Source organism: Sphingomonas sp. Leaf10 (assembly GCF_001421245.1).
Classification (GTDB): domain Bacteria; phylum Pseudomonadota; class Alphaproteobacteria; order Sphingomonadales; family Sphingomonadaceae; genus Sphingomonas.
Window position 1 is genome coordinate 148,203 of record NZ_LMKE01000034.1, and the last position, 41,329, is coordinate 189,531.

25 protein-coding genes and 1 pseudogene are annotated in these 41,329 nt (G+C 66.6%); 17 read left to right on the forward strand and 9 right to left on the reverse strand.

What is annotated here, in order from left to right; all coding sequences use genetic code 11:
* The 3 genes and pseudogenes from ASE59_RS20840 to ASE59_RS18460 all read left to right on the forward strand — a co-directional run.
* Window positions 1–439, forward strand: a pseudogene (locus tag ASE59_RS20840) (hypothetical protein); the annotation flags it as partial.
* Window positions 440–505: 66 nt separating this feature from the next.
* Window positions 506–646, forward strand: coding sequence for an entericidin A/B family lipoprotein (locus ASE59_RS19385; protein WP_082458579.1), 141 nt, complete (start codon window positions 506–508; stop codon window positions 644–646).
* A gap of 74 nt (window positions 647–720) precedes the next feature.
* A complete protein-coding gene (locus tag ASE59_RS18460; protein ID WP_082458586.1) occupies window positions 721–3,129 on the forward strand; it encodes a ligase-associated DNA damage response DEXH box helicase in 2,409 nt (802 codons plus the stop codon).
* Between the two features lie 446 nt (window positions 3,130–3,575).
* Here ASE59_RS18460 and gyrB read toward each other — a convergent pair whose 3' ends face one another.
* Complete coding sequence (gene gyrB / locus ASE59_RS18465) at window positions 3,576–6,044, reverse strand: DNA topoisomerase (ATP-hydrolyzing) subunit B (protein WP_056459909.1); 2,469 nt, start codon at window positions 6,042–6,044, stop codon at window positions 3,576–3,578.
* 191 nt (window positions 6,045–6,235) lie between these two features.
* Here gyrB and ASE59_RS18470 point away from each other — a divergent pair, with 191 nt between their 5' ends.
* Complete coding sequence (locus tag ASE59_RS18470) at window positions 6,236–6,604, forward strand: glycine zipper 2TM domain-containing protein (protein WP_056459912.1); 369 nt, start codon at window positions 6,236–6,238, stop codon at window positions 6,602–6,604.
* A 145-nt stretch (window positions 6,605–6,749) separates the two neighbouring features.
* Here ASE59_RS18470 and ASE59_RS18475 read toward each other — a convergent pair whose 3' ends face one another.
* Window positions 6,750–9,773 (reverse strand): TonB-dependent receptor, encoded by a 3,024-nt coding sequence (locus tag ASE59_RS18475; protein ID WP_235515848.1) that lies wholly within the window; start codon window positions 9,771–9,773, stop codon window positions 6,750–6,752.
* A 303-nt stretch (window positions 9,774–10,076) separates the two neighbouring features.
* Here ASE59_RS18475 and ASE59_RS18480 point away from each other — a divergent pair, with 303 nt between their 5' ends.
* Both ASE59_RS18480 and ASE59_RS18485 read left to right on the forward strand, forming a co-directional pair.
* Window positions 10,077–11,543, forward strand: coding sequence for a tryptophan halogenase family protein (locus tag ASE59_RS18480; RefSeq protein ID WP_235515849.1), 1,467 nt, complete (start codon window positions 10,077–10,079; stop codon window positions 11,541–11,543).
* 91 nt (window positions 11,544–11,634) lie between these two features.
* A complete protein-coding gene (locus ASE59_RS18485) occupies window positions 11,635–14,187 on the forward strand; it encodes a TonB-dependent receptor (RefSeq protein WP_156360181.1) in 2,553 nt (850 codons plus the stop codon).
* Between the two features lie 133 nt (window positions 14,188–14,320).
* Here ASE59_RS18485 and era read toward each other — a convergent pair whose 3' ends face one another.
* Complete coding sequence (era, locus tag ASE59_RS18490; protein ID WP_056459921.1) at window positions 14,321–15,223, reverse strand: GTPase Era; 903 nt, start codon at window positions 15,221–15,223, stop codon at window positions 14,321–14,323.
* A 182-nt stretch (window positions 15,224–15,405) separates the two neighbouring features.
* On the opposite strand from era, the gene ASE59_RS18495 reads away from it, so the two are divergent.
* Together ASE59_RS18495 and ASE59_RS18500 are read left to right on the forward strand one after the other, a co-directional pair.
* On the forward strand, window positions 15,406–16,980 hold the full coding sequence (locus ASE59_RS18495) for an alpha-N-arabinofuranosidase (RefSeq protein WP_056459924.1): 1,575 nt from the start codon (window positions 15,406–15,408) through the stop codon (window positions 16,978–16,980).
* 137 nt (window positions 16,981–17,117) lie between these two features.
* Entirely contained in the window at window positions 17,118–17,675 is a 558-nt protein-coding gene (locus tag ASE59_RS18500; RefSeq protein WP_056459927.1) for a hypothetical protein, read from the forward strand.
* Here ASE59_RS18500 and ASE59_RS18505 read toward each other — a convergent pair.
* The gene (locus ASE59_RS18505) at window positions 17,636–18,739 is read right to left on the reverse strand and encodes a glycosyltransferase (protein WP_056459931.1); all 1,104 of its coding nucleotides are present in this window, start codon (window positions 18,737–18,739) and stop codon (window positions 17,636–17,638) included. The two genes, ASE59_RS18500 and ASE59_RS18505, sit on opposite strands and share 40 nt — an antisense overlap.
* Before the next feature lie 139 nt (window positions 18,740–18,878).
* Here ASE59_RS18505 and ASE59_RS18510 point away from each other — a divergent pair, with 139 nt between their 5' ends.
* Window positions 18,879–19,655, forward strand: coding sequence for a hypothetical protein (locus ASE59_RS18510; protein WP_056459933.1), 777 nt, complete (start codon window positions 18,879–18,881; stop codon window positions 19,653–19,655).
* Window positions 19,656–19,819: 164 nt separating this feature from the next.
* Here ASE59_RS18510 and ASE59_RS18515 read toward each other — a convergent pair whose 3' ends face one another.
* From ASE59_RS18515 to galB, 4 genes are all read right to left on the reverse strand, one after another.
* Window positions 19,820–21,262 (reverse strand): glycosyltransferase family 39 protein, encoded by a 1,443-nt coding sequence (locus tag ASE59_RS18515; protein WP_056459936.1) that lies wholly within the window; start codon window positions 21,260–21,262, stop codon window positions 19,820–19,822.
* A gap of 4 nt (window positions 21,263–21,266) precedes the next feature.
* Window positions 21,267–22,874 carry an inorganic phosphate transporter gene (locus ASE59_RS18520; RefSeq protein ID WP_200913345.1) on the reverse strand — a complete coding sequence of 536 codons (1,608 nt, stop codon included), beginning with the start codon at window positions 22,872–22,874 and terminating at the stop codon, window positions 21,267–21,269.
* A gap of 196 nt (window positions 22,875–23,070) precedes the next feature.
* On the reverse strand, window positions 23,071–25,491 hold the full coding sequence (locus ASE59_RS18525; protein WP_056459939.1) for a glycosyl hydrolase 115 family protein: 2,421 nt from the start codon (window positions 25,489–25,491) through the stop codon (window positions 23,071–23,073).
* Between the two features lie 16 nt (window positions 25,492–25,507).
* Window positions 25,508–28,198, reverse strand: a complete 2,691-nt coding sequence (gene galB / locus ASE59_RS18530; RefSeq protein ID WP_056459941.1) for a beta-galactosidase GalB — start codon at window positions 28,196–28,198, stop codon at window positions 25,508–25,510.
* 547 nt (window positions 28,199–28,745) lie between these two features.
* On the opposite strand from galB, the gene ASE59_RS18535 reads away from it, so the two are divergent.
* From ASE59_RS18535 to ASE59_RS18570, 8 genes are all read left to right on the forward strand, one after another.
* The gene (locus tag ASE59_RS18535; protein ID WP_056459943.1) at window positions 28,746–31,952 is read left to right on the forward strand and encodes a TonB-dependent receptor; all 3,207 of its coding nucleotides are present in this window, start codon (window positions 28,746–28,748) and stop codon (window positions 31,950–31,952) included.
* Between the two features lie 104 nt (window positions 31,953–32,056).
* Window positions 32,057–32,404 carry a hypothetical protein gene (locus ASE59_RS18540; protein ID WP_056459946.1) on the forward strand — a complete coding sequence of 116 codons (348 nt, stop codon included), beginning with the start codon at window positions 32,057–32,059 and terminating at the stop codon, window positions 32,402–32,404.
* A gap of 282 nt (window positions 32,405–32,686) precedes the next feature.
* On the forward strand, window positions 32,687–33,100 hold the full coding sequence (locus tag ASE59_RS18545; protein ID WP_056459949.1) for a DUF2147 domain-containing protein: 414 nt from the start codon (window positions 32,687–32,689) through the stop codon (window positions 33,098–33,100).
* Entirely contained in the window at window positions 33,093–35,708 is a 2,616-nt protein-coding gene (gene mprF / locus ASE59_RS18550; RefSeq protein WP_056459952.1) for a bifunctional lysylphosphatidylglycerol flippase/synthetase MprF, read from the forward strand. Before ASE59_RS18545 ends, mprF begins: the two co-directional genes overlap by 8 nt.
* Complete coding sequence (locus ASE59_RS18555; RefSeq protein ID WP_056459956.1) at window positions 35,705–36,445, forward strand: AcvB/VirJ family lysyl-phosphatidylglycerol hydrolase; 741 nt, start codon at window positions 35,705–35,707, stop codon at window positions 36,443–36,445. Before mprF ends, ASE59_RS18555 begins: the two co-directional genes overlap by 4 nt.
* Before the next feature lie 98 nt (window positions 36,446–36,543).
* On the forward strand, window positions 36,544–37,680 hold the full coding sequence (locus tag ASE59_RS18560) for an HlyD family secretion protein (protein ID WP_082458581.1): 1,137 nt from the start codon (window positions 36,544–36,546) through the stop codon (window positions 37,678–37,680).
* 1 nt (window position 37,681) lies between these two features.
* On the forward strand, window positions 37,682–39,238 hold the full coding sequence (locus ASE59_RS18565; protein WP_056459959.1) for an MDR family MFS transporter: 1,557 nt from the start codon (window positions 37,682–37,684) through the stop codon (window positions 39,236–39,238).
* A complete protein-coding gene (locus ASE59_RS18570) occupies window positions 39,238–40,656 on the forward strand; it encodes an efflux transporter outer membrane subunit (RefSeq protein WP_056459961.1) in 1,419 nt (472 codons plus the stop codon). Before ASE59_RS18565 ends, ASE59_RS18570 begins: the two co-directional genes overlap by 1 nt.
* On the opposite strand, the gene ASE59_RS18575 is transcribed toward ASE59_RS18570, so the two are convergent.
* Window positions 40,634–41,215, reverse strand: a complete 582-nt coding sequence (locus ASE59_RS18575) for a TetR/AcrR family transcriptional regulator (RefSeq protein WP_056459964.1) — start codon at window positions 41,213–41,215, stop codon at window positions 40,634–40,636. The two genes, ASE59_RS18570 and ASE59_RS18575, sit on opposite strands and share 23 nt — an antisense overlap.
* Window positions 41,216–41,329: the final 114 nt, after the last annotated feature.

Here is a 41,329-nt window from a genome sequence, read left to right on the forward strand (position 1 = left end):
AGCCGCAGTCGCCGGCGTCGATGCCAATGACGTGAAGGACGCCGCGCGGGACGTGCGCAGCGAAGCCGCAGCCTATCTGTCGGACGCGCCCAATGATCCGGCGCAGATGACCCCGGAACAGGCCCAGACCGAGATCGCCAAGCAGCTCCCCGCCCTCGCCCGCGGCGGTGCCGAGGGTCAGCAGGCCGAAAGCCGCATCGTCGACATCGTCGCTGCGCAGCGCAAGATCAGCCGTCCCGAGGCGCAGGCACAGGTCACCCGCGCCAAGCAGCAATTCGTCCAGACCAAGAACGAAGCGGTCGCCACCGCCAAGTCGGCCACCGACAAGGCAGCCGGCGCGGCAGCGGGCACTTCGTTCGTCCTCGTGCTCGCGCTGTTGATCGGTGCGGCCGCGGCAGGTTTCGGTGCAACCACGGCGGCACATCGTAAGTTGCGCTGAGTGTAGGTGGCGGGTCGGCGTATCTCGGCCCGCCACAATCCGGTTTTACAACGAAGGAGAATTATCATGACCCGCAAGATCGGTCTCGTCGTCGCCCTCGCCGCCACCGTCACGCTCGGCGCGTGCAACACGGTGAACGGCGCCGGCAAGGACCTGAAGTCGGCCGGATCGGCCATCGAGGGTGCCTCGGGCACGGACAAGAAGTAAGTCCGGCGACGGGCGGGGTGATAAGCGCCCCGCCCGCTTTGCAGTCGCGCGGCCGCGATCCTACATCGTTGGTCGTGCGAGACCTTCCCACTCCCCTGTCCGACTGGTTCGCCGCACGCGGCTGGACGCCTCGCCGCCATCAACTCGACATGCTCGAACAGGCGCGGTCCGGACGTCATGCCCTGCTGGTCGCCGCGACCGGCGCGGGCAAGACGCTGTCGGGTTTCCTGCCGACGCTGGTCGACCTGATCGAACGCCCCCGCGACGGGCTGCACACCCTGTATATCTCGCCGCTCAAGGCACTGGCGGTCGACGTGCAACGCAACCTGCTGACCCCGATCGCCGAGATGGATTTGCCGATCCGGGTCGAGACGCGCACCGGCGACACACCGTCCGACCGCAAGGCGCGGCAGCGGGCCAAGCCGCCGCACATCCTGCTGACCACGCCCGAATCGCTCAGCCTGTTGCTGTCCTATCCCGACAGCGACAAACTGTTCGCGTCGCTGTCGACGATCGTCATCGACGAGGTCCACGCCTTTGCCACCGACAAGCGCGGCGACCTGTTGTCGCTGTGCCTGACCCGGTTGCAGAAATTCGCGCCCGCCCTGCGCCGGGTCGCGCTGTCGGCTACCGTAGCCGACCCCGATGGCTATCGCGCCTGGCTGGCTCCCGATGGCGATATCGATGCGGTGGCGGCGGTGCAGGGCGAGGCCGGCGCCGACCCCGATATCCGCATCCTGCTGCCACAGGAACGCATCCCGTGGTCGGGCCATTCGGGTCGCTATGCCGCCGAACAGGTGATGCGCGAAATCCGTGCCCACCGCACCACCATCGTCTTCTGCAACACCCGCAGCCTGGCCGAGCTGATCTTTCAGGACTTGTGGAAGGCGAATGACGACCAGTTGCCGATTGGCGTCCATCATGGCAGCCTCGACCGCGAGGCGCGGCGCAAGGTCGAACAGGCGATGGCCGACGGCAGGTTGCGCGCGCTGGTCGCGACGGCCAGCCTCGATCTGGGCGTCGATTGGGGCGATGTCGATTGCGTGATCCAGATGGGCGCGCCCAAGGGGTCATCGCGCCTGCTCCAGCGGATCGGTCGCGCCAACCACCGGCTCGATGAATCGTCGAAGGCGCTGCTGGTGCCGGGCAACCGCTTCGAATTTCTGGAGGCGCAGGCGGCGCTCGACGCGGTCGATGCCGGCGAACTCGACCGCGATATCTTCCGCCCCGGCACGCTCGACGTGCTGGCGCAGCATCTGATGGGCTGCGCCTGTGCCGAACCGTTCGACGCTGCCGAAATGCTCGACGAAGTGCGCGGCGCCCTGCCCTATTCGGCGCTCGACAGCGACACGTTCGACCGCGTGCTGCATTACATTGCGGAGGGCGGTTATGCGCTGAAGGCGTACGACAAGTTCAAGCGGCTGCGGCTGGGTGCCGATGGCCGCTGGACGGTGACCAAGCCCGCATTTGTTGCGCAACATCGGTTGAACGCCGGGATCATCGTCGATGCCCCGACCCTCGACGTGCGGTTCAGGAACGGGCGGCGGCTGGGCACGGTCGAGGAATATTTCGCCTCGACCCTGTCGCCGGGCGATACCTTCTTCTTCTCGGGGCTGAGCCTCGAGGTCGAGAAGATCGAGCTGACCGATCTGGTCGTGCGCGCGACCACCAAGCCCGCGCGCATCCCCAAATATGGCGGCACGCGCATGGCGCTGTCGACCAACCTCGCCGACCGGGTGCGCGGCTTCCTTGCCGATGCCGGGGAATGGCACCGTTTCCCCGACGACGTCCGCGAATGGCTGGAGATCCAGGCGCGGCGATCGGTGCTGCCGCGCGCGGGCGAGCTGCTGGTCGAAACCTTTCCGCATGACGGGCGGCATTACATGGTCGCCTACAGCTTCGAAGGATGGAACGCGCACCAGTCGCTGGGGATGCTGGTGACGCGACGGATGGAGGCGCTGGGGCTGAACCCGATCGGTTTCGTATCGAACGACTATGCGCTCGCCTGCTATGCGCTCGAACCGATCACCGACCCGCATGCGTTGTTCTCGCCCGACATTCTCGAACATGAGTTCGTCGACTGGGTACAGGGGTCTGCGCTGCTCAAACGCGCCTTTCGCGAAGTTGCGGTGATCGGCGGCCTCGTCGAACGCCAGCATCCCGGCAAGCGCAAGACCGGCAAGCAGGTCACCTTCTCGACCGACCTCATCTATGACGTGCTACGCAAATACGAACCCGGCCATTTGCTGTTGCAGGCGGCATGGGAGGATGCGCGGGCGCGGATGACCGACGTCGGCCGTTTGGCGACGCTGCTGGAAACCGCGCAGGCCCGGATGCGGCATGTGACGCTGGAACGGGTCAGCCCGCTGGCGGTGCCGGTACTGGTCCTGATCGGCCGCGAACGGGTGACGCAGGGGTCGGCCGACGACGCGCTGCTGGTCGAGGCGGAAGCGCTGGCCGCTCAGGCGATGGCGCTGGATTGAAGGGGCCGGTTCGCTTCCACCCCCTGTCCCGGCTTTTGTTTCCTACCCCGCTCTCTTAGGGCCGATCGACATTCAATTACCCGGACGCGGGACGACTGCTCTATCTGCTATCGTCACTCCCGCGAAGGCGGGAGTCCATATGCGTCGGCGTCGCGATTCCGGCCGAAACGTCAGCGGTTATGGATTCCCGCCTGCACGGGAATGACGAAAATTCGCGATCGTCGCCGAATGTCGATCGGCTCTAGTTCATTCCGTTCGCTTCGAGCGCAGGTTCGAGCCTGTCGAGAACCGTAGTCGAGAAGGGGTTGCCCCAAGCGACCCAGTTCTCGACGGACGCTTCTCGACAAGCTCGAAGCTGCTCGAACCGAACGGAGAAGGAAACGGCCGTATCCCCGCGCAGGCGGGGATACGGATAGCGAGCGGGGCAACCCGCCCGCCATGCCACATCAAACGTCGAGATTGGCGACGTTCAACGCATTCTCCTGAATGAAGTCGCGCCGCGGCTCGACGACATCACCCATCAACCGCGTGAAGATCTCGTCCGCCACGTCCGCCTGATCGATCGCCACGCGCAGCATCGACCGGTTCGAAGGATCGAGCGTGGTTTCCCACAGCTGCTCGGCATTCATCTCGCCCAGTCCCTTGTAGCGCTGAATCGACAGCCCCTTGCGTCCGGCGGCGAGGATCGCGTCGAGCAGCTGGCTGGGCCGCGCGACCAGCGTTTCGCCCTTGCCCGCGACCGCCGGTGCTTCTTCCTCGCTCTCGGCCAGTGGGTCGGCGGCGCTGCGCGCGCTGACCAGCTTCGACACGCCGGCATAGCTCGCCGCTTCCTCGGCGGCGAGGCTGTGGAGCTTGCGCCCCTCCGCCGACAGCAGGAACGCCGGTTCGATAGTGTGGGTGTCGGTCACCCCGCGCCAGCGCCGCTGGAACTGCAACCCGCCATCCTCGGTCACCCGCGCGGTCCATTCGGCCTCGACATCGGTGCGCCCGATCCGCGACACCGCATCCTGCAACCGCGTCTGACGATCGGCGTCGTTGATCTGCGGATCGAGCACGCCGGCCAGCGCCAGCACCTCGACGATGCCCATGTCGTAGCGGCGCGGGACATAACGCATCAGCGTCCGCATCCGCCGCGCGTGACCCAGCAGCGCCTTCAGATCGTCGCCGCTGCGCGCGCCCGCTGGCGTTTCCAGCACCTGCGCGCTGACGCCACCTTCGACCAGATATTCGTCGAGCGCGTTGTCGTCCTTGAGGTATACCTCGGACCGGCCCTTGGTCGCCTTATACAGCGGCGGCTGCGCGATATAGAGGTGCCCCGCCTCGATGATCTCGGGCATCTGGCGATAGAAGAACGTCAGCAGCAGCGTGCGGATATGCGCGCCGTCGACGTCGGCGTCGGTCATGATGACGATCTTGTGGTAGCGCAGCTTGTCGAGGTTGAAGTCGTCGCGGATGCCGGTGCCGAGCGCGGTGATGATCGTCCCGATCTCGCGGCTGGCGAGCATCCGGTCGAAGCGCGCACGCTCGACGTTCAGGATCTTGCCGCGCAAGGGCAGGATCGCCTGGAAATGACGGTCGCGGCCCTGCTTGGCCGAACCGCCGGCCGAGTCACCCTCGACGAAGAACAGTTCGGACTTGGCGGGATCGCGTTCCTGGCAATCGGCCAGCTTGCCGGGCAGCGAGGCGATATCCATGGCGCCCTTGCGCCGGGTCAGCTCGCGCGCCTTCTTGGCGGCCTCGCGGGCGGCGGCGGCGTCGATCACCTTCTGGATGATCGCCTTCGCATTCGCCGGATTTTCCTGAAGATACTCGGCCAGCTTGTCGGCCATCAGCGCTTCCAATGGCTGGCGCACTTCCGAGGAGACCAGCTTGTCCTTGGTCTGGCTGCTGAACTTCGGGTCGGGCAGTTTGACCGAGACGATCGCGGTCAGCCCTTCGCGCATATCGTCGCCGGTGAGCGACACCTTCTCCTTCTTCAGCATCCCCGACTTGTCAGCATAGCTGTTGAGCGTGCGCGTCAGCGCCGCGCGGAACGCCGCCATGTGCGTGCCGCCGTCGCGCTGGGGGATGTTGTTCGTGAAGGCGAGGACGTTCTCGTAATAGCTGTCGTTCCATTCCAACGCGACATCGATGCCGACATCGTCGCGGAAGCCGTGGATCGCGATCGGATCGGGCATCAGCGGCGTCTTGGTCCGGTCGAGATATTTGACGAACGCCGCGATCCCGCCTTCGTAGAACAGCTCGATCTCGCGCGGCTCCTCGTGCCGGGCATCGACCAGAACCAGCCGCACGCCCGAATTGAGGAACGCCAGTTCGCGGAAACGATGTTCAAGCTTGTCGAAATCGAACTCGACGATCTTGAACGTTTCGGGCGACGGCAGGAAGGTGACGCGGGTGCCGCGCTTGTCCGACGGCCCCATCACCTTCAGCGGCGCTTCGGCATCGCCGCGGCGGAAGCGCATATAATGCTCCTGCCCGTCGCGCCAGATCGTCAGGTCGAGGAAGTCGGAAAGCGCGTTCACCACCGAGACGCCCACGCCGTGCAGGCCGCCCGACACCTTGTACGCATTGTCGTCGTTGGTGTTCTCGAACTTACCCCCGGCGTGGAGCTGGGTCATGATGACCTCGGCCGCCGACACGCCCTCTTCGCTGTGAATGCCGGTCGGGATGCCGCGGCCGTTATCCTCGACCGAGACCGAACCATCGGCGTTGAGCGTGATCAGGATGCGGTCGCAATGCCCGGCCAGCGCCTCGTCGATCGCATTGTCGCTGACTTCGAACACCATGTGGTGCAGGCCGGAGCCGTCATCGGTATCGCCGATATACATGCCGGGGCGCTTGCGGACCGCGTCCAGCCCCTTGAGCACCTTGATCGAGTCTGCGCCGTAGTCGTTCTGATTGGGGTTCGTTGCCATAGCGAGTATATAGGGTTTCGCAGCCGGGAACTAAAGCAAAACCCGCACGTGCGGCGCGACCGCTCCGGCCCGATACTGAACGGCAGCTAACAGGCGCATTCAGTATCCGCTCAAGCGAATCGGAGCATACCCCAAATCACAGACGGACTTCCCCAACGGGAACCGTCACCAGATTTTGAGGGAGAAGAACCATGTTCAAGAAGCTCACGCTCGCTGCCGCCGCCCTTGCCACGGTCGCCACCGCCGCCGCCCCCACCGCCGCATCGGCGCAGAGCTGGCGCGGGGACCGCTATGAGCGGGACTATCGTGACGGCCGCAGCTACCGCGAATATCGCGGTGACCGGGGTTACTACAACAACCGCTACGTCAACCGTCGCGGCGAGCGTTGCGAGAATGGCGACGGCGGCACGGTGATCGGCGCGATCGCCGGCGGCCTGCTCGGCAACCAGGTCGGTGGCAATGGCAACCGCCTGCTCGGCACCATCCTGGGTGGCGGCGTGGGTGCCCTGGCCGGCCGCGCGATCGATAAGGCGGACGCTCCGCGCTACTGCCGCCGCTAACGGCTTTCCCGACCCCCGGTGGCGTAACGGGGTCAGGGAATGGAGCCGGTCCTTCCGATAGAGGGGCCGGCTCTTCTTGTGCCCATGACGAAAGGGAGGCCCGCATCGCTGCGGACCTCCCCTTGTCGTTGCGCTTCGTCGGCGATCAGTCGCCGAAGCGGAAGCGAAGGCCCACGCCATAGTAGCGACCTTCGTCGCGCACATCGATCGGCGACGAACGTCCCGGCTGGAAGTTCACATAGTTGCGGAACGGCCGCGCCAGGATGTTGCCGATATCGGCACTGACGGTCAGGTTCTTGTTCAGGTCATAGCTGACGCCGGCGTCCAGACGATCACGGGCATAGGTCGACTCACCCGAATACTGGAAGCCGCTCAGCTGGTCGGTGTTGTACCGGTTCACCCAGTCCGAACGTCGATTGTACGAAATACGCGCAACCAAACCCGATTTTTCATAGAACAGGGCGGCGTTGTACGTCCATTTCGACAGGCCCGGAATGGTCAGATACGCACCCTCACCGTCGAACGTGTCGGTGTTCGGGTTGTATCCGTTGGGGTAACGGCTCTTGCCCGTCAGGTAGCTGACGTTGCCGGAGACACCGAAGCCGCTGAGCGCGCCCGGCAGGAAGTCGAAAAAGGTCTGGAAATTGGCTTCCGCGCCCTGAATGTTCGCGTCGCCGGCATTGATCGGGCTAGACAACGACAGGATGCCATATTGCGGATCGTTGCGGAACCGCTGAACCCAGGTCGTAAACCCGAAAATGTCGCGCTGGAATACCGAGGCGCTGACATAGCCCGTTTTCGAGAAATACCATTCGAGGCTGATATCGTAATTGGTCGACGTGAACGGGCGAAGCGAAGGATTGCCCTGCGACCCGCTATAGTTCGGGTAAATCCGGCCCGGAATCCGGCAGCTGGTGGTATCGGTCGGGTTATAGTTGGGTGCGGTCGGTTCGAGGCACGGCTGATAGATGACCGGCTGGATGTTAAGCGCCGGGTTCAGGTCGCCGAAATTCGGCTTGGTCCGGGTCTTGGTATAGCCGAGACGAAGCTGCAGTTCGGGCGTGAATTTGATCCGGGCACTGACGTTGGGCAGGATATCGAGATAGTCCTGCTTCTCGGTCCGTTCCGACAGCGATCGCGTGCAGGTGTCATCGCGCGGATCGGCCGGCGTACCACCATTGTTCAACGTACAGATGTTCGACACGCCGAAGCTGGTGCCGTTGGTCATCACCGCGCGAACGCCGATGACGCCGTCGATTTCCATTCCGCCCAGCGCGAAGTTATACTTGCCCTGCGCATAGGCCGCATAGGTGCTTTCATCGGCCTGCCAGCCCGAGGTCGTCGGCGGCTGCACCGTCTCGGTGCTCCATTCGGCCAGCCGGTCCTTATATCCCTGATCGTTCGGGAAACGGGCGACAAGCTGGGCGAGCGTATCGTAGCTCAGCTTGCGCAGCGCAGCACGGTTTTCATAGATGCCGGCGCGCGGCGGCTGAAGGTAGGAGACGAAACCCTGCGCACTGCCGCGGAACGGATCGATCGTCTTCGCCAATTCGCCGATCGGCAGCGACGCATAGGGGATCATCGCCGCCGACAATTCGGCATAGCGTGCGCCGTCGGTCGTGCGTTCGCTATGATGCTTGGTCGCGCGCAGGCCGAACTGGAGTTTCGGCAGGACCGCCCAGTCGGTGTCGAGGGCGAGGTCGCCGCGCCACTGCCAGTCGTCGCCCTTCACGTCATAGGTGGCTTCATAATAGCCACGGAACATGTAGTTGGCGGGATTGAACGGATCCCAGCTCGGGAAGTTGAACGCGACGCCGCCGTCCCGATTGAAGTCGACATCGACCGACTTCGCACCGATCGTGCGGAAATCGAGGCTGTAATTGTCTCGGTTGTAGCGGCTCCAGCTATAGGCGAGATCGGTCGACAGCGTCGCGCGATCGGTCTGCCAGCGCGCACCGGTCGCGATCTGATAGGTGTTGGTCTGGTCCTGCGTCGTGTTGCGATACCCCTGCGGCTCGGAACCCGATGTCTTCGACAGCGACACCGCCTGCGGTACCGTCGTCACGTCATAGGGCGGTTCCTTGCCCGGCAGCAGCTTGATGTTGCCATAGGACTGCCCGTCCATCAGCACGACATTGGTGAACACCGGCGGCGTCGAATTCGGACCCCATTGCTCCAGCGGCACGTCGAAATTGTCGGCATAACCGCGGCCGCGATAGCCCTGGTAGATCCCCTCGACATAGATTTCGGTGTCGGGATTCGGCTTGTATTGCAGCGAGAAATTGCCCGACGGGCGATAGCGTTTGCCGCCGTCATTGTAGAGGCCGACATTGTTCGGGAAGAAGAACAGGCCATTGGCGTTGCCGTTCGCGAAATTGTCGCGAACCTTGGCACCCTGCACGCCGAAGTCGGAGTAGCGCGAATCGCGCACCCAGCTCGCATTGTAGCGGACGCCGTTATAATATTGCGATTGCGCGAAGGTCGCGTTGACCAACAGGCCCATTTCGCCATCGCCGACCTTCCAGCGGTCCGACACCAGCACGTTGCCGCCCGGATCGTACTTGCGACTCTGGTCGTTGTACGTGCCGCGGAAACCACCGGCGATCACGCGCCCGTTGAAGTCGAGCGGGCGACGCGTGCGCACGTTGATCAGACCGGCAAGACCCGGCTCGACCAGATCGGCGGTCCCGGACTTGTAGACTTCCATGCTGGCGATCGCCTGTGCCGGGAAATCCTGCAACTGCACGCGACGCAATTCTGCGGTAAACAGTTCGCGGCCGTTATACGAGGTCGCAACGTCGGGCAAACCACGGATGAGGACGCCGTTCACTTCGTCGCTGAACCGGGTAACCTGCACACCGGCGATGCGCGCAAGGCTTTCGGCGGCGGTATAGTCGGGCAGCTTGCCGATATCGTCGGCGACGATCACGTCGATGATCGAATCCGAATTGCGCTTGATCGCCTGCGAACTGGCAAGGCTGCGGCGCAGACCGCGGACCAGGATTTCGGACTGTTCGTCGTCCTTCTTGGTGGCGTCCGGCACTTCGACCGTTTCGCCGGCATCGGCTCCGACCGGCTTTTCGGTCGGCGACACCTGAGCGAACGCGGGCGCGGCGGCCAGCATGAACGGCACGACGGCGACAGACGCCATCAGCGTGAAACGACGCATTGATACCCCCCCTGTTCGGTATTCTATGTTCTGTATGACAAATGGCTATTACGTATTTGTCCTACTTTCAAGCGCTATTTGTTGCTGTAGCGTTACTGATATCGCTACCAATCGGCGCTACATCCGAACCAGGCGGCCACCATCGTTATCGATGGCGTACCATATGCCGGGATTGCTCATGATTACCGGCGGAAATGCGGTATCCGGCTCGATGAATATGCGTGATTCGTTCCGGAACCCGTGACAGAAGAAGTAATGTCGCAGCCCTCATCCGCGCCGGCCCCGGGCCGATTAGTACGGCAAGTGGTCGTGGTCGGCGGCGGGACGGCGGGCTGGATGGCGGCGGCGGCGCTTTCGCGCGCGCTCGGCCCGATCGGCCGTAGCGTCACCCTGATCGAATCCGATGCGATCGGCACGGTCGGTGTCGGCGAAGCGACGATCCCGCCGATCCGCGCGTTCAACGCGATGCTCGACATCGCCGAGGGTCGCTTCCTGCGCGAGACGATGGGCAGCTACAAGCTGGGCATTGAATTCGTCGACTGGGGCCGGATCGGGCAGCGCTATTTCCACCCCTTCGGCGCGGCAGGGCAGGATTTCCATGGCGTGCCGTTCCACCAGCTCTGGCTGCGCCACCGCGTGCGTGGCGGGACGACGCGACTGACCGACTATTCGATGTGCACCGTCGCCGCACGCGAGGGGCGCTTCGGCATCGCGGCAGAGGGCGACCGCACCCCGCTCGCCCATATCGCCCATGCCTATCATTTCGACGCGACGCTCTATGCCGCGCTGCTGCGTCGCGTCGCCGAGGAACAGGGCGTCGTCCGCCACGAAGGGCGCGTGGTACGGGTCGATCGCGATGGCGATAGCGGCGACGTGACCTCGGTCCGGCTGGCGGACGGACGGACGATCGCCGGGGACCTGTTCGTCGATTGCTCGGGGTTCGCCGGCCTGCTGATCGAAGGGGCGCTGGAAACCGGCTACCACGACTGGCGGCACTGGCTGCCGATGGACCGCGCGCTGGCGATGCCCACCACCCGGCTCGACCCCCTGCCGCCTTATACCCGCGCCACCGCCCATGCGGCGGGGTGGCAGTGGCGGATCCCGCTCCAGCATCGCACCGGCAACGGGCATGTCTATTCCAGTGGCTTCACCGGCGCCGACGCGGCCGAACGGGTGCTGCGCGACCATGCGCCGGGCGAGCTGTGCGGCGACGTCCGCGCGCTGTCCTTCACCACCGGCATGCGGCGGAAGCCATGGTCGCACAATGTCGTCGCGCTGGGTCTTGCCGCCGGTTTCGTCGAACCGCTCGAATCGACCAGCATCCACCTGATCCAGCACGGCATCCAGCGGCTGATCGCGCTGTTTCCGGGGCCCGCCGTCCGCCCAGCCGAGCGCGATGCCTATAATGCCGACATGACCCGGGCGTTCGAGGCCGTCCGCGACTTCGTCGTGCTGCATTACAAGGCGACGACCCGCAACGACAGCGACTTCTGGCGCGCGATGCGGGCGATGACCGTCCCCGACAGCCTCGCGCACCGGATCGAATTGTGGCGCGCGCAGGGCCGGCTGATCCCGCAGGCGGGCGACGTCTTCGCGATCCCCAGCTGGGCGGCGGTGCTGACCGGGCAGGAAATCTGGCCCGCCGCCTATGAACCGACCGTCGACCGGTTGAATGCGGACTCGGTCGAGGCGGCTCTTGCCGATATGCGCGGCGCCTATCGCCGCACCGCGCTGTCGCTGCCGACCCACGACGCCGCATTACCCCGATAATCTCGATCCGCCGCGCCTTTGCCTCGTTCTGCCACGATCCGGTCGGAAACGCCGGCTACCCCGCACCCGCAACGGTGATGGAGCGCGCTGGATGACGGGAATTGGGCGGGACGGCTGGCGGATGCTGGCCGGGGCGACGTTGGTGATGGCCCCCGCCCCCGCACTGGCACAGGACGATCCCGAACCAGCCGCCGACGATCCGCAGAAGCCGGACATCGTCGTTACCGGCAAACGGCCGCCGGGATCGGCATTGGGCGATGCCGCGCCGGTCGCGGTGCTCGATGCCGAAGCGATCCGGGCGTTGGGCGTGACCAGCATCAACGAATTGCTGAAATTGCTGAAGCCGCTGACCACGTCGAACAGCGGCGGTGAGCCGGTGTTCCTGCTGAACGGCCGCCGTATTTCGGGCTATCGCGAGATCCAGACGCTGCCGCCCGAGGCGCTGGAGCGGACCGAAATCCTGAACGAACAGGACTCGGCACGCTTCGGTTTTCCGGCGACGGTCCGCGTCGTCAATTTCGTGACCAAGAAACGCTTTCGCGCACTGACCGTCGAACAGGGCGCGGGCACCACCACCGACGGCGGCGGCGGGACCGCGCGCGCCGAACTGGGCGCGACCCGGATCGAGGGTGATCGCCGCACCACGCTGGCGATCAACTACGACCGGCAGAACCCGTTATTCGCAACCGAACGTCCCTATCAGGTCGACAACGACACGCTGTTCGACAGCACCGGCAATCTGCGCGCGCCGAACGGCGGCAGCGTCGACCCCGCGCTCGACGCCCTTGCCGGTCGTGCGATCACCGCCACCGCCGTCCCGACCGATCCGGCACGGCGCGACGACTTGCGCACCTATGCCACCGGCACGACCCGCGCGACCGACCTCTCGCCCTTCCTCTCGCTGCGCAGCAACGACCAGCTGAAGGTCGACATGACCCACGCCGTCCCCATCGGCAAGACCATGACCGGGTCGCTGAACCTGATCATGGATGCGCAGCGCGGCTTTGCGCTGGCCGGGTTGCAGGGCGCGACGCTGCGCCTGCCCGCCACCAATGCCGCCAGCCCGTTTGCAAGCGACGTGCTGCTCTACCGTTATCTCGACGAAGCCGGCACGTTGACCCAGCGCAACGACAATCTGACGCTGCATGCCGGATCGGCGGTTCAGGGCGGGATCGGCCGCTGGATGTGGACGGTGAGCGGGGAATATGATCGCGTCCGTGCCCGCGCCTCGGTCGATCGCGGGATCGATCCGGTGGTGTTGCAGGCGGCGGTCGATGCCGGCGCCGATCCCTACGACCTGTCCGACCGTATCGCCACCGCCGGCCGGATCATCACTCGCAGCCGCACCCTGACCAACACCGCCACTGCCAAGGCGACCGCCAACGGCCCGGCCTTCACGCTGCTCGCCGGACAGGCGCTGCTGACGCTCAACGCCGATTACGCCTATTCGAACAGCAACGGCCGGCTGGCCGACAATATCGGCGCGGCGACATCGCTGACCCGGACGATCGCGGGCACCAGCGCCAGTCTCGACCTGCCGATCACCTCGGCCGATCGCGGCGTGCTGGACGCGATCGGCACGGTTTCTGCCAATGCGACGCTGGGGGTGACCGGGGTGTCGGACTATGGCAATCTGACCAGCAGCAATCTGGCGCTCCGCTGGAACCCGTGGCGCCCGATCCAGATCACCGCGTCGATCAACACCGCGCAGACCCCGCCGGCAATCGCCGCGCTCACCAACCCGATCGTCACCGTTCCCAACACGCCGTTCTTCGACTTCGTGACCGGCACCAGCGCACTGATCGCGGTCACCGGCGGCGGCAACACCGATCTCGCGCCCGAGGAGCGGCAGATCCGCACGCTCGGCCTCGACTGGCAACCGATCAAGGGCCGCGAACTGCGCCTGAACCTTGCTTATGTCGATACGCAGATCACCGATCAGCTGGTGTATCCGGGAAGTGCCACCGCCGAATTGCAAGCGGCCTTCCCCGAACGATTCCCGCGCGATGCCGCCGGACAATTGCGGCGCGCCGATTTGCGCCCGATCAACGCCTTCGCCGAACGCGAACGCAAGATCACGGCGGGCTGGTCGTTCTTCGGACAGATCGGTCCCAAGCCGCCCGCGCCGACGCCCCCGGCGAAGGACGCCCCGCCGCCGCCGCCGCCCAAGCAGCGGCCGATGCTGTGGAGCTTCGCCACCTTCACCGCGCGGCTCGACGACCGGCTGGTCCTCAGCCCCGGCCAGCCCGAGCTCGATTTGCTGGATGGTGCCTCGCTCGACGGCAATAGCGGGCGGTCGCGCTATGAGGTGCAGGGCAATATCGGTGGTTCCTATGGTCCGGTGCGGCTCGGCACCTATGCCTTCTGGCGCGCGCCGACCCGCATTCGCAGCGCCATCGCCGAGTCCGACCTGCGCTTGACGCCGGCCACCTTCGTCGGCTTCTATTCGCAGTTGGAAGGCGCGCAACTGGCACCCAAGGCGGCATGGGCCAAGGGCATGACCTTCCAGTTCGAGGTGCAGAATATCCTCAACGACCGCCCCGACGTCCGCGACCGGAACGGTGCCGTACCGTTCCGCTTCCAGCCGGCGTTCCTCGACCCCTATGGCCGGATCGTGAAGCTGTCGGTGCGCAAGCTGTTTTGAGGGCGCCCCGCCCCACCGCCTTCGTCATTCCCGCGAAGGCGGGAATCCATATCCGCCGACGTCCGCGCAGGACTCGCTGCCCTTGCGTCTATGGATCCCCGCCTGCGCGGGGATGACTGGTTTGGGAAGCTCCCTATTCCACCCAATCCAGCCCGATATCCCGGTACAGCATCCGGTCTTCTTCCCAGTTCGGCTTGACCTTCACATGCAGGTAGAGATGCACCCGCACCCCCAACAATTCCTGCAGTTCCTTGCGCGCGGTCGCGCCGATCTCCTTGATCCGCTGCCCGCCCTTGCCCAGCACGATCGCGCGCTGCGTGTCGCGCGCGACATAGATTTGCTGATGGATTTCGACCGATCCGTCCTCGCGCTCCAGATAGCGTTCGGTGTCGACCGCACTCGCGTAGGGCAGTTCCTCGTGCAGCTGGTGATACAGCTGCTCGCGCGTCACTTCCGCCGCCAGCATCCGGTCGGTGGCGTCGCTCACCTGATCCTCGGGGAAATGCCACGGCCCCTCGGGCATCCGCTTCGCCAGCGCCGCCTTCATCTCGGCCAGGCCGTCGCCGGTCTGGGCGCTGACGAAGAACGTCTCCTCGAACGCCGCCATTTCGTGCAGCCGCGCGGCATGGTCGAGCAGCCGCGGCTTGTCGGCGATGTCGACCTTGTTCAGGATCAGGATCTTCGGCTCTTTCCGCTGCGCCAGCGGCTCGACAATCGCACGAACCTTCGGGCCGATACCGCCCTTGCCATCGACCACCACCGCGACCGCATCGGCGCCCGCCGTGCCTTCCCACGCCGCCGACACCATCGCCCGGTCCAGCCGCCGCTTGGGTTCGAAAATGCCGGGCGTGTCGACCAACAGCAGCTGCGTGTCCCCCTCGATCGCGATTCCCATCAACCGGGTGCGCGTCGTCTGCGCCTTCGGACTGGTGATCGCGACCTTCTGCCCGACCAGCGCATTGACCAGCGTCGACTTGCCCGCATTGGGGGCGCCGAGGATCGCGACGAGGCCGCACGACTGGGGGGAAGACGTCAAAAGCTGGTACTCGCTGATGCAAGGGATGATCGCCCTCTTACCCGCCGCCGCCGCGCAAGCAAAGCGTGCGTCGGTCGCGATCGGTGCTTGATCCGGCCCGGCAGGCTCGCTACCCAATAGTCCGACAAGAACAGAGGAGGGGGCGAGAACCCATGCGAAACCAATCCACTGCGCGCCGCACGATGCGGACCCGTGCGCGAAACTTCGTGCTCGGCACCGCTTCACTGCTGATCGCGGCGACCGCAACGGCCCAGACCCCCACCGCCACCCCTCAGCCGGGCCAGCCGGCGCAAATCGCGATTCGGGGCGACCAGCAGGGTCCGACCTATGACCGCCGCATCTTCACCCAGTTCGCCGAGCATCTCGGCAACGGCATCTATGGCGGCCTGTGGGTCGGGAACGACCGCAAGATTCCGAACACGCGCGGGTTCCGCAACGACGTCGTCGCCGCGCTGAAGCGCCTCGGCGTGCCGGTCATCCGCTGGCCCGGCGGCTGCTTCGCCGACGAGTATCACTGGCGCGAAGGAATCGGGCCGAAGAACAAGCGCCCGGTCAAGATCAACAACCATTGGGGCGGCGTGACCGAGGATAATGCGGTCGGCACCCATGAATTCATGGACCTGACCGAACAGGTCGGCGCCGAAGCCTATATCTCGGGCAATGTCGGCAACGGTAGCCCACGCGAAATGGCCGAGTGGGTCGAATATATGACGCAGGAGGCGGGCACCCTCGCCGACGAACGCGCCAAGAACGGCCGCAAGGAACCGTGGAAGGTGCCGTATTTCGGCATCGGCAACGAACTGTGGGGCTGTGGCGGCAACATGCGCCCGCAATATGCCGCCGACGAAACCCGCCGCTTCGCGACGTTCATCAAGTCGCCGGCGGGCAGCCGCATCCTGAAGATCGCATCGGGTGCGAACAACGACGATTACAACTGGACCGACGTGATGATGCGCGAGGCGATCGGCCAGATCGATGCCGTTTCGCTCCATTACTACACGGTTCCGGGAAGCTGGCCGCCCCGCGCCTCGCCTACGCAGTTCGATGAATCGGGCTGGGCCGAAACGCTGGCGCTGACGTGGCGGATGGACGAATACATCACCAAGCACGTCGCGATGATGGACAAGTACGACCCGCAAAAGCGCGTCTGGCTGGCCGTCGACGAATGGGGCACTTGGTATGCCCAGGATCCGGGCACGACGCCGGGCTTCCTGCGGCAGCAGAACACGCTGCGCGACGCGCTGGTCGCGGCGATCAACCTCGACATCTTCGCCAAGCATGCCGACCGGGTGAAGATGACCGCCATCGCCCAGATGGTGAACGTGTTGCAGGCGATGATCCTGACCGACGGGCCGAAGATGGTCCTGACACCGACCTATCACGTCTTCGAAATGTACAAGCCGTTCATGGACGGCACGGTGCTGCCGATCACGGTCAACAGCCCCTATTACTCGCGTGACAAGTGGGTGATGCCGGCGGTGTCGGCATCGGCGGTGCGGGGCAAGGACGGCGTGGTCCATGTCGCGCTGTCGAACGCCGATCCGAACCGTCCGACCACCGTGTCGGCGGCGCTGACCGGGATCAACGGCGCGACGGTCACCGGCCGCGTGCTGACCGCGCCGACGATCACCGCGCACAACACGTTCGACAACCCGAACGCCGTGACCCCGACCGCCTTCACCGGCGCACAGGTCGCGAACGGGACGCTGACGGTGACGCTGCCGGCCAAGTCGGTGGTGATGCTCGACATCAAATAAGGCGGTGGGGCGGCGCAAGTCGCCCCACTTCCCCGCAGCGGGCGGGGACCATATTCACCGAATCTGCACAGGCCATCCATTCGCAGCCGACATCGTGCCGCCATATGTTGCGGCGACACGAGCGCGAAAGGACCGCCATGCCCCGATCGATCAATCCGCACCTGCTCGGCTGGGGCGGGGTACTGCTGTCACTGGCGCTGCCTGCGCTGCTGGGCGCGCCATGGACATTGTCCGACTATGGCTTTGCCGGGCTATTGTTCGCACTGGCCGGCGGCGCGGTCGAACTGGGGCTGCTGGCATCGTCGAACATCGCCTATCGCCTCGGCACGATGGTCGCGGTCGTCACCGCCTTCCTGCTGATCTGGGTCAATGCGGCGGTCGGATTTCTCGGGAACGAAGCCAATCCCGCCAATGCGGTCTTCGGCATCGTCCTGCTGGTGGCACTGGGCGGGGCGGTGCTCGCCCGCTTCGCTGCGCACGGCATGGCACTGGCAATGACCGCCGCCGCCATCGCACAGGCACTGGCCGGGGTCGTCGGCTGGAACCTCGGCTGGGCATCACCGGGCGAGGCGGGCCTTTACGAAGTAGCGCTGGGCACCGGTATCTTCTGCACGCTGTGGGCGATCAGCGCCGCGCTGTTCGCCCGCGCCGCGCGTCAATCGGCCCAGAGGCGCACCGCCAGCCCTTCGATATAATCCGCCGCCCGTGCCGCAGCCTGCCCGTCGTAGAGCACGGCCAGCGCCGCCGGATCGAGCGCCTTCGCCTGGTCCAGCAGCCCGCGCCACGGGCTGAGCGACCCCGGCCATTGGTGCAGCGCCACCGCCGCACCGACCTCGGCCAGCCGATCGGCCTTGCGCGTCTGTTCGGCGAAATAACGCCATTCGGGCGCGCAGATATAGGGGCGGCCGACCCGGGCGATTTCGTGCACCGTATTGTCGCCCGCCGAAGCGATGACGACATCGGCGGCGGCGATATGGTCGGTGACGCCCTCGACCCAGCCCTTCTCCACCAGATTACCGAAATCGGTCTCATGCCCCTCGCGGTGGACCGGACCGATCACCAGCCACAGCGCGTCCGGCACAGCGCGCGCCGCCATGGTCAGCGGGGCATAAGGCGTTCCCGCCCCGCCCCCGCCGGTCAGCACCAGCACGACTTCCTTCGCAGGATCGATGCCCAGTTTCGCCCGCGCCTCGGCCTTGGTCGGCACGGCATCGGTCGTGGTGCACAGGCCGCCGGTGTAGCAGGTCTTGGCCCGTCCCCAGTCGGGGAAATCATCCTGTTCGATTCGCTGGTCGAACGGCGCCAGCAGGCCGACGCACGCCTGATACGCGCCCAGATGCCCCGGATCGGTGCGATCGCCATGCATGCGGATCTTGATCGCCGGCACGCTGGCGATGCGCGACAGCAGCGCGATCTCCGCCGAAACGTCGACCACGAACAGCGCCGGCGCGGCATCGTCGAGATGGTCGAGGATCGTCCGCATCGTCCGCCGCGTCGCCTCCACCCCCAGCGGTACGCAGTGCAGCACCTCGGGCGTCGGCTGATCGAACAGCGCCTTGGTCGGCACCGGCGCACCGATCATGTTGGGCAGCGCGACGATCTCGATCGGTCGGTCGAAGCCATCGAACAATTCGGGCCTTGCGCACAGGATCGTCACCCGTCGATCGGCGGGAAGTTCGCGGATGATCGCCATCGCCCGGTTGGCATGGCCACGGCCCTGATGATGGATGAAAAAGGTGATCGGCCGCGTCGTCTTCATTTGCCCCCCGGAGAAACCCGATTTTCTGCAAGTGCAGCAACGCAGGGGAACCGTTGCCGGCTCCCCGCGTAACCGGCATGAAGAAAATTATTTCAGAATCACAACGATTTCCGATGATTCAGATGGGAATATGCACTGCATGACGACGCATGACGGCTGGTCCAATCCGCGCCCCGGCCTGACGATCCTGCGCCGTGGCGACGCGCCGATCCGTGCGATCCAGGTCTATGGACAGCGTTGCTCGGGCACCAACGTCCTGATCCGCTCGATCGAGGCCAATCTCGGCCGCGCCGCCTTTACCGAAAGCTATGGCTTCAAACATTGGTTCGTGCCCGAACAGGTACTGTTCCCGCGCGACGTGATGGTGCTGGCGGTGGCGCGCGATCCGGTCGACTGGGTGCGCAGCCTGCACCGCCAGCCATGGCATGCCCATCCCGAACTCAAGACGCTCGGCTTCTCCGACTTCATCCGCGCGCCATGGCACAGCTATTGGGACAGCGAATTCTGGGGGGTCGAGGACGATCATCCGGTGCTGGGGCGCGAGATGCTGCACGAACGCTGCCCCGACACCGGCGAACGCTTCGCCAACCCGCTCGCCAAGCGCACCTCCAAGCTGCGCCATTGGGCCGGCTTGCACGACAGGGCGCACCATGTCGCGCTGCTGAGTCACGAGGCATTCGTCTCCGATCCGGCGGGGGTGATCGCCGATCTGGCCGCTGCGACCGGGCTGAAGACGGCGGAGCCGTTCGTCGCGCAGGACACGTACAAGGGACAAGGCCGGCGCGCCTTCACGCCCACGACTTATGCCCCGGTGTCCGACGCCGACCTCGCCCATATCCATGCATGGCTCGATCCGTCGGTCGAGGCGCGTTACGGCTTCATGATTCCCGAACCGCAGGCGCAGGCGGCCGAGTAAATTCGGTTCACGCGAAGGCGCGGAGACGCGAAGGGGTCGCGTTCCGGGCAACCCTGCGAGATCGGGAGACGCCTGTTCACGTTGCTACGGAAGCAAGGCCGCTCGCCCGAGATGGTCTTGCCAGTGGCGCAACTCCTTCGCGTCTCCGCGTCTTCGCGTGAACCCTATCTTCCTTCGGCCCTGGCCTGCCGCACCGACACCGCCAAAGCCACCGTCAACACCCCGGCGATAAAGGCCCAGATCGCCAGCCCCTGCCACGGCGTATAGCTCAACCACTCATCGGCGACGGTCCGCAGATAGCCCGGATCGAACCGTTCCCGGAACACCGCCACCGCCAGCGCGCGCGGCTCGTTCTGCGGCGCGGTGATCTCGGCACTCGCGATCGCCATGTTGAGCGTCACTGATCCCGCCAGCAGCGCCGCGACGGCAATCCGCGACCAACGCGTCGCCCGTGCCCAGAACGCGCCGATGCCGATGCACAGGAACCCGACCGCCGGCAGCGCATGACGCGGCCCGGTCGCATTGCCGCCGTCCCAGTAATAATAGGAAGCGTTGATCAGGAACGGCACCACCGCCCCCGCCACCGCCAGCCAGCCAACAGCGCGGGTGGCGGGATCGCGTACCAGCATCGCCAGCCCGAACGGCGCGACGATCAGGATCGGCGCGACCCACAACATGCCGCGCCGCTCGCCGAGGATCAGTTCGTACAGCACATAGGGCTTGGGATAGGTCAGCCCGAACAGCCCCTCCTGCATCCCCGCGAAATCGGTGACGCCCGAATAGCCGAGCCGGAACACCGTCCCGAACGCGAGCAGATTATAGGCGAGCAGCACGACCAGCGCGCTCGTGCCCGAGACCAACGCGACGACGACGGTCCGCACCGCATCGGCACGCGGCAACGCCCGCAACCGCCAGAGCGCGAAGCCAGCGACCGGCAGCCCGGCGATCAGCGCCGAATGCTCGATCAACACCGCCCAGCCAAGTGCCAGCCCGGCGACGACCGCATCGCGACGCGACCGCTCCGGCCCGGTCCCGCGCCACACCGCCCAGGTGGCGATCACCAGCAGCGCCGCGACTGGGGCATGGCCGAAGATCGTCGTCGACCAGCCCCAGACGGTGGTGCCGAGGCCATAAGCAAGTGCGGCGACCGCCCCCGCCTCGACATCGCCGGTCACCCGCCGCACCAGATCGTAGAGCAGCATCGCCGCCAGCGCGCTCAACACCGCGCAGATCGTGACGGCGACCAACCGGATGCGGATCTTCAGGAAACGGTTGAAATCGCGATTTTCGAAGCCGGGAATGAAATCATCCGCGCGCTGCCCCGACACGCGATCGGCAAGCACGACGGCGGGGATGGAGAGCACCGACATCCCCGGCGCCTTGTCCGAATAATAATGGTCGCCGAACTGCGCCTTGTCGATCGTTAGGGGGGCGAATTCGTCGATCGTCGCATCACGATGTTCAACCAGCGACAGGGTGGCGAACATGCGGACCGCGTTGTTGGGATTGAATTCCCACGATCCGAACCAGGCGCAGGAGAACCAGACGAGCAGCGCGATCAGCCACGCCACCGGATCGCGGTGGAGCGACACGACCGACGCCGTCATGCGATCAGAAGACCCGGTTCAGCAGCAGGTAGAGCGACCCCGACAGCAGCACCGATACCGGCAGCGTCAGCACCCACGCCATCAGCAGGTTGCGCACCGTCGACGTCTGCAATCCCGACCGGTTCGCCGCCATCGTACCGGCAACGCCCGACGACAGGACGTGCGTGGTCGACACCGGCAGGCCCAAGCTGTCGGCACCGAAGATCGTGCCCATCGCCACCAGTTCGGCCGACGCGCCCTGCGCATAGGTCAGGTGGGTCTTGCCGATCTTTTCCCCGACGGTGACCACGATCCGCTTCCACCCGACCATCGTGCCGAGACCCAGCGCGAAGGCGACCGCGACCTTGACCCAGAGCGGAATGAACCGCGTGCCGGCGTCGAGCGAACCACGATAGTCGGTCAGCACCTTCTGATCGGCGTCGTTCAGGCCCAGCGACTTTTCCTTGGCCATGCGCTTCACCGCTTCCGACGCGAGATACATGTCGTTGCGCATATTGCCGCTGACCGCCGCCGGCACCTTCGCCAGCGAACCATATTCACGGACCTGCCGGTCGATCGTGCCGACCAAAGCGGTGACGGCGGGCACGGTTTCGGCATTAAGCTTGCGCTCGGTAATATAGCGCTGCGTCTGGCTGCGCGCGGCGGTGTCGTCGAGACCGACCCGTGCGCCGCGCGGGGTCAACACCTGCACCGCCGCCGCGCTGTTGGTGGCGAACTGCGCCTCATATTCGGCGGGAACCGCGCGGTTGAGCGCATAGGCGGTGGGCACCGTGCCGATCAGGATCAGCATGATCAGCCCCATGCCCTTCTGCCCGTCGTTCGACCCGTGGGCGAAGCTGACGCCGGTGCAGGTGAAGATCAGCAGCGCGCGGATCCACAGCGGCGGCGGCGTGTCGCCGACCGGCGCCTCGTACAGCTTGCGGTTGCGGACCAGCGTCTTCATCGCGAGGAACAGCAGCGCGGCGACGCCGAAGCCGATCATCGGCGAGATCAGCAGCGCCTTGCCGATCTCGGTCGCCTTGTCCCAATCGACGCCGGCCGACCCGTTGCGCCCCTGCACGATCGCATTGGCGACGCCGACGCCGATGATCGACCCGATCAGCGTGTGCGACGACGACGACGGAATGCCGAGCGCCCAGGTGGCAAGGTTCCACACGATCGCCGCGATCAGCAGCGCGAACACCATCGCGAAGCCGGCGGACGACCCGACCTGCAGGATCAGTTCGATCGGCAGCAGCGAGATGATGCCGAACGCGACCGCGCCGGTCGACAGCAGCACGCCGAGGAAGTTGAAGAAACCCGACCACACCACCGCGACATGGGCGGGCATCGAGTTGGTGTAGATCACGGTCGCGACCGCATTGGCGGTGTCGTGGAACCCGTTCACGAATTCGAAGCCCAGCGCTATAATGAGCGCGAGCACCAGCAGCGCGAAGGGCATCAGCGTCAGCGGATCGACGCTGGCCGCCGCCGCGTCGTGATAGACGTTGTAGACGACATAGCCGAGTGCGGCGACGATCGCCGTGGCGAATCCAAACGTACCGGCGCGGCCGAAGCCGTCGTCCAGTTTCGGGCCGGGGCGTCCATCCCGCTCCAGCGCTGCGCTCGTCATCGAAATTCCCCTGCCGAATTGGACGAATCGCCCTACTGGCGAAGTGTGACAGTTCCACACCGCCCCCGCGTCGGCATCGCGATCGGCGAGGCGCCCATAGCGGATGGAAGATGCTTTGGCGATATGCCGCGCATATGCGTACGATTCCGGAACGCCTGCGTCACCGGCCCGCCACACTATGCGCGCACAATGCCGGTCAGGGCAGGATGCGCAGCCGTTCGATCACCACGCCCGGATCGATCATCCACAACCGGACGCGGTGCCGCCCGGCCTTCGCCACCGGATGGCGCGACCGCGTTGCGCGCACCGCGTTGCTGACCGCCGCCGCCCATTCCTTTTCGCCGGTGCCTTTCCACAGGTCGATCACCTGCGGCGCGGCATCGTCGATGGCGATGGCATAGCGCCGCCCGCTGCCGGTGACATCCAGCGACGGCGCGGCCAGCACCTCGACCGTCGCGGTGCCGGCGGGGAGCGTGACGCTATAGTCGAGCGCCGGTCCCTTGCCCGGCACCTGCGCCGCCGCCGTCTGCGGCCACGGCATCACCGCGCGACCGGCGATGCCGAGGCCGGGCACCGTCACCCAGCGCACCGCGCCAGCCGAGCGGGTGGCGCTAAACGCCACCGCGTCGATCTCGGTCGCCTTGGCTGGCGGCTGGACCGCAACCGGCGTGCGCGGCGTGCCGGGGGCGACGCGGCGGACGGCGGGCATCACATCGGTGTCGGGCTGCTGCCAGCTCGTATAGCCGATATGCGTCTGCGCCATCATGTGCCGCCACTTGCCGCCGTTCAGCCCCTCGTACCGCGCGCGGATCGCACGATCGTTGGCGAACAGGCGCTGGGCCTCGTCCGCCAGACCGTTCGCCGCCGGATCGCCCGCCGCCGCCGCCGCGCGGTTGCGCGCGACCGTGACGTACAGCCGGGCGAGATTGCCCGCCGCCTCGACCGGATGCGCGACCAGTTGATAGAATGCGTCCGTCGCCGCCACCTTCGGCCGCACCGCCGCGACATCGCGGTCGAGCGCCGCCCATTCGCCCAGCACCCGGTCGGCGGTGCCATCGGTCAGGCTCCAGCTATCGGGCGACCAGAGTTCGGGCTTCTGCCGCGCCAGATAGCGGGTCGTCCGGTCGAGGATCGACGCGATCGCCGCCGCCTGCCCTGCCCCGAACTGTTCGGCGGCCCAGCGGCGATGATAGTCCGCCATCGCCTCCATCGTCATCGCCTTGGGATTCCACGCCATGTCGAGGAAGAAGCTGGTCGGCAGCTCCATCGGCTTCAGGTCGCCGACATTGACGATCCACATCCTCTCGACGCCATGCGCGTCCGCCAGCGCCATCTGCTCCCACGTCCGCGAGATCTGGTTCGTATTGAGCCATTTGTAGTTGCGTGGCCCACCGACATAATCGAAATGATAATAGACGCCATAGCCACCCGGCCGCGTTTCCCCGACCTTGGGCAGGCGACGGATATTGCCCCAATTGTCATCGGCGAACAGCAGGGTCACGTCGTCGGGCACGCGCATCCCGGAATCATAATAGTCCTGCACTTCCTTGTAGAGTGCCCAGACCTGCGGCGTCTGCGCGGCGGGCCTGCCGGTCACCTCGGCGATGATGCCGCGCTGGTCGGCGACGATGCGTTCGAGCAGCTTGGTCGCGGTACCGCTGGTCATCGGTTCGTCGCCGTCGCCGCGCATGCCGACCGTCACCACCGCGTCGCGCCCGGCGTTGCGCACGATCCCGTCGCGCCAGAAGCCGCGCAGCTTCTCGTCGTTGGTCGTATAGTCCCACGCCCCGCCCTTGCCCCGCGCCCATTCGACATGCGCGCGCTGCATCGGTTCGTGGTGCGAGGTGCCGAGCACGATCCCCATCCGCTGCGCCAGTGCCGCACTCGCCGGATCGTCCTGCCACAGCGACTTGCCCCACATCGCCGGCCACAGATAATTGCCCTTCAGCCGCAGCGTCAGTTCGAACACCCGCTGATAGAAGCGCGCATTGATCCCGCCGAAACTGCTGCGCGCCCATTCGCCGAGCGCCGGCTCCTCGTCGTTCAGGAAAATGCCGCGATAGCGCACCTGCGGCGCATCGATCCGCCGTCCGGCGGTCACATACAGGTTCGGCCGCACCGGCACCGGCACATCGGCCCACCAGGCCCAGGGCGACACCCCCGCCCGCCGCGACAGGTCGTAGGTGCCGAAGATCGCCCCGCGCTTGTCGGCGCCGACGATCACCAGCGCGCGGGCGACGCCCGGCATCGGTGCCTCGACCACCTGCTGGACATAGCCTTCCCAGCGGCCCTTCAGTGTCGAGACGTCCAGCTTGCCCTCCGCGACCAGCGCATCGATCGCCGGGCTTTGTCCCAGCACGCCGATCAGCACCGCGCGGTCCTGCGCCCGGCCGCTGCGTCCGGCGAGCGCGTTGAGGTCGCCCGCCAGATCCTCTGCGGCATCGCGCACCCCGGCATCGGCCATGGGTTCGACGACCACCCGCGCCGGCTGCCCGCCCGCGATCAGCGTCATCGCACCCGACGACGCCTTGTCACAGATCGCAACGGTACCGGTGCACGCCAGCGCCGGGGTGGAGCCGAGCAGCGCGATCGTCACGGCAAACAAGCAGGTACGCATAGACACTATCCTCGAATCAACGCAGCGCGGTGACGACGACGCGCGTCGGGGCAAGGCCGTCGGCCTCGGCGATCAGCGTGATCGGCCCAGCCTTCGCCGCCCGCACGATCGCCAGCGCCTTGCCGTTGAAGGCGTTGCGCACGGCGGAGGGAAAGGCGGTCAAGTCGGTCGGATCGCCATTGTCGGTCGCGACCAGCTCGCCCGCCCCCTCGACCCGGAAGCGCACCGGGTTCCCCGCGCGCGGCGAAATCCGCCCCTCGGCATCGACCACATCGACCGTGACGAAGGCGAGGTCGCGGCCGTCGCCCGCGATCCGTGCACGATCGACGCTGGCCTTCAGCGCCGTCGCCGGCCCGGTGGTGACGACGGTTTCGGTCGCCCAGGGCTGGCCGTCCTTCCACGTCACCACCTTCACCTCACCTGGCTGATAGGTGACGAAATCCCAGCGGAAGCGATAGGCATAGGGCGCGCGCTTCAGGCGCCCCTGCGACACGCCATTGACGAACAACTCCGCCTCGTCGGCCGAACTGAACACATGCACCGGCGTCACCTGCCCCTCGCGCCCCGGCCAGCTCCAGTGCGGCAGGATATGCGCGAATTTCAGCTCGGGCCGCCAGCGCGACTGGTACAGCCAGAACCGGTCCTTCGGAAAACCGGCGAGATCGACGATTCCCGAATAGCTGCTGCGCGAGGTATAATAGGGCGTCGGTTCGCCCAGATAGTCGAAGCCGGTCCAGACGAATTCGCCCGCGACCCCCGGATTCTGATCCATCGCCGCGAATTCGCGGTCGGCCGACGATCCGAAATCGGATGCGTGCAGTTCGTACGCGCTGACCTGATGCGTGTCGGGATCGCCGCCCGAACCGGGACGGACCGGTCCGCTGAGGCTGCCCGATACCGGGAACAGATATTCGCCACGACTGCTCAGCGCCGACGCGCTTTCGCTCTCGAACAATACCTTGTCCGGAAATTTCGCGCGGAACGCCGGATATTGTCCCGGCAGGGTGCGGATGCCGCTGCCCTGATAATTGATGTTGATGACGTCCATTTCGGCCGGCAACGGCATGTCGGGCTTGGCATAGTTCATCGCGCTGGTCGCCGGGCGCGTATCCTCCTGCCGCACGATCGACACCAGTTCGCGTGCGATCTTCGCGCCGTCCTCGCCGGTATATTGCTCGCCGACCTCGTTGCCGACACTCCAGAGCATGATCGAGGGATGGTTGCGGTCGCGGCGCAGCATCGCGCGCAGGTCGGCCTCGTGCCAGTCGGGAAAGATCAGGTGGAAATCGAGCGGAGTCTTCTTGCGCTCCCACGAATCGAACACCTCGTCGATCACCAGAAAGCCCATGCGATCGGTCAGCTCGAGCAGTTCGGGCGCGGGCGGGTTATGGCTCATGCGGATCGCATTGACCCCCATGTCGCGCAATATCTCCAGTTGCCGCTCGGCGGCACGGACGTTGAACGCCGCGCCGATCGCGCCCAGATCGTGGTGGTTGTTGACCCCGTTCAGCCGCACCGGCTGACCATTCACCAGCACGCCCTGCGCCCCCGCAAAGCGGATGTCGCGCACCCCGAACGGCGTTTCGTAGCGATCGACCACCCGCCCGTTCACCCGCACCGTCGACAGCGCGACATAGCGGTTGGGGCTCTGGGTCGGCGGCGGTCCCCACAGGCGGGGATTGGTCAGCATCGTGCTGCCGTCGAAGCGTGCGCTGCCCTTGGCCGCAACCATCTGCCGCAGCGGCGCGACGCGCGCCACGACGCCACCGGTGCGCTTGCCCATGGCGTCGAGCGCGAAGACTTCGCTCGCCACCTCGACCTGTGCCGGTGCGCTACCGTCATTGTCGATGGTCAGCGCCAGCGTCACCTCGGCGCGCTGCGCGCTAACGGCCGGCGTGCGGACGATGCTGCCCCACTGGCCGACATGGACCGGCGCGGTCTTGGTCAGCCACAGGTCGCGGTACAGCCCGCCGCCCGGATACCAGCGCGCCGATTCCCCCGGATTGTCGAGCCGGATCGCCAACTGGTTGCGCCCACCGGGCACGACATGCGGCGTCAGGTCGAGCCGCCAGCTATTATAGCCATAGGGCCAGCCACCGATCAGCTTCCCGTTCAGCCACACCGTCGCGTACGACATCGCCCCATCGACATCGAGAAAGATCGACTTGCCCCGATCCTTTGCCGGAATGTCGAGCGTCCGGCGATACCAGCCGATCCCCCAGCTTTTCAGCCGCCCCATGCCGCCATAGGGTCCGTCCTTGATGAACGGCCCGGCGATCGCCCAGTCGTGCGGCAGCGTGACGTGCGTCCACTCCTTGTCGTCATAGTCGGTGCGGACATAGGCGACGTCGCTGCCCGGATCGCCCGCCGGGCGAACGTGGTGCTTGGCGGGATCGGCGATGAAGGCGTTGGCGGTCGGCAGGATCCAGGGTTTGAGCACCCGCGCGGTGTCGGCGGCGACCGTCGCCGCCGCTTCGGGTTCGGCGTCCGCCACCTTGCCGTCGGCGCTGCGTTCGACCGCCGGGCGCACGTCGTAGCGCAGGTCGACGCTGTTGCCCGCCGGATCGCCACGCTGGAACCGCCAGCCATTGTCGATGCGGATGCGCTCGCGCGGCGCCTGTGCCGCGACGGGTGCGATCATCGCAACGACCAGTCCGGTCGACAGGGTAGCGACGTGCCAGTTGGCGGGGCTGAATGGTGGCCGCATATGCTCTCCCGGGATCGCTGGTGCGCGACGAAACCGCACCGGTCGCCGCTTTTCGTTACCGGTATCATCCTTGCCGGATTTCCATACGTCAACCACGTCAGACCGATTTTGCCATTCCAATCGATCGCACTGTCCTGACCGAAATAGGGTACAGGGCTGCAACCTCTCCGAACGTCGTTTCGGATTTGATCTGGCGCTGTGGTGCTGGGTGCGATCGACATTCAAGGACAGCTGAACCTCTCCCCTCCCTGACAAGGGAGGGGTCGGGGGTGGGTCGGCCGGCGAGGGAAGGTGCGTGGTCAACAACGGGCCTACCCACCCCCAGCCCCTCCCTTGTCAGGGAGGGGAGTGGTTCGCCAACGGTTCAGCTGAATTCCGATCGGTCCGGACACTCGTCACCCTACCCGGCAATACGCTTGACCGGCCCGACCAATTTATGCCGACTGGCTTGACGGGGCGAAGGTGATAGCGCTACCAGCCGTAATCGAGCCATTCGCATCGAATATACGCGACCCCGAATTCGGGGCGTTGGTCTGGGAGAGTTGAGATGTTGACGAACACCCTTTTGCGCCGTGCCGGCACCGTGTCGGCGCTCCTCCTGGCCGGCACCGCCTGGCCCGCACTCGCCCAGACCGCGACGACCACCGCCAACGAACCCGCCACGCAACAGACGCAGGACGGGGCCGGCGCGACCCAGCCGACCGCGATCGATTCGACCGATCAGGCCCCGGCCGATCCGTCGCTGACCGGCAATGACGACATCGTCGTCACCGGCTATCGCGCCTCGCTGACCAGCCAGACCAATGCGAAGCGCAACTCGATCGGCTTCACCGACACGATCTTTGCCGAGGATATCGGCAAGTTCCCCGACACCAACATCGCCGAATCGGTCAACCGCATCCCCGGCGTGACGATCAGCCGTGAAGTCACCGGCGAAGGCGCCAACGTCGCGATCCGCGGTCTCGGCACCAACTTCACCCGCGTGCTGCTGAACGGCGCGCCGGTCGCGATCGCCTCGGTCCGCTTCGATGCGCAAAGCACCAATCGCGAGGTCGATCTCGACCTGATCCCGACCGAGCTGTTCACCCAGCTGACCGTCAGCAAGTCGCCGACCGCCAGCCAGATCGAGGGCGGCGCCGCCGGCACCGTCAACCTGCGGTCGGCACGGCCGTTCGACAATCCCAAGCCCTATATCAGCTATGGCCTGCAGGGATCGAAGGTCAGCAGTGCCGACAAATGGGGCTATCGCGGCCATGTGCTGGCGAGCGCCACCTTTGGCGATTTCGGCATCCTCGTCGGCGGCGCGGCGGTCCATAACCAGTTCCGCGTCGACGGGTTCGAAACCATCGGCTGGACCAACCCGAACCTGACCGCGGCGCAGAGCAGCAGCGCGACCCGCAATGCGACCGGCGGCGGCAACTTCACCATCCCGGGCACCGTGCCGGTCAATGCCGGCAACGGCCTGACGACGGGCACCGTCATCGACGAAGCCTTTTTGCTGCGCAACAATCCGGGCGCGACGATCCAGCAGATCGACAACGGCCTGCTCCCGCGCCTCGGTCGCCCTCGCACCGAAATCGGCGAGCGGACGCGCTATAACGGTCTCGTCAGCCTCGAATGGCGGCCGAGCGATGCGCTGCATTTCTATGTCGATGGCATGTATGCAAAGCGCGATACCGAATTCACGCGTACCGCGATGAACTGGGCGGTGCGCAACGGCGCGGCGATCCCGCTCAACACCACCTATGACAAGACCGACTGCGCGGCCGGCTGCACCGTCACCGGCGGCACCTACGCCAATTCGCAGTTCTTCCTCGAATATCGCCCGTACAAGGACACGCAGGATTATTGGGGCGTGAACCCCGGCGTGGAATTTATCGTCAATGATTTCATCAAGGGCGATTTCCAGGCCAATTACACGCAGAGCAATTTCCGCCGCGAAAGCCCGACCTTCCTCGTCATCACCCCGCCCAGCAGCGGCACGACCGTCACCTACAAGAATGACGGCGGCATTCCGTCGATCACCAGCAACATCGACCTGAACGATCCGCGCAACTTCGGCTGGGCCGGCGGCGGTCGCGTCAACCTGAACGGCGAAGAGCGCAAGACCGAAACCCGCGGCATCCGCGGCAGCCTGCTGTTCGGCGACGACCAGCGCTTCAGCGTCCGGGTCGGCGGCGCGTATGACGATACGCAGCGCCGGATCACCCCGTTCGACAACACCAATCCGTGGCAGGCCGCGATCTGCGGCAACAATCCGAACGTCATCCTGCCGGGTCCGAACCGCCAGCCGCTGTGCGACGGCGCGAACCAGCCGGGCACGGTCGCGCCCAGCGGCTACCCGACCTATCCGGGCTATGGCACCGGCTTCACCGCCGGCGGCCAGCCGCTGGTCTATGGTGGTTCGCTGATCCCGACCGCCGCCGTCCCCTCGTTCCTGCTGCCCGGCGACAACGGTTTCGTGACGGTCGACTGGAACAAGGTGAAGGCCGCGACCGGCTATGACCAGCTGCTCGCCGGCGCCACCGAAATCGGTTCGGGCAGCAGCGGCGCCAATGGCGGCCTGATCCGTGAAAAGGTCACCGGCACCTTTATCGAGATGAACGACGTCATCGATATCGGCGACGACGACACGCTGCGGCTGAACGGCGGCGTGCGCTATGTCCGTACCGAACAGATCGTCGGCGGACGCACCACCATTCCGAACCCGCTCAACACCCGCGGCAACGTGACCTGCCCCGGCAGCAGCGCCAACAATTTCGCGCTCGACGGTTCGTGCTACCCGGCGCTCGTCAACTTTACCGAGACGAACCGCCTCTATTCGAACTTCCTGCCCTCGGCGAGCGTCGCCTACAGCTTCGGGCGCAAGGCGGTGGCGCGCGGCTCGATCTCGCGGACGATGACCCGGCCCGATCCGAACCAGCTGCTGCCGGGTGCCTCGTTCACCTCGCCCTCGGCCGATGTCGGCACGCTCGGCAACAATGCGCTCAGCCCGTATATCTCTAACAATATCGATCTCGGCTTCGAATATTATACCGGCGGCGAAGGCGTCATCGCGTTCGCGGCGTTCCGCAAATCGATCACCGGCTTCACCGTCAACGGCATCACCACCGTGCCCTTCTCGACGCTGGAACCGTTCGGCATCACCTTCGCTTCGCTGACCCAGGCGCAGCAACAGGCGCTGCTCGACCGGGCGCGTCCATCGGGCATCGCTCCCGAAGCGGTACCGGTGCAGATCCAGCAGCAGGTCAACGCCGATGGCAAGCTGAAGGTCAATGGTCTGGAATTCCAGGTCACCCAGCCGCTCGATTTCCTGACCCGTTATATCGGCGTCGAAGGCTTCGGCGTGCAGGGCAACCTGACGCTGATCGACCAGCGTGGCGAGGGTCAGGGCGCGCCCGCGATCGCGCTGGGCGTCGCGCCGACCACCTATACGCTGACCGGCTATTATGAAGGCAACGGCCTGTCGACGCGCCTGACCTACACCTACAACGAAGGGTCGCAGGGTTCGGGCCTGAACCAGAACGGCCTGCCCGCCGCCGCGATCTTCGGGCGCAGCTATGGCCAGCTCGACTTCTCGGGCAATCTCGACCTCGGCAAGATCCTCGGCAACGATTACCTGCCGACCGTCGTCGTCAACGTGATCAACATCACCAAGGAAGCGCAGTCGAGCTACTTCCAGTTCCCGAACGCGACCTTCAACGAATACAACCCCGGCCGCACCGTGCTGGTCGGTATTCGCGGGCGCTTCTGATCGGCCCTACCCCTTCCCCCACCTGATGGGCGTGGCCGATCCGTCGGCCACGCCCTTTTCTTTGCTTGACGAAAAGGGGGAGGCGGCGGCACCGGACGCGCGCCATGACCGACCGCATCGATCCGCCGCGCGACCCCCGCGACCTGCTCGACGAACGGACCTGCCAGATGATCTGCCCGATCGCCGCGGCGATGGTCGGCGTCTGCCTGACCGGCATCGGCCTGCTCCACGTCACCATCACCTTTCGCGCACGCCAGACGATCGCCGACGACCTGTTGTCGATCGACGCGTTGATCTTCCTGATCGCGACGCTCAGTTCCTATTTCGCGCTGCGCGTACAGGGGGTGCGGCGACTGCACTGGCTGGAGCGGATCGCCGATGCGACCTTCATCACCGCGATGCTGCTGCTGACCGCCGCCTGCTTCCTCATCACCTATTCGCTCAATCGGTGAAACCCACTCCCCTTCCTGATAAGGAGGGGTCGGGGGTGGGTCGGCCTGCGAGGGAAGGTCACGCCCGCCAACGGGCCAACCCACCCCCGACCCCTCCCTTCCGGGGAGGGGAGAGGCTGAATGTCGATTGAACCTACCATTCTCTCACGCACGACCCACCCCCAGCCCCTCGCTGTCGGGGAGGGGAGCATTTCCCCCCAACATTACCGATTGTTCAGCGCGCGCTGAACGCCCGGCAAGAATGCAGCCGCTACAGCCCGCAGCATGAAGGGGATGCGAGCGATGCGCAGGTGGTTGGCGATAGTGATGGCTGCACTGGCGGTGCCGGCCTGGGCGGCGGAGGTACCCCCGCCCGCCGGCCTGTGGATCAGCCCGCACCATGACGTCGCGGTCCGCACCGCGCCCTGCGGCAACCACCTGTGCGGCTGGGTCGTCTGGGCCAGCGCGACCGCGCAGGCCGATGCCCGCGCCGGCGGCACCGACCGGCTGATCGGCACCGAACTGCTCGAAGACTATGCCGCCGACGGGCGCGGGACATGGTCGGGGACGGTGTTCGTCCCCGACATGGGCCGACACTTCTCGTCACGCATCGAACTGGCCTCTGCCGATCGCCTTCAGATCCGGGGCTGCCTGCTCGGCGAGATGCTGTGCCGGACGCAGCTATGGACCCGTATCGACGCGGTGCCGCATGGTTGAGCTGCGCCGCTGGATCGAACGCTATCGCACGCCCATCGGCGTCCTGATCGTCCTTGCGCTGATCGGCCTCGGCTTCGCAGCACTCGAACATCTGACGCAGGAGGTGCGCTTCGCCGATGTCCGCGCGGCGATGCACGCGCTGTCGCCGCACAGGATCGTGCTGGCCCTGCTGGCGACGGCGGGCAGCTATCTGGCGCTGACCTTTTACGACCTGCTGGCGCTGCGCGTCATCGGCCGGCCGCTGCCGTGGCGCACCGCTGCGCTGGCGTCGTTCACCAGCTATACGCTCAGCCACAATCTCGGCCTTGCCCTCCTGACCGGCGGATCGGCGCGTTATCGCATCTACACCGCCGCCGGACTCGACGGACCCGATGTCGCCCGCATCGTCGCCATCGCCAGCGGCACCTTCTGGGCCGGGGTCGTCAGCGTCACCGGTGCCGCGCTGCTGCTCCACCATGGCCCGCTCGATCTGGTCGGGCTGAAGCTGAGCGCAGGGCAGGTCGCGCTGGCCGGCTGGAGCATCGCGGCGCTGGCGGTCGGATCGCTCGCCGCCTGCGCGCTGGTCCGCACCCCGATCCGCCTGTTCGGCTTCACCCTCCCGCTGCCGACACCGACGCAACTCCTGCTCCAGATCGCCATCGCGCTGATCGACATCAGCTGCGCCAGCGCCGCGTTGTTCGTGCTGATCCCCGGCGCCACCCCGGCGCTGCTCCCCGCCTTCATCCTCGCCTATGCGCTCGGCATCGTCGCCGCGGTCGTCACCCATGTCCCCGGCGGCATCGGCGTGTTCGAGGCGGTGGTGCTGGCGGTCGTCCCCGCCGATCGCGCGGCGCTGTTCGCCGCGCTGATCGCGTACCGCGTGCTCTATTACCTGCTGCCACTCGCGCTCGGCATCCTCGTGCTGGCATGGCATGAAGGTGCGCGACAGCGGCAGCGCTCGGCCCGCTTCCTCTCGGGCATCCGTGTCGTCGCCACCGGCGTTGCCCCGCTCGCCTTGAGCGCGGCGACCTTCACCACCGGCGCGATGCTGCTGCTGTCGGGCTCCCTCCCCTCGGTCCGTGCGCGGATGGGCGACTTGGCGGCGATCCTGCCGCTGCCGATGATCGAGGCGAGCAGCATCGCCGCCAGCCTGACCGGCACCGGCCTGCTGCTGCTCGCCCCCGCCCTCTATCGCCGGCTCGACGGTGCGTTCGTCGCCGCCCGCGCGCTGCTGATCGCTGCCGCACTGTTCTCGATCGGCAAGGGGCTGGATTATGAGGAAGCGACGATCTGCATGACCGTCGCCGCGCTGCTGCAATGGACGCGCAGCGCCTTTTACCGGCGCACGGCGCTCACCAGCCAGCCGATCGGCCCCGGCTGGATCGCATCGGTCGCCGCCGTCATCGCGCTGACGATCTGGGCGGGTTTCTTCGCCTATCGCCACGTTCCCTATTCGGAAAATCTGTGGTGGAAATTCGCGCTGAACAGCGATGCGCCACGCTTCCTGCGCGCGTCGCTGGGCGTGATCGTCATGCTGGCCGGCGCGTGCATCTGGCGACTGATGGCACCGACCACCGTCGCCGCGCGCACCGCCCTGTCGGTGGTCGACGCGACCAGCGTCCACCGCATTCTCGATCAGGCCAATCGCACCGACTCCATGCTGGCACTGACCGGCGACAAACGCTTCCTGCTGTCCGACGCCGGCGATGCGTTCGTCATGTATCAGGTCCACGGCGCCAGCTGGATCGTGATGGGCGATCCGGTCGGCCCGCGCGCGGCATGGGGCGAATTGCTGTGGAACCTGCGCGACCTTGCCGACCGCGAACAGGGGCGGCTGCTGCTCTACGAAGTCTCCTCCCCCGTCCTCGACATCGCGATCGGCATGGGCCTCAACATCGTCAAATATGGCGAGGACGCGGTGGTCGACCTGACCAGCTTCACCCTCGACACCCCCCGCTTGCGCGCGCTGCGCAAGTCGGAACGCGCCGTCGCTCGCAAGGGCGCGAAGCTGCACATCGTCGCCGCCAGCGAACTCGGCACCATCATCGACGAACTCGAAAGCGTGTCCGACGAATGGTTGATGGCCAAGGCGCAGCGGGAAAAGGGTTTCAGCCTCGGCCATTTCGACCGCGCCTATCTCAGCCATTTCGACGTGGCGGTGGTGACGATCGACGACCGCATCGTCGCCTTCGCCAACCTCTGGCTGACTGCCTCCAAGAACGAAGCGTCGGTCGACCTGATGCGCCACCGCATCGATGCGCCGCCGGGAACGATGGATTTCCTGCTGGTCGACCTGATGCTGTGGGCGCAGGCACAGGGCTATGCCCGTTTCTCGCTCGGCATGGCGCCGCTGTCGGGGATCGAGGATCGCCGGCTCGCCCCCGCCTGGGCGAAGGCGGCGGCGTTCATCTTCCGCCATGGCGAACGCTTCTACGGTTTTCGTGGGCTTCGCACCTATAAGGAGAAGTTCGCGCCCGGTTGGGAGCCGCGCTACATCGCCGGCCCCGGCGGCATCGGCCTGTTACAGGCTTTGCGCGACCTCTCCCGCCTGATCGGCCGGCCGCAGCCCGCGCGATATCTGCCCCCCGCCCCCGTTCCCGCCCCGACGCACCCGGAAGTCCTTCCATGAGCCTGTCGCGCCGCCACCGCCTGCGCCGCCGGATCGGTATCGGCGCGCTTCTCGCCGGACTGCTGGTCCTGCTCGGCCTTGCCGCCCCCGCGCTGCACCTGATCGATACCCAGTCGATCCGCCTATTTCAGGGCCGCAAGCATCCCGACGTCGTCGCCGTCTATTTCTCGGGCGACATGGGCCTGCGCTTCGGCATGGGCAGTAAGGTCGTGCCGGCGCTCGCCGCGCACGGCATTCCGGTGATCGGGGTCAGTTCGCCGGTCAATTTCAGCACGGAGCGCAGCCGGGCGCAGGCCGATGCCATCGTCGCCGGCGCGATCCGCACTGCGCTCGCGCAGACCGGGGCACACCGCGTCATCCTGATGGGCCAGTCGTTCGGCGCGGATATCATCTCGGCCATCGCGCCCGACCTGCCTGCCGACCTGCGGGCAAAGGTCGCGGCGATCAACGTCGTCGTGCCGGCACAGACCGTCTTCTTCCGCTCCGACCCGACCGGAATCCTCTATCACGGCACGCCCGACGCCCACCCGGAGGCAGGGATGCGCGCGCTGCGCTGGGCGCCGGTCATCTGCATCTATGGCAGGCAGGAAACCGAGAGCCTGTGTCCGACCCTGCGCGGCAGCGGCGCGCAGGTCGTCGGCCTGCCCGGCGGCCATTTCCTGCGGAACGACGACCAGTTGCTGATCGCCACCATCCTCGCCACGCTGCGCACCGCCGATCCGTCGATCCTGACATGAAGATTCTGGTCCTGCGGCCTTGAACCGGACACTTTGTCCGCTTATTGTGCGATGCAGCGGACGATGGGGCGTTCCGCGACTCTTCGGAACGACCGCATATGACCGACCAGCAGCCCAGCGAAGCGCCTGCCACCGTGCAGGAAGAACCTGTCCGGACCCGCAAGAATGGCCGGGCAAAGGTCATTCTGCTGCTCCTGCTCGTCGTCGCGCTGGTCGCCGGTATCTGGTGGTACATCGGCTACCAGAATCACGGCAAATATATGCAGGAGACCAACGACGCGACCGTGCAGGCGGACATGGTCACCATCGCCCCGCGCGTGTCGGGCTATGTCGCCGAGGTGCTGGTCCGCGAGAATCAGGACGTGAGCGCCGGCCAGCCGCTGGTCCGCATCGACCCGCGCGACGCCCGCGCGACTGCGGCGCAGGCCGAGGCGCAGATCGCCGTCGCCGGCGCGCAGGCCGATACCGCCCGCGCCCAGATCGCCGAACAATATGCCGCGATCGATCAGGCGCGCGCGCAACTCGCCGCCGCGCGCAGCAAGGCCGCCTATGACGCCGCCGAGGTCGCGCGCTATCGCCCGCTTGCCGCCTCCGGCGCCGAAACCCGCCAGACGCTCGCGCAACTCGAGGTCACCGCTCGCCAGTCCGCCGACAATGTCCGCGCGGCGGAGGCCGCCGTCGCCGCGCAGCAGCGCCGCATCGGCTCGCTCGACGCCCAAGTCGCACAGGGCCGCGCGCAGGGGCAGGCCGCCCGCGCCCAACTTGCCGCTGCCAGCGTCGATGTCGGCGCGACGCAGCTGACCGCGCCGATCGGCGGCCGGATCGGCGACCGCACGGTGACGATCGGGCAGTATGTCCAGGCCGGCACGCGGCTGATGTCGATCGTGCCGCTCGACCGCCTCTACATCACCGCCAATTTCAAGGAAACGCAGCTGGCGCTGATGCGGCCGGGCCAGCCGGTTGAGATCCATGTCGACGCGCTCGACGACGTGGCCGTGAAGGGTCGCGTAGAGAGCCTAGCACCCGGCACCGGAGCGCAATTCTCGCTGCTGCCGCCGCAGAACGCGACCGGCAACTTTACCAAGATCACCCAGCGCGTGCCGGTCCGCGTCTCGATCGAGGCGACGCCCGCCGCCCGCCGCCTGCTGGTCCCCGGCCTGTCGGTGACCGTCACCGTCGACACCAGATCGGCGAAAGACGAGATCGAACAGCTTCGCGAGCAGGCGGGCCGCTGACATGGCCAGCGCGGCGATGACCGCCGCCGCCCCGCCGCAGCGCGCCGATCTGGGCGCGTGGCTGGCGGTGATCGCCGGCAATCTCGGCGCGCTGATGGCGACTCTCGACATCTCGATCGTCAATTCGGCGCTCCCGACCATTCAGGGGGAGATCGGCGCCAGCGGGACCGAGGGGACGTGGATCGCCACCGCCTATCTGGTTGCCGAAATCGTCATCATCCCGATGGCGGGCTGGTTGCAGCGGATGCTGGGCCTGCGCACCTTCCTGCTGATCGCCGCCGGGCTGTTCACGATTTTCTCGATCGTCTGCGGCATCGCCACCACGCTGCCGATGATGATCATCGGCCGCGTCGGACAGGGGTTTACCGGCGGGGCGATGATCCCGACCGCACAGACGATCATCGCCCAGCGCCTGCCGCGATCGCAGCAGCCGATCGGCATCGCCGTGTTCGGTGTGACCGCCATTCTCGGCCCGGTGCTGGGGCCGCTGGTCGGCGGCTGGCTGACCGAGAATATCAGCTGGCACTATGCCTTCTTCCTGAACATCCCGATCTGCGCGATCCTCGTCACGCTGCTCCTCGTCGGCCTGCCGCATGAAAAGGCGAAGCTGGAGCTGTTCCGCGAGGCCGACTGGTTCGGCATCGCCGGTTTGGCGCTCGGCCTCGGCGGGCTGACCGTGTTCCTTGAGGACGGGCAGCGCGAACAATGGTTCGATTCCGAACTGATCCGCTGGATGGCGTTTGTCAGCGCGGTCGGCTTCGGCCTGCTCTTCTATGGACAGACGACGGCGCAGCGCCCGATCATCAAGCTGAAACTGCTGCTCGACCGGCAATTCGGATCGGTCGCGCTGATGGGTGTGGTGCTCGGCATCGTCCTCTACGGCACCAGCTACGCCATCCCGCAATTCCTCGCGGCACTCGCCAATTACAACGCGTTGCAGGCGGGGAAGGTCGTACTGCTCTCGGGCATCCCGAGCCTGATCCTGATGACGATGGTTCCGATCCTGCTCAAACGCGTCGATATCCGCATCGCGGTATCGGCCGGGCTGCTGATCATGGGCACCGCCGCGCTGCTCGACGCGAACCTGACCGCGCAGTCGTCCGGCCCCGACTTCACCGTGTCGCAGCTGCTGCGCGGCGTCGGCCAGATATTGGCGATGCTGTTCCTGAGCCAGGCCTGCGTCCGCTCGGTCCCGCCCGAGGATGCGGGCGACGCGTCGGGCCTGTTCAACGCGGTGCGTAATCTGGGCGGTAGCTTCGCGCTCGCCGGCATCTCGATCCTGCAGGAACAGCGCATGTATTTCCATTCACGCCGGATCGAGGAAAGCCTGAACGCCAACAGCCCGTCGGTGCAAAGCTATGTCACCGGCCTCGGCCAGTCGGTCGGCGACCATAGCGCGGGCCTGCGCCTGCTGTCGCAACAGATCGCGCAACAGGCACTGACCATGACGTATAACGACATCTTCTGGATCATGGGCGTCGGCGCCTTCGCCGTCCTGCCGTTGGTCCTGTTCCTGCGGCCGCTGCCCACGGGCGCCGAACCGGCAATGGTGCACTGATGACCCGATCGCTTCCCCTGCTCGCCCTGTTGCTGCTCGGTGCCTGCACCGTCGGCCCCAACTATGCCGGTCCGCCGGCGACCGCATCCGACGCGAACCGTTTCGTCCGCGCGACCGATGCGGCGCTTGCCCCCACCCCCGGCCTCGCCCGCTGGTGGGAAGGGTTGAACGACCCGCTGCTCACCCGCCTCGTCGACGACGCGCTGACCCATAGCCCGACCATCGACGTAGCGACCGCCCGCCTGCGCGAGGCCGAAGCGCGGCTCGGGCAACAGCGCGCCGGACAACTTCCCAGTGCCAGCGCCAACGGCACCGCGATCTTCGCCGAACTCCCCCCGATCGAACCGGGATCGGGCGGCACCAGCGCCAGCTTCTACAATCTCGGCCTCAATGCCTCGTGGGAGGCCGACCTGTTCGGCGGCGGCCGCCGGACGGTCGAACAGGCACAGGCGACCGCCGGTGCCCGTCGTGCCGACCTTGCCGACGCACAGGTGTCGCTGTCGGCGGCGGTCGCGCAGGCCTATGTCGCGCTCCGCGACGTACAGGCGCGCATGGCGCTCAGCGACACCAACACCCGCTTGCAGCAGCGCCAGCTCGACCTGACCCGCCAGCGTTTCGCCGCCGGAACCGCCTCCAAACTGGCCATCGAGCGGCTGCAGACGCAATTGGAAAATACGCAGGCGGAGGCGATCCCGCTCGCAGCGCAACGCGACGAATATCTGAACCAGCTGGCGGTACTCACCGGTCGCACCCCGGGCACGCTCGACCCGACGCTGGCCGCGCCTGCCCCGGTGCCGCTCCCCCCGCAAAGCGTCGCGGTCGGCGATCCCGCCGCGCTCATCGCCCGCCGCCCGGACATCCGCGCCGCCGAGCGCCAGCTTGCCGCCGGCACCGCCGCGATCGGGGTGAGCAAGGCGCGCGAACTGCCCGGCATCCGCTTCCTCGGGCTGTTGGGTCTCGGCGGCACCTCGCCCGAAAAGATCTTCGACCTCGGCAATCTCGCCGCGCTCGCCGTGCCGTCGCTCAACTGGTCGTTCCTCGACTTCGGTCGCGCGAAGGCCGCGACCCGCGTGTCAGAGGCGCAGCGCGATCAGGCCGACGCAACCTATCGCCGCACCGTGCTCGACGCGTTGCAGGATGCCGAAACCGCGCTGTCGCGCTTCGGCAACCGCCGCCGGCAACTGGGGCAGCTGGTCCAAGTAGAGGCGACCGCCGCCCGCGCCGCGGCGCTCAACCGCCAGCGGGTAGCGGCGGGCACCGCGACGCTGATCGACCAGCTCGACATCGAACGCCAGCAGGTGTCGGCCGCCAGTGCCGTGGCACAGGCGCGCGCCGGGCTGACGCAAAGCTATATCGCGGTGAACAAGGCGCTGGGCCTTGGCTGGACCGACCCGGTCAGCTCGGACGCAACCCCGTAAACAACAGCCGCAGACCCGTCTCGATCTGCACGCCGACCTCGTCGTCGCTCATCACCGGCAGCACCAGACTGCCCGCCATGCGCAACGCGATGACCAGATCGCGGGGGGTGGCGTCGGCCCGCACCTCGCCACGCCGCTGCGCCGCGTCGAGCGCGGGGGCGAGGATCGCCTCCATCCGCACCCCCAGCGCCTGAAACGCGGCGCGGTTGGCATCGTCCAGATGCAGTTCGGCCGAAATCCGCGCGAACAGCGAAAACGCCCCCGCGCCGGTACGGACCATCGTCGCGATCGTCTGCGCGATCGGCGCATCGGGATCGAGCATCGCCGCCAGCCGATCGACCGCGCGCGAAAAGATCGCCAGCGCCAGCGCCTCGCGATCGTCGAAATTGCGATACAGCGTCGCCCGTCCGACCCCGGCGGCGGCGGCAACCGTCTCCAGCGGCACGCCGTAACCCTGTTCGGCGAAACAGGCCGCCGCCGCATCGATCAGCGCATCGCGCCGCAACTGCGCATCGCGGCGCGGCGCGCGGTTCGGCCGTGGCCCGGCGTGGTCGTTCATAACCCTTTCCTACCGGGATTTGCCGGTAACGTCACCGCCTTCGCTCCCCTCCCTGACAAGGGAGGGGTCGGGGGTGGGTAGGCCCGCGAGGGAATGTCACGCCCGCCCCAAGCC

What these genes read in the sequence shown, in the direction of transcription:
- ASE59_RS18510 (WP_056459933.1), top strand. Translation starts at nt 18,879, where the DNA reads ATGACGACGCATGACGGCTGGTCCAATCCGCGCCCCGGCCTGACGATC.
- ASE59_RS18535 (WP_056459943.1), top strand. Translation starts at nt 28,746, where the DNA reads ATGTTGACGAACACCCTTTTGCGCCGTGCCGGCACCGTGTCGGCGCTC.
- galB (WP_056459941.1), bottom strand. Translation starts at nt 28,198, where the DNA reads ATGCGGCCACCATTCAGCCCCGCCAACTGGCACGTCGCTACCCTGTCG.
- ASE59_RS18500 (WP_056459927.1), top strand. Translation starts at nt 17,118, where the DNA reads ATGCCCCGATCGATCAATCCGCACCTGCTCGGCTGGGGCGGGGTACTG.
- ASE59_RS18505 (WP_056459931.1), bottom strand. Translation starts at nt 18,739, where the DNA reads ATGAAGACGACGCGGCCGATCACCTTTTTCATCCATCATCAGGGCCGT.
- ASE59_RS18540 (WP_056459946.1), top strand. Translation starts at nt 32,057, where the DNA reads ATGACCGACCGCATCGATCCGCCGCGCGACCCCCGCGACCTGCTCGAC.
- gyrB (WP_056459909.1), bottom strand. Translation starts at nt 6,044, where the DNA reads ATGGCAACGAACCCCAATCAGAACGACTACGGCGCAGACTCGATCAAG.
- ASE59_RS18520 (WP_200913345.1), bottom strand. Translation starts at nt 22,874, where the DNA reads ATGACGAGCGCAGCGCTGGAGCGGGATGGACGCCCCGGCCCGAAACTG.
- ASE59_RS18575 (WP_056459964.1), bottom strand. Translation starts at nt 41,215, where the DNA reads ATGAACGACCACGCCGGGCCACGGCCGAACCGCGCGCCGCGCCGCGAT.
- ASE59_RS18565 (WP_056459959.1), top strand. Translation starts at nt 37,682, where the DNA reads ATGGCCAGCGCGGCGATGACCGCCGCCGCCCCGCCGCAGCGCGCCGAT.
- mprF (WP_056459952.1), top strand. Translation starts at nt 33,093, where the DNA reads ATGGTTGAGCTGCGCCGCTGGATCGAACGCTATCGCACGCCCATCGGC.
- ASE59_RS18485 (WP_156360181.1), top strand. Translation starts at nt 11,635, where the DNA reads ATGACGGGAATTGGGCGGGACGGCTGGCGGATGCTGGCCGGGGCGACG.
- ASE59_RS18545 (WP_056459949.1), top strand. Translation starts at nt 32,687, where the DNA reads ATGCGCAGGTGGTTGGCGATAGTGATGGCTGCACTGGCGGTGCCGGCC.
- ASE59_RS18515 (WP_056459936.1), bottom strand. Translation starts at nt 21,262, where the DNA reads ATGACGGCGTCGGTCGTGTCGCTCCACCGCGATCCGGTGGCGTGGCTG.
- ASE59_RS18495 (WP_056459924.1), top strand. Translation starts at nt 15,406, where the DNA reads ATGCGGACCCGTGCGCGAAACTTCGTGCTCGGCACCGCTTCACTGCTG.
- ASE59_RS18560 (WP_082458581.1), top strand. Translation starts at nt 36,544, where the DNA reads ATGACCGACCAGCAGCCCAGCGAAGCGCCTGCCACCGTGCAGGAAGAA.
- ASE59_RS18525 (WP_056459939.1), bottom strand. Translation starts at nt 25,491, where the DNA reads ATGCGTACCTGCTTGTTTGCCGTGACGATCGCGCTGCTCGGCTCCACC.
- ASE59_RS18555 (WP_056459956.1), top strand. Translation starts at nt 35,705, where the DNA reads ATGAGCCTGTCGCGCCGCCACCGCCTGCGCCGCCGGATCGGTATCGGC.
- ASE59_RS18470 (WP_056459912.1), top strand. Translation starts at nt 6,236, where the DNA reads ATGTTCAAGAAGCTCACGCTCGCTGCCGCCGCCCTTGCCACGGTCGCC.
- ASE59_RS18475 (WP_235515848.1), bottom strand. Translation starts at nt 9,773, where the DNA reads ATGCGTCGTTTCACGCTGATGGCGTCTGTCGCCGTCGTGCCGTTCATG.
- ASE59_RS19385 (WP_082458579.1), top strand. Translation starts at nt 506, where the DNA reads ATGACCCGCAAGATCGGTCTCGTCGTCGCCCTCGCCGCCACCGTCACG.
- ASE59_RS18570 (WP_056459961.1), top strand. Translation starts at nt 39,238, where the DNA reads ATGACCCGATCGCTTCCCCTGCTCGCCCTGTTGCTGCTCGGTGCCTGC.